General features: G+C 67.1%; 54 protein-coding genes and 1 pseudogene (1 of these 55 running past the window's edge). 20 read left to right on the plus strand and 35 right to left on the minus strand.

What is annotated here, in order from left to right:
• The 6 genes from Q3A80_RS13670 to Q3A80_RS13695 form a co-directional block, all read right to left on the minus strand.
• Window positions 1-1,046 (minus strand): ESPR-type extended signal peptide-containing protein (locus tag Q3A80_RS13670; RefSeq protein WP_446329511.1); only part of this gene is annotated, 1,046 nt, incomplete at its 3' end.
• Between the two features lie 1,149 nt (window positions 1,047-2,195).
• Entirely contained in the window at window positions 2,196-3,098 is a 903-nt protein-coding gene (locus tag Q3A80_RS13675) for a ferritin-like domain-containing protein (protein WP_446329512.1), read from the minus strand.
• A 94-nt stretch (window positions 3,099-3,192) separates the two neighbouring features.
• Window positions 3,193-3,411, minus strand: coding sequence for a hypothetical protein (locus Q3A80_RS13680; protein ID WP_006749916.1), 219 nt, complete (start codon window positions 3,409-3,411; stop codon window positions 3,193-3,195).
• Between the two features lie 227 nt (window positions 3,412-3,638).
• The gene (locus tag Q3A80_RS13685) at window positions 3,639-4,289 is read right to left on the minus strand and encodes an NADPH-dependent FMN reductase (protein WP_151063072.1); all 651 of its coding nucleotides are present in this window, start codon (window positions 4,287-4,289) and stop codon (window positions 3,639-3,641) included.
• A 406-nt stretch (window positions 4,290-4,695) separates the two neighbouring features.
• Complete coding sequence (locus Q3A80_RS13690) at window positions 4,696-6,051, minus strand: DUF3999 domain-containing protein (protein ID WP_446329513.1); 1,356 nt, start codon at window positions 6,049-6,051, stop codon at window positions 4,696-4,698.
• Window positions 6,048-9,035 carry a DUF2339 domain-containing protein gene (locus Q3A80_RS13695; protein ID WP_446329514.1) on the minus strand — a complete coding sequence of 996 codons (2,988 nt, stop codon included), beginning with the start codon at window positions 9,033-9,035 and terminating at the stop codon, window positions 6,048-6,050. The genes Q3A80_RS13690 and Q3A80_RS13695 overlap by 4 nt, the downstream gene beginning before the upstream one ends.
• A 437-nt stretch (window positions 9,036-9,472) precedes the next feature.
• Here Q3A80_RS13695 and Q3A80_RS13700 point away from each other — a divergent pair.
• From Q3A80_RS13700 to Q3A80_RS13730, 7 genes and pseudogenes are all read left to right on the plus strand, one after another.
• Window positions 9,473-10,805: pseudogene (locus Q3A80_RS13700) on the plus strand (quaternary amine ABC transporter ATP-binding protein); the annotation flags it as partial.
• Entirely contained in the window at window positions 10,798-11,694 is an 897-nt protein-coding gene (gene choW, locus Q3A80_RS13705) for a choline ABC transporter permease subunit (protein ID WP_446329515.1), read from the plus strand. The pseudogene Q3A80_RS13700 and the gene choW, both read left to right, overlap by 8 nt.
• Window positions 11,695-11,812: 118 nt before the next feature.
• Window positions 11,813-12,814 (plus strand): GlxA family transcriptional regulator, encoded by a 1,002-nt coding sequence (locus Q3A80_RS13710; protein ID WP_446329516.1) that lies wholly within the window; start codon window positions 11,813-11,815, stop codon window positions 12,812-12,814.
• A 110-nt stretch (window positions 12,815-12,924) separates the two neighbouring features.
• A complete protein-coding gene (locus tag Q3A80_RS13715; protein WP_446329517.1) occupies window positions 12,925-13,872 on the plus strand; it encodes a choline ABC transporter substrate-binding protein in 948 nt (315 codons plus the stop codon).
• Window positions 13,873-14,273: 401 nt separating this feature from the next.
• Complete coding sequence (locus tag Q3A80_RS13720; RefSeq protein WP_446329518.1) at window positions 14,274-14,834, plus strand: hypothetical protein; 561 nt, start codon at window positions 14,274-14,276, stop codon at window positions 14,832-14,834.
• Between the two features lie 28 nt (window positions 14,835-14,862).
• A complete protein-coding gene (locus Q3A80_RS13725) occupies window positions 14,863-15,483 on the plus strand; it encodes a M35 family metallo-endopeptidase (RefSeq protein WP_446329519.1) in 621 nt (206 codons plus the stop codon).
• Window positions 15,484-15,565: 82 nt separating this feature from the next.
• The gene (locus Q3A80_RS13730) at window positions 15,566-15,895 is read left to right on the plus strand and encodes an OmpA family protein (protein ID WP_446329718.1); all 330 of its coding nucleotides are present in this window, start codon (window positions 15,566-15,568) and stop codon (window positions 15,893-15,895) included.
• 125 nt (window positions 15,896-16,020) lie between these two features.
• Here Q3A80_RS13730 and Q3A80_RS13735 read toward each other — a convergent pair whose 3' ends face one another.
• The 3 genes from Q3A80_RS13735 to Q3A80_RS13745 form a co-directional block, all read right to left on the minus strand.
• Window positions 16,021-17,169 (minus strand): WD40/YVTN/BNR-like repeat-containing protein, encoded by a 1,149-nt coding sequence (locus Q3A80_RS13735; protein WP_446329520.1) that lies wholly within the window; start codon window positions 17,167-17,169, stop codon window positions 16,021-16,023.
• 54 nt (window positions 17,170-17,223) lie between these two features.
• Window positions 17,224-17,493: a MoaD/ThiS family protein gene (locus tag Q3A80_RS13740; RefSeq protein ID WP_446329521.1), complete on the minus strand. Its 270-nt coding sequence runs from the start codon at window positions 17,491-17,493 to the stop codon at window positions 17,224-17,226.
• Window positions 17,494-17,646: 153 nt separating this feature from the next.
• Window positions 17,647-18,045: a nuclear transport factor 2 family protein gene (locus Q3A80_RS13745; RefSeq protein WP_446329522.1), complete on the minus strand. Its 399-nt coding sequence runs from the start codon at window positions 18,043-18,045 to the stop codon at window positions 17,647-17,649.
• A gap of 77 nt (window positions 18,046-18,122) precedes the next feature.
• Between Q3A80_RS13745 and Q3A80_RS13750 the strand changes: the two genes are divergently transcribed.
• The gene (locus tag Q3A80_RS13750) at window positions 18,123-19,064 is read left to right on the plus strand and encodes a LysR substrate-binding domain-containing protein (protein WP_446329523.1); all 942 of its coding nucleotides are present in this window, start codon (window positions 18,123-18,125) and stop codon (window positions 19,062-19,064) included.
• 30 nt (window positions 19,065-19,094) lie between these two features.
• On the opposite strand, the gene Q3A80_RS13755 is transcribed toward Q3A80_RS13750, so the two are convergent.
• Window positions 19,095-19,784, minus strand: a complete 690-nt coding sequence (locus Q3A80_RS13755) for an aspartyl/asparaginyl beta-hydroxylase domain-containing protein (RefSeq protein ID WP_446329524.1) — start codon at window positions 19,782-19,784, stop codon at window positions 19,095-19,097.
• Between the two features lie 251 nt (window positions 19,785-20,035).
• Between Q3A80_RS13755 and Q3A80_RS13760 the strand changes: the two genes are divergently transcribed.
• Window positions 20,036-20,380 (plus strand): DUF4148 domain-containing protein, encoded by a 345-nt coding sequence (locus Q3A80_RS13760; RefSeq protein WP_446329525.1) that lies wholly within the window; start codon window positions 20,036-20,038, stop codon window positions 20,378-20,380.
• Window positions 20,381-20,452: 72 nt separating this feature from the next.
• Window positions 20,453-20,713, plus strand: a complete 261-nt coding sequence (locus Q3A80_RS13765) for a DUF4148 domain-containing protein (protein ID WP_446329526.1) — start codon at window positions 20,453-20,455, stop codon at window positions 20,711-20,713.
• Window positions 20,714-20,828: 115 nt separating this feature from the next.
• Here Q3A80_RS13765 and denD read toward each other — a convergent pair whose 3' ends face one another.
• The 8 genes from denD to Q3A80_RS13805 form a co-directional block, all read right to left on the minus strand.
• Window positions 20,829-21,800, minus strand: coding sequence for a D-erythronate dehydrogenase (gene denD, locus Q3A80_RS13770; protein WP_446329527.1), 972 nt, complete (start codon window positions 21,798-21,800; stop codon window positions 20,829-20,831).
• Between the two features lie 28 nt (window positions 21,801-21,828).
• The gene (gene otnI / locus Q3A80_RS13775; protein ID WP_446329528.1) at window positions 21,829-22,605 is read right to left on the minus strand and encodes a 2-oxo-tetronate isomerase; all 777 of its coding nucleotides are present in this window, start codon (window positions 22,603-22,605) and stop codon (window positions 21,829-21,831) included.
• A 77-nt stretch (window positions 22,606-22,682) separates the two neighbouring features.
• Window positions 22,683-24,008: an MFS transporter gene (locus Q3A80_RS13780; protein WP_446329529.1), complete on the minus strand. Its 1,326-nt coding sequence runs from the start codon at window positions 24,006-24,008 to the stop codon at window positions 22,683-22,685.
• A 158-nt stretch (window positions 24,009-24,166) separates the two neighbouring features.
• A complete protein-coding gene (otnC, locus tag Q3A80_RS13785; RefSeq protein ID WP_446329530.1) occupies window positions 24,167-24,805 on the minus strand; it encodes a 3-oxo-tetronate 4-phosphate decarboxylase in 639 nt (212 codons plus the stop codon).
• Window positions 24,802-26,103, minus strand: a complete 1,302-nt coding sequence (otnK, locus tag Q3A80_RS13790) for a 3-oxo-tetronate kinase (protein WP_446329531.1) — start codon at window positions 26,101-26,103, stop codon at window positions 24,802-24,804. Before otnK ends, otnC begins: the two co-directional genes overlap by 4 nt.
• Window positions 26,104-26,122: 19 nt before the next feature.
• Window positions 26,123-27,013: an L-threonate dehydrogenase gene (ltnD, locus tag Q3A80_RS13795; protein ID WP_446329532.1), complete on the minus strand. Its 891-nt coding sequence runs from the start codon at window positions 27,011-27,013 to the stop codon at window positions 26,123-26,125.
• Window positions 27,014-27,075: 62 nt separating this feature from the next.
• Window positions 27,076-27,780, minus strand: coding sequence for a FadR/GntR family transcriptional regulator (locus Q3A80_RS13800; protein WP_446329533.1), 705 nt, complete (start codon window positions 27,778-27,780; stop codon window positions 27,076-27,078).
• Window positions 27,781-27,984: 204 nt separating this feature from the next.
• A complete protein-coding gene (locus Q3A80_RS13805) occupies window positions 27,985-29,058 on the minus strand; it encodes a GlxA family transcriptional regulator (RefSeq protein ID WP_446329534.1) in 1,074 nt (357 codons plus the stop codon).
• Window positions 29,059-29,319: 261 nt separating this feature from the next.
• Here Q3A80_RS13805 and Q3A80_RS13810 point away from each other — a divergent pair, with 261 nt between their 5' ends.
• Genes Q3A80_RS13810 through Q3A80_RS13835 form a run of 6 tightly spaced genes read left to right on the plus strand, consistent with a single transcriptional unit; the run spans window position 29,320 to window position 36,354 of the window.
• A complete protein-coding gene (locus Q3A80_RS13810; RefSeq protein ID WP_446329535.1) occupies window positions 29,320-30,705 on the plus strand; it encodes an L-serine ammonia-lyase in 1,386 nt (461 codons plus the stop codon).
• 15 nt (window positions 30,706-30,720) lie between these two features.
• Window positions 30,721-31,965, plus strand: coding sequence for a sarcosine oxidase subunit beta family protein (locus tag Q3A80_RS13815; protein ID WP_446329536.1), 1,245 nt, complete (start codon window positions 30,721-30,723; stop codon window positions 31,963-31,965).
• A 25-nt stretch (window positions 31,966-31,990) separates the two neighbouring features.
• Window positions 31,991-32,290, plus strand: coding sequence for a sarcosine oxidase subunit delta (locus tag Q3A80_RS13820; RefSeq protein ID WP_011547035.1), 300 nt, complete (start codon window positions 31,991-31,993; stop codon window positions 32,288-32,290).
• Window positions 32,287-35,298 carry a sarcosine oxidase subunit alpha family protein gene (locus Q3A80_RS13825; protein ID WP_446329537.1) on the plus strand — a complete coding sequence of 1,004 codons (3,012 nt, stop codon included), beginning with the start codon at window positions 32,287-32,289 and terminating at the stop codon, window positions 35,296-35,298. Before Q3A80_RS13820 ends, Q3A80_RS13825 begins: the two co-directional genes overlap by 4 nt.
• Window positions 35,288-35,917 (plus strand): sarcosine oxidase subunit gamma, encoded by a 630-nt coding sequence (locus Q3A80_RS13830; protein ID WP_446329538.1) that lies wholly within the window; start codon window positions 35,288-35,290, stop codon window positions 35,915-35,917. Before Q3A80_RS13825 ends, Q3A80_RS13830 begins: the two co-directional genes overlap by 11 nt.
• The gene (locus Q3A80_RS13835) at window positions 35,914-36,354 is read left to right on the plus strand and encodes a dihydroneopterin aldolase (RefSeq protein WP_059452158.1); all 441 of its coding nucleotides are present in this window, start codon (window positions 35,914-35,916) and stop codon (window positions 36,352-36,354) included. Before Q3A80_RS13830 ends, Q3A80_RS13835 begins: the two co-directional genes overlap by 4 nt.
• Window positions 36,355-36,514: 160 nt before the next feature.
• Here Q3A80_RS13835 and Q3A80_RS13840 read toward each other — a convergent pair whose 3' ends face one another.
• The 6 genes from Q3A80_RS13840 to osmF all read right to left on the minus strand — a co-directional run bounded on the left by Q3A80_RS13840 (window position 36,515) and on the right by osmF (window position 41,680).
• The gene (locus tag Q3A80_RS13840) at window positions 36,515-37,183 is read right to left on the minus strand and encodes a lytic transglycosylase domain-containing protein (RefSeq protein ID WP_446329539.1); all 669 of its coding nucleotides are present in this window, start codon (window positions 37,181-37,183) and stop codon (window positions 36,515-36,517) included.
• Window positions 37,184-37,454: 271 nt separating this feature from the next.
• On the minus strand, window positions 37,455-37,850 hold the full coding sequence (arr, locus tag Q3A80_RS13845) for an NAD(+)--rifampin ADP-ribosyltransferase (protein ID WP_446329540.1): 396 nt from the start codon (window positions 37,848-37,850) through the stop codon (window positions 37,455-37,457).
• Between the two features lie 32 nt (window positions 37,851-37,882).
• Entirely contained in the window at window positions 37,883-38,650 is a 768-nt protein-coding gene (locus tag Q3A80_RS13850; RefSeq protein ID WP_446329541.1) for an ABC transporter permease, read from the minus strand.
• Entirely contained in the window at window positions 38,647-39,585 is a 939-nt protein-coding gene (locus Q3A80_RS13855) for an ABC transporter ATP-binding protein (protein WP_446329542.1), read from the minus strand. The genes Q3A80_RS13850 and Q3A80_RS13855 overlap by 4 nt, the downstream gene beginning before the upstream one ends.
• Window positions 39,582-40,760 (minus strand): ABC transporter permease, encoded by a 1,179-nt coding sequence (locus Q3A80_RS13860; RefSeq protein ID WP_446329543.1) that lies wholly within the window; start codon window positions 40,758-40,760, stop codon window positions 39,582-39,584. Before Q3A80_RS13860 ends, Q3A80_RS13855 begins: the two co-directional genes overlap by 4 nt.
• Window positions 40,757-41,680, minus strand: a complete 924-nt coding sequence (gene osmF, locus Q3A80_RS13865; protein ID WP_446329544.1) for a glycine betaine ABC transporter substrate-binding protein OsmF — start codon at window positions 41,678-41,680, stop codon at window positions 40,757-40,759. Before osmF ends, Q3A80_RS13860 begins: the two co-directional genes overlap by 4 nt.
• A gap of 166 nt (window positions 41,681-41,846) precedes the next feature.
• On the opposite strand from osmF, the gene Q3A80_RS13870 reads away from it, so the two are divergent.
• On the plus strand, window positions 41,847-42,776 hold the full coding sequence (locus tag Q3A80_RS13870) for a 2-hydroxyacid dehydrogenase (protein WP_446329545.1): 930 nt from the start codon (window positions 41,847-41,849) through the stop codon (window positions 42,774-42,776).
• 305 nt (window positions 42,777-43,081) lie between these two features.
• Here Q3A80_RS13870 and Q3A80_RS13875 read toward each other — a convergent pair whose 3' ends face one another.
• From Q3A80_RS13875 to Q3A80_RS13885, 3 genes are all read right to left on the minus strand, one after another.
• Window positions 43,082-45,028: a Xaa-Pro dipeptidyl-peptidase gene (locus tag Q3A80_RS13875; RefSeq protein ID WP_446329546.1), complete on the minus strand. Its 1,947-nt coding sequence runs from the start codon at window positions 45,026-45,028 to the stop codon at window positions 43,082-43,084.
• Between the two features lie 406 nt (window positions 45,029-45,434).
• Entirely contained in the window at window positions 45,435-45,650 is a 216-nt protein-coding gene (locus Q3A80_RS13880; RefSeq protein ID WP_446329547.1) for a hypothetical protein, read from the minus strand.
• A complete protein-coding gene (locus Q3A80_RS13885; RefSeq protein WP_446329548.1) occupies window positions 45,650-45,988 on the minus strand; it encodes a helix-turn-helix domain-containing protein in 339 nt (112 codons plus the stop codon). The genes Q3A80_RS13880 and Q3A80_RS13885 overlap by 1 nt, the downstream gene beginning before the upstream one ends.
• Before the next feature lie 78 nt (window positions 45,989-46,066).
• On the opposite strand from Q3A80_RS13885, the gene Q3A80_RS13890 reads away from it, so the two are divergent.
• Window positions 46,067-46,972, plus strand: a complete 906-nt coding sequence (locus Q3A80_RS13890) for a hypothetical protein (RefSeq protein WP_446329549.1) — start codon at window positions 46,067-46,069, stop codon at window positions 46,970-46,972.
• Between the two features lie 250 nt (window positions 46,973-47,222).
• Window positions 47,223-47,453: a hypothetical protein gene (locus Q3A80_RS13895; RefSeq protein WP_446329719.1), complete on the plus strand. Its 231-nt coding sequence runs from the start codon at window positions 47,223-47,225 to the stop codon at window positions 47,451-47,453.
• 198 nt (window positions 47,454-47,651) lie between these two features.
• On the opposite strand, the gene Q3A80_RS13900 is transcribed toward Q3A80_RS13895, so the two are convergent.
• The 7 genes from Q3A80_RS13900 to Q3A80_RS13930 form a co-directional block, all read right to left on the minus strand.
• A complete protein-coding gene (locus Q3A80_RS13900) occupies window positions 47,652-48,659 on the minus strand; it encodes an aldo/keto reductase (RefSeq protein WP_446329550.1) in 1,008 nt (335 codons plus the stop codon).
• Window positions 48,660-48,737: 78 nt separating this feature from the next.
• A complete protein-coding gene (locus Q3A80_RS13905) occupies window positions 48,738-49,064 on the minus strand; it encodes a carboxymuconolactone decarboxylase family protein (RefSeq protein WP_446329551.1) in 327 nt (108 codons plus the stop codon).
• A gap of 96 nt (window positions 49,065-49,160) precedes the next feature.
• Window positions 49,161-50,060 carry a LysR family transcriptional regulator gene (locus tag Q3A80_RS13910; RefSeq protein ID WP_446329552.1) on the minus strand — a complete coding sequence of 300 codons (900 nt, stop codon included), beginning with the start codon at window positions 50,058-50,060 and terminating at the stop codon, window positions 49,161-49,163.
• A gap of 132 nt (window positions 50,061-50,192) precedes the next feature.
• On the minus strand, window positions 50,193-51,041 hold the full coding sequence (locus Q3A80_RS13915; RefSeq protein ID WP_446329553.1) for an alpha/beta hydrolase: 849 nt from the start codon (window positions 51,039-51,041) through the stop codon (window positions 50,193-50,195).
• A 207-nt stretch (window positions 51,042-51,248) separates the two neighbouring features.
• Window positions 51,249-52,055 (minus strand): DinB family protein, encoded by an 807-nt coding sequence (locus Q3A80_RS13920; RefSeq protein ID WP_446329554.1) that lies wholly within the window; start codon window positions 52,053-52,055, stop codon window positions 51,249-51,251.
• Between the two features lie 188 nt (window positions 52,056-52,243).
• Window positions 52,244-52,675 (minus strand): YciI family protein, encoded by a 432-nt coding sequence (locus tag Q3A80_RS13925; protein ID WP_446329555.1) that lies wholly within the window; start codon window positions 52,673-52,675, stop codon window positions 52,244-52,246.
• A gap of 182 nt (window positions 52,676-52,857) precedes the next feature.
• The gene (locus tag Q3A80_RS13930; RefSeq protein WP_446329556.1) at window positions 52,858-54,627 is read right to left on the minus strand and encodes an ATP-binding protein; all 1,770 of its coding nucleotides are present in this window, start codon (window positions 54,625-54,627) and stop codon (window positions 52,858-52,860) included.
• Between the two features lie 153 nt (window positions 54,628-54,780).
• Here Q3A80_RS13930 and Q3A80_RS13935 point away from each other — a divergent pair, with 153 nt between their 5' ends.
• Entirely contained in the window at window positions 54,781-55,011 is a 231-nt protein-coding gene (locus tag Q3A80_RS13935) for a hypothetical protein (protein WP_446329557.1), read from the plus strand.
• Window positions 55,012-55,048: 37 nt separating this feature from the next.
• On the opposite strand, the gene Q3A80_RS13940 is transcribed toward Q3A80_RS13935, so the two are convergent.
• Window positions 55,049-55,463, minus strand: partial view of an MBL fold metallo-hydrolase gene (locus Q3A80_RS13940; RefSeq protein ID WP_446329558.1) — the 3' portion only. 287 nt of this gene lie beyond the right edge of the window; the window shows 415 of its 702 coding nt (coding positions 288-702); the start codon falls outside the window, past its right edge — the gene reads right to left on this strand; the stop codon is at window positions 55,049-55,051.

Genomic DNA, 55,463 nt, shown 5'->3' on the forward strand with positions numbered 1-55,463 from the left:
ACCGAGCTATTGGTCGAGCTGAGGCCGGTAGAAAGCGAGCTGATACCCGTCGAAGCCGACGTGGACAGCGACGAAATCGAGCTGTTCGCCGACGACAACCCCGTCGACGCCGACGTCGACAGGCTGCTGATCGCGCTCGTCGTCGTGCTCATCCCGGTGCTGAGCTGGGCCACGGTGACGGCGTCCTGCGGCGCCGAGCCGTCGGCGACGTTCGTGATGCGGCGCAGTGCCGTCGAGCTGCCGACCGACACTTCCGACAGCGGCGCGGCGCTTCCGGTCAGGTACCCCGTTCCCGTCGGTGCTGCGGTGCCTGTCACGCTACCCGCACCGATCGCGACGCTGGATGCGTAGTTGGCCGTGCCGCCGAGCGCGATCGCGTTGGTGCCCGTTGCCGTCGCACCGTTGCCGATCGCCGATGCGCCGGCGCCCGCTGCGGTGGCACCCGAACCGAGCGCCGTACCGTTGGTGCCGACCGACGTGACGGTCGCGTTCGAGCCGATCGCGATACCCGACGTCGCCGCCGAGTTCACGTTCGAGAACCGGCCCAACGCGATCGAGTTGGTGGCCGCCGCCACCGCGCCGCCCGTGCCCGAGCTGTTGCCGCCGCCGATCGCGATCGAGCTGGAACCCGATGCGGTCGAGTCGTTGCCGACCGCGGTCGCGCCGGTGTTGAGGGCCTTCGCGCCGGAGCCGATACCGATCGCGCTCGCGCCGGTGGCGGTCGTTGCCTGGCCGAATGCCTGCGAATAGCTGCCGGATGCCGTCGCATTCGCACCGATTGCAATCGACGTCGCGCCGCTGGCCGTCGTCTGGCTGCCGCTGTTACCGCCGATCGCGATCGCCTGAGCGCCCGTCGACGTGCCGCCGCCGGCGCTGTACTGCGCATGCGCGACGTTACCGACGGTTGCGCCCGCGACGAGTGCGACGGTTGCAACGGCCTTCACGACGGCTGACTTGTTCGGCTTGCCCCGAGCCGAATCGTGTTCGGATGCCGCGACCCAGGCGCCAAGGGCTTCGTTCCAGATCGAGCGGTATGTGCGGTTCATGTCCTGCTACCTCCAAATAAGCACGTCACACACCGGTCTTTCGTTAGATGAATCTGCCGTGCGCCCGCGCGAATCTCAAAATTGATGGGCGGAGTTTATTGGAGGCGCTTTTTCGAGATTGATAAACAGTGAAAAATGGAGCGGTTTGAAAGTTAAAAGATGGTCAATACATCGTGTTTTGATGTATTGGCATGTAACGAAGTCGAAAATGCGCTGAATGTTGGATGTATGCAGTGACGGAGCTCGATGTTTGCACAAATTGTCTATAAAAATCAGATACTTAAAATGGCGAATCGTAACCTGGCGCACACATGGAAGCAGCAAAAGTAAGACAAATGAAATAGCAAACGTTTGCGCGCGGCCGATATCTTTCTGGGCTGTAATGTTTCGGCGTTTCCAATCGGTATCGTCTAGGCTGCATCGTTAACTTATTAATATTTGATTTTTTAACGGAATAAATTGCGTATCTATAAAGTCAAATAAACATCAAAACGGCGTTGTCGGGATATGCCGATTTGCGCATCGCGCCGGCCCGGCTTGCCCGTGGGACGGGCCTGCCGCAGCTGCCGGTTTCATGAAGTTGTAAAAAAATGCAACGGGCGCATCGGCCGCGCTAGCGGGATTCGTCTTTCGAATGGCGCGGAATGGCGGCATTCATATGTTGGTTCAACTGGTCGATGAGACGAGGTGTCGGCGCGGCTTGTCGACGGCTGTTGCAACCGTGGTCGTTGCGGTGGCGACGCCTGCACGCAACCGCCGCGGTGGAACGCAGGAAATCGGCGCTCACGACGAGACGTGCGGCAAGTGTCGGATCGGCGCCACGACGAGTCGACCCTGTCCGGGGAGATGGTGAGGCACGCAGCAGGCCGACGTGCGGGAAGGCGGTGCAAAACGCGCGGCGTGCGCGCAGTCGTGCCCGCGGGCGGCACTCGCTGATGCGTCGCCGCAGCCGGCCGACCGGATTCGCGGCGGCAACATGAGTTGCCGTCGACTGTATCGATCGGATGAGCGCACGGGAATGGTTGCCGAGAACGTAGGAGCCTGGTCGCACCGACGCTCCGTCCGGCGCGGCACACCGTCCCGGAACTGCGGCGTCGAGGAATCGCCCGGCGGGCGATGCCGCCCAACCCGCTCCGCCGCGCGGCAGCGTTACTTCCGCATGAAGCGCAGTGCGAGGCGCGCCATGCGCGGGACGAACATCGGCCGCAGCAGCCGCTTGTCGTACCCGGCCATGCGCCGCTCGTTCTCGACGAGACACAGCTCGATCAGCTCGCGCGGGTTCAGCGATTCGCCGATGTCGGCGGTGCTCGTGGCCGGGAAGTTCGCGTCGCGGGCGACGCCGTCTGCGTCGATGCCGCGCGCGATGCTGACGCGCTCGCGAATCAGCATTGCCCACACCGCGGCCACGCGTGCGAAGAACCATGGCCGGCGCCACCACGGCAAGTTGCGCCAGTACCATGCATACCAGTTCACGAAAAACAGGATGTGGCGGCCTTCCTCCTGGATCACCGGCTCGAAGGTCTCGACGAGTTCGGCCGGGAAATAGCCGGAGCGCTGCGCGGAGCGGAACAGGCCGAACGCGAAGAAGCTGTCGATGCACTCGCTGAAGCCGGTCATCATCCACGCCCACTCGGGATCCTTCGGCGCCGGATAGGGCGGTTCGGGCGCGAGCCTGATTCCGTACGCCTCGACCAGCTTCGACAGCACGACCTTGTGCCGTGCTTCCTCGCCGCCGTCCATCTCGAGGGCGCGGCGCAGCAGCGGATCGCCGACGGTGGCCGCGAACGTGGCGACGCGGATCGACGCGCGGCCTTCCGTTTGCACGGCGATGTCCCAGATCGGCAGCGACGTGAGCCGCTTGAGTTCGTCGGGCTTGAGCGGCGGCCAGTCGATGACGGCCGGCTTGTACGGGTTGTGCGTGTCGAGCAGCATGCGGCAGAACATTTGCCGGTGCGCATCGGAACCGATCCTGACCGGACCTTGGTTCTCGAAGGTCCAGTTGCGCATCGCGTGATCTGCCGCTGCATGTTCGTGCTGCAGCGTGTCGGACATGGCTGTTGTTATGCGATTACGAGACGAAAGATTCTTGCATAGCTTTCGTAATCGCGCATTTTCGTGCGGCTGTCCGCGCGGCCGCGCATCATGCTCAGGCTTGCGTGTCGACCCACAGGCGTCCCCACCGGGACGCATAGGCGAGCGCGTGTTCCTCTTCGAAGAAGAAGTCGATCGCGTCGAACGATACGGCGCGCGGCGACGGGCCGCCGCTCGCCTTCTCGATGGTGAGGTTCGCGGCGAACAGCCCGTTCGGCAGCCGGGCGGCGGCGGGGGCGACTTCATAGCCCTTGTAGCGGATCGTGCGATTCATGGCGTGCGCATAACGGGTTCGGTCTTTCAGCGTACGAAACCCCGCGGCCTGCGTGAACCAATCTTTCGGCCAATGCAAATCACGCGGCGGGCCGAATCGTTATCGGCGCGAAAAACCGGTATGAGGCACGGGTGTCGGCGCGATGCGCGCAGCATGGACAGCCGGATACGCGCCGCCCGCGCGCGGCGAACGTCGTCGGCCGGGCGCGGGCGGCGGAAAGGCGGGCGCTACTGGTTCGCGATCTTCAGCACGGGCGCGAGCGCGTCGACCGATGCGGCATGCGTGGCCGCACGATGCGACGCGAACGCGAGCGCGAATTCGGCTGCCTGCGCGCCGACGGTCTCGAGCTGCGCGACGACCTTCGGATCCGAGCAGCTGTCGGCGCTGTCGAAGCGCGTTTCGAGCGTGTTCACGGTCGCGCCGAACGGCGTCGGCCAGCCGCGCAGCGCATGCACGATCGAACGCAGCGACGTGAGCACGGTACCGGCGGCCTGCCAGCCGTAAGCCGTGACGATGAGGCCGACCGCGCGGCCGTCGAGATACGGGCGCTCGTCGGCGCGCAGTTCCTCGAGCGTGTCGAGCGCGTTCTTCACGAGGCCGGACACGCCGCCGTGATAGCCGGGCGTCGCGATGATGATCGCGTCGGCTTCGCGCACGGTGTCGATCAGTTCGCGCTGCGCGTCGGTGAGCGTTTTGTGTTCGGGCGCGTAGTGCGGCAGCGTATGCAGGAACGGGCCGTCGAACAGGCGCGTGCGTGCGCCGGCGGCCTGCGCGCCGCGCAGCGCGAACGACAGCGCGCGCTCGGTCGACGATGCAGCCCGGGTGGTGCCGCCGATGCCGACCACGAACGGGCGGCGGTGTTGATCGAATGCAGTCAAGGGGCGCTCCTTGGGGATGGCTTGCCCGGCTAAGCACAGGCTTAAAACCAGATGGTAACGACCCCGCCGCCACTCTGAAAACGACTTTTCGTTCTATCGATATGCCGTGCGCGCGGGTCCGGCGTGCGCACGGCGATGCAGATGAATAGCAGAAATGCTTGGTTGGGACGGCACGCCGCGCTCGATAAGATGAGCCTGTCTCCTCCATGATGTCTCTACTGACATGGGTTGGCCCCGCCGCGCGGATGCAGGCGGGGCTTTTTTTCGTCCCGTTCCGGAAAGGGGGCGCGATGGGCATGCGGAACGGCGTTGATGCAAGCCGGGCGCGACATTCGAACACCGGCCGAAAGAAACATCTTGGTCGCGGCCGATGCAGCGTGTATCGCGCCGGCCCGGCGGCGCGGCCTCACTCGTCGCGCTTGCCGGCGCCGCCGTCGCCGCCGCGCGCGAGGCGCCATGCAATCGTGCCGAGCACACCGACCGCGACGACCAGCGCGCCCCACAGCACGTAGCGGCGGGTCGCGTCCGTATCGGTGGACAACTCCGGCGGCACCGCCGATGCCGGCAACGCCGCGCCGACGCGCGCAGGCCGCACTTCGGGCGCCATCCCGACCAGCAGCGCATCGCGGCTGACGGCGGACGACGCCAGCGACGCGTTGCCGACACCGAGCGTGAACGGCGGCGTGCCGCGCGCGACGAAGGTCAGCGCGGCCGGATGCCAGCCGATCGCGACGGCCGGTTGGCCGCCGCCGAGCCCGCCGTTGCGCATGTCGACGACGATCCGCCACGCGCGATCGGCGTTCGGCGCAAACGCCAGCGGGGCATTGCGCTGTTCGCCGCCGGTGCCCCGCAGCCGGAACAGCACGGCGCTGGCGGCATCGCGCCACGGTGCCTGCGCGTCGGCGCGACTCTGTAACGTTGCGCGTGCAACCGTATTCGGTTGCGGCAGGTCGACGCGCACGCGGTCGACCGGATATGCACCGTCGGTGTCGAAAAGGTACTCGCCGGGCGCGCTGCCTGCCCGCACGTGCACGGCGTCGCGCCATTGGCGCGGCACAGCCGAGGTGTCCGCCGTGCGCGCATCGCGCGGCTGCGTTTCGATCTCGATCGACTCGATCGCGGGCACGCCGTCGAGCCAGTCGAGCCGCACATAGCGCGGCCCCGTGCCTTCGAGCGCGATGCGTTCCTGTACCAGCATGTCGCCGCCGCGCCCGACCTTCAGCAGTTGCGTGCTGCCGAGCGAACGCCAGCTGCGCAGGTCGTCGCTCGCTTCGACGGCGACGCGCCCCTGATAACTGTCGTCGCTCACGTGCACGAGCAGCGCATCGACTTCGCCATCCGCATGCGACAGGTCGACGAGATCGGCGGCACGTTTTGCGGCAGGCGGCGCGGTCACGGCCGCGCGCAGCGAACCGTCCGGCGCGACGGACACGCCGAGCGGCGCATGGCCGCCATCGGTGCGGGCCGGCGGCAGCGCAAACCAGTGCACCGGCGTGCGGGCCGGCGGCGCGGCGGCCGCTGCCGGTGCATCGAGCGAATACGGGACGGGCTCGCCTGCGCCGTTGAAAATGCGCACGTCGCCGAGATCGTTGCGCCGGCTGGCCGCATACACGCGCTGCGGCACCGTGAGCTGGTAATACGCGGCGCTGCCGTCGAGATCGAGTGCAAAGCGCTGGGCGACGCGTGCCGCGCCTGGCGTGCCGTCGGCCGCGGCGAACGACGTCAGCAGGCTCAGGCCGAGCAGGGCTGCGAGTCGTTTCATGATGGGTTGCCGTCCCGCCGGGCCGCGGCCTTCGGCGGCAGCGGCGAGAAATAGCCGATCAACAGCAGCAGCACGCCGATGCCGATGAACGACACGATGCGCTCGATGCCGGTGACGTGCGACAGGTCGAACAGGAACAGCTTGATCACGGTGAGCGCGAGCAGCGCGGCGCCGACGAACCACAGCGCGCGCGACCCGCGGCGCGTCGCCCAGATCATCGTCGCGAGCGCGCAGAGCGTCCAGTACACGGACACCGACGCCTGCACGAGCGTGGATTCCGCCATCGCATCGAATGCGTACGGCACGCCGGTCCAGTGATGCAGCGTGCGCAGCAGCAGCGCGTTGAACCACAGGAAAACGATCGCGAGCACCGCAAGACCGGATGCGAGCGGATGCCTGTCGACGCCGAGCGTCGTCAGGCGACGCAGCCAGGTCGCGATCGCGACGAAGATCAGCAGTTGCGCGACGTCGAGCGGATTGAGCAGCGGCACCCAGTACAGCGGTGACGCATCGCCGTCGCTCGATACGCTGGCGACGCTCCACAGCCACAGCAGCGCGGCGATCGGCGCGGCGCCCCATACCTGATAGGCACGCGGGAACGCGGCGATCGGCCAGCGCGGGCGCGAGCCGGGGCCCGACACCAGCAGGAGCAGCGCGCCGAAGCCGTACGCCCACGCGCTCCAGCTCCACGCGCCTTCTGGCACGAACGCGCGCAGGCGCCAGAAGCCTTCGAGCGAGCACAACCCGCACAACGTCCAGAACATCAGCGTGTGCAGCGGTGCGAGCACCTGCGTGGGGATGGACGCTACGGTCGACGTGTCAGTCGCGCTCGCCGTGCCCACGGCGCCCGGCGACGGACCGATGGCCGCCGCGGCGCGCGACTGACGCAGCAGCAGCGCATAGCATGCGATGACGGCAATCGGCCACGCGAACGCGCCGATGCCGGACAACGGCGCTTCGTGCGAATCGAACGCGCGCAACGCGAGCAGTGCGAGCACCGGCGTCAACGCGAGCGCCGGCCATTCGGCGAGCGGCCACGCGAGCCTGCGGCGCGCGACGTGGGCGAGCCACGCGGTGCCCGCGGCGAACAGCGCGGTTGCATCGACGACGAAGCGGTCCGCATGCAGATCGACGTGGCGGCTTGCATGGACGAGAATCTCGTGCAGCCCGCCGCTCAGCCACCACAGCAGCCCCCATGCGGTGGCCGCTGCACCGACGTCCGGCATCCACGCGCGCCACGCGCGCGCTTCGTTGCGCCCGTGCAGCCACCAGCCGGTGAACAGCCCGGCGAGCGCGATCAGCAGCATCGCGAGGTATGCACCGTTGAGCACCGGCAGCGCGTTCGTATCGGCCGGCCCGAGCAGGCTCGTGAAGAACGCGCCGGCCGCGGCGAGCTGCATCAGCAGGCCGAAGCCGAACGGCGCGACGCGTTTCTCGCGTACGCCGACCCACACGATGGCCGCGCCTTCGATCGCCCACGCGGCACTCGTCGTCGGGCCGGAGAACGCGAGCGGCACCGCGAGCGTCGCGAAGATCGCCGCGAGTGCGAGCGTCGCTTCGAACAGCAGCTCAAGGCGCGCGCGGCGCCGCGCGAGCCACGCGGCGAGCGCGACGTAGAACGCCGACAGCACGACCGCGCTCCACGCGAGCGCGAACGGCATGTCCTTCACGAGCGCCGCCTGCAGCGCGGTCGCGACGATCGGCGTGCCGAACACGAGCGTGCCGTCCACATAGTGGCGCAGCGCGAGGTCGCGCTTCACCGCGTACAGCAGCGCGATGCCGACATACATCAGGAAGAACAGCACGAGGAACGGCTCGGTGGTCGCGAACAGCGCCGGGCGGTATGCGGTCACGCCCCACGCGGAGCCGATCGTGAACGTGAACACGAAGCCGAGCAGGTTCAGCGGACGCCATGCCTTGAACCACGCGATCGCGAAGATGCCGGCGTTCAGCAATGCGTAGTAGCTGAACAGCGCGACATGGCTGCCATGGCCGGTCGACAGCAGCACCGGCGCGAGAAAGCCGCCCGCGCTGCCCATGAACGCGAGGGGCAGCGCATTCTGCCGCACCGCGAGGAATGCGCTCAGCGCGCACACCGCGACCATCAGCGGGAACGCCGCGCCAACCGGCAGCAGCGCGTAGAGCTTGGTCGCGGCGAAGATCGTCAGGTACAGGATGCCGATGCCGCCACCCTGCAGCACGAGGCCGTACGCGGCGCGGCGTGCCCGCACGCGCCAGCCGATCGCGAGCAGCGCGGCCGCGGCGAGCGCGGTGCTGGCCAGGCGGAATTCGATCGGCAGCATGTCGTTGTCGGCCGCGTACTTGAGCAGGAACGCGACGCCGAAGAACAGCACGACGATGCCGACGCGCACGACCGTGTTGCCGCCGAGCAGCCAGTCGCGCGCGGCACGGAACGCACGTTCGGCGATGCCGGGTGCGCGCGGCTTCGGCGGGGTGGGCGCGACGCGGTGTGCGGCCGTTGCGCGCGCATCCGTCGAGACCCGGGCGGCGGCCGGCGCTTCGTTCGCGGGCGCGACAACCGACGGCGCCGGAGCAGGCGTCGACATCGAAGATGGTGTGCCGGCACTCGCGGCTGCGGGCTGCGCGGACGGGCGCGGTGCGGCGGTGGGGGGCGTCGTTGACGGCACGAGCACGGCGCTGCCGGTTGCCGCGGCTGCGGCCTGCGTACCGGCCAGTTGCGCGCGCAACCCTTCGAGCTCGCGCGTGAGCGCATCGACGGTCGTTTCGAGGCGTGCGACGCGCTCGGCGAGCGGCACGGGCAGCGGTGGTGGCGTGGAAGTGGGCGACATCGCGTCGCTGCCGGGTGCCGCGCTGCCGTTCCGGTGCTTGCGCTGTTGCAGCGTGAGGCCGATGCTGAACCCGAGCGCCGCGCCGAGCAGCATGCCGGTGGCGGCCGGGAAATCCCCGAACAATGCGGCGATACCGCCCACGATGAAACCGATTGCGGCAAAGGCCCAAGTCATCGCCTAGCTCCCTCTCTCATTTCGTTATCGTCCTTCGATCGTCGCGCGGCCGATCGAGGTTGTTTCGGCATGGCCGGCAGGCGAACCGGCATGCATGCACCGCCGGCGCATCGCGGCGCGCAAGGGCGCGCGGCGACGTCGCGATCGGTATGGCTGCCGGCAATGTATCACAGCGCCCATGCGGGATTTTCTGGGTTGCGCGCGCGGTCCAAAACATGAAGATGGCGCGTTCGTGGCGCGCGGTTTTCGTACGACCATTCGCTTTGTCCGCACGATGCAACCGGCACAGTCCGATCGGACGTGAAATTGTCGCAAAGCGACGCGCGGCCGATGCGAATTGGCGCAAAACGACGCCGCGTTACTGTCGCGCTGCTGCGCACAACGGCGGCGTGCAACGCCCGTCGTTGCTGGGCGTGCGCGTATTGCGTTGCCGCAATCGGGCGTCGCCGCGCGCCGCGGCCCGCGTGGCGCGGCCGACGGGCGTGTCGTATTTGCGCAAGCGTTTGTCGTAATTCGTCGGCAGGTCGGGGTTTTTTCTGGCAACTATGTAGGCACGCTAGGAACACGCGTGAGTCCCCGCTACACGAGGAGAAGGTTTCGATGGATGCCCCCAAGGTCGTGGTCGAAGGTCTGTGCAAGGTGTTTGGAAGCAACCCGCAACAGGCGCTCGACATGCTCGCCGCCGGTGCGACGAAAGACGATGTGCTCAAGCGTACCGGCCAGGTCGTCGGTGTGCACAACGTATCGTTCGACGTGCAGGAAGGCGAAATATTCGTGCTGATGGGCCTGTCCGGCTCCGGCAAATCCACGCTGATCCGCCTCGTGAACCGGCTGGTCGATCCAAGCGCCGGCAAGGTGCTGATCGACGGGCTCGACGTCGCGTCGGCGCGCCGCTCCGCGCTGACCGCGCTGCGACGCAAGGACATGAGCATGGTGTTCCAGTCGTTCGCGCTGATGCCGCATCGCAGCGTGGTGTCCAACGCCGCGTTCGGTCTCGAGGTCGCGGGCGTCGGCAAGAAGGAACGCGAGCGCCGTGCGATGGAAGTGCTCGAACAGGTCGGCCTCGCGCCGTTCTCGCACAAGCTGCCGTCCGAGCTGTCGGGCGGGATGCAGCAGCGCGTCGGCCTCGCTCGCGCGCTGGCCGTGAACCCGTCGCTGATGATCATGGACGAGGCGTTTTCCGCACTCGACCCGCTCAAGCGCCGCGAAATGCAGGACGTGCTGCTGCAGCTTCAGAAGGAGCAGCGCCGCACGATCATGTTCGTGTCGCACGATCTGGAAGAGGCGCTGCGCATCGGCAACCGCATCGCGATCATGGAAGGCGGCCGCCTCGTGCAGGTCGGCACGCCGCAGGACATCATCGCGAACCCGGCCGACGATTACGTGCGCGCATTCTTCGACGGCATCGACACGAGCCGCTACCTGACGGCCGGCGACCTGATGCAGACGGGCGCCGTGCCCATCATGTCGAAGTTCGATGCCGCGAACGTCGCGGCGACGCTGAACGGCAGCGCCGAATACGCATTCGTGCTCGATGCCCAGCGCAAGATCCGCGGCTTCGTCACGCGCGACGCGATCGGCCAGGACTCGCCGTCGGTGCGGCCGATCGAGAGCATCCGCCGCGATGCGTCGCTCGAACATGTCGTCGCACGCGTCGTCGCGAGCCCGAATGCACTGCCCGTCGTCGACGACGACGGCTGCTACTGCGGCTCGGTCGACCGCGCACTTATCCTGAAGGCCATCACGCGTTCGCGAGGCTCCCATGTCTGAAATGATTCCGCTCGGTAGCTGGGTCGACCAGTCCGTTCATTACCTGCTCGACCATGATGCGGCGACGTTCGATACGATCGGCCGTGCGATCGAAGGGCTCGCCGCATTCGTCGAGCACAGCCTGCAGGCCGTGCCGATGTGGCTGATGATGGCGATCTTCATCGGCGTGGGGCTGTGGCGCGTGGGCTGGCGCTTCGCGCTGTTCACCACGCTGTCGCTGCTGCTGATCTTCGCGACGGGCTTCTGGGACCAGACCGTCATCACGCTCGGCCTCACGCTGTCGTCGACGATCATCAGCCTCGTGCTCGGCATTCCGCTCGGCATCTGGGCCGCGAAGAGCAAGTGGGTCGCGGCGATCGTGCGTCCGATTCTCGACCTGATGCAGACGATGCCCGCATTCGTCTACCTGATTCCGGCCGCGATGCTGTTCGGTCTCGGCCGCGTGCCGGGGATCCTGTCGACGGTGATCTTCGCGATGCCGCCGGCCGTGCGCCTGACGAGCCTCGGCATCCGTCACGTGAACCGCGAGATCGTCGAAGCCGGCCAGGCATTCGGTTGCACGCCGTGGCAGCTGCTGTACAAGGTGCAGTTCCCGAACGCGCTGCCGTCGATCATGCAGGGCGTGAACCAGACGATCATGATGGCGCTGTCGATGGTCATCATCGCGTCGATGGTCGGCGCGGGCGGTCTCGGCAACGACGTGCTCGCGAGTATCCAGCGCCTCGACATCGGTCTCGGTTTCGAAAGCGGTCTGTCGGTCGTGCTGCTCGCGATCATCCTGGACCGCATCACCGAGAGCTTCGGCCGCGCACCGGGCACCGCCAAGGCACCGCTGTTCTCGGGCCTGAAGCAGCTGTTCCGTGCGAAGGCTGCGCCCGTTCAAGCCTGATGCACCGGCGGCCGTCTCGTCTGCCGGCCGCCTTCTCCGATTCGACACCGGCCTTCCGCGGCGCATGCCGCGGGGCTGGCGTCCTGCACCCTGCTCAACCGTTCGTCAGGAGCCCGATGTGACGTCCGCCGCTGCTGCCGCCGTGCCCGCCGCTTGCGTTTCACCGGTTTCGTCGCTTGCCCATTTCGGCTTTCTCACGCTGCCGAACTTTTCGATGATCGCGTTCTCGAGCGCGGTCGAAGTGCTTCGGATGGCGAACTACGTCGGACGTGCCGACCACTATCAGTGGTCGATCTACTCGCTCGACGGCGCGCCCGTGCATGCCAGCAACGGGATCGCGGTGCGCCCGACCCAGGCGCTCGACTACACGAACCTGCCCGACGTGATGATCGTATGCGGCGGGATCCGCATCCGCGACGTGGTCGACGACGGTGCGCGCGACACGCTCGCGGTGCTCGCCGAACGCGGACTGCCGCTCGGCGGCATCTGCACCGGCGCGTATGCGCTGATGTCGGGCGGCCTGCTCGACGGGTATCGCTGCACCGTGCATTGGGAGAACCTGTCCGCGCTGCATGCGGAGTTTCCGCAGGTCGGGTTCGCCGACGAGCTGTTCGTCGTCGACCGCGACCGCCTCACCTGCACCGGCGGCACCGCGCCGCTCGATCTGATGCTGAACCTGGTCGGCATGCGTTTCGGCCAGCAGCTCGCCGCGCAGGTGTCCGAGCAGTTCATCCTCGAACGCATCCGCAGCTCGACCGACACGCAGCCGATTCCGGTCGATGCACGCGTCGGCTTCTCGCGCGCGGAGCTGATCGAGGTCGTGCGGCTGATGGAGGCGAACATCGAGGAGCCGCTGTCGCTCGAGGAACTCGCGCGGCTCGTGCGGCTGTCGCAGCGGCACCTGCAGCGGATGTTCAAGGTGTACCTGAACGTATCGCCGACCCACTATTACCTGACGCTGCGGCTGAAACGCGCGCGCGATCTGCTGCGCACGACCGACGCGTCGATCGCGCGCGTGACGACGACGTGCGGTTTCCATTCGCCGTGTCACTTCAGCAAGGCGTATCGCGCGCAGTTCGGTCACGCGCCGAGCTACGAGCGGCGGCTGCCGGGGCGCTGACACGGCCGGCGCGAACCATTCGTTCCGCGACGCCGCCGGGATCGCGGCGCGCGGCTTCAACAATCGATCCCGCACCCATGAAAAACGACGTCACTTTGAGGAGAAGACAGATGAAGCGCCTATTGATCGCAGCGGTATGCGGGATCGGGATTGCCGCGCCGATGTCGGCGGTTTATGCGGCCGACCCGCCCGTGTGCAAGAACGTGCGCTTCGCGGACGTCGGCTGGACCGACATCGCGGCCACCACCGGCCTCGCGGCCACGATGCTGCAGGGCCTCGGCTACGCGCCGACCAAGACTATCGCGTCGGTGCCGATCACGTTCGCCGGCATCAAGAGCAAGCAGATCGACGTGTTCCTCGGCTACTGGTCGCCGACGATGGACCCGATCATCCAGCCGTTCACGAAGGCCGGCACGATCAAGGTGCTCGCGACGCCGAACCTGACCGGCGCGAAATACACGCTCGCGGTGCCCGACTACGTGTACCAGGGTGGCCTGAAGTCGTTCGCCGACATCCAGAAGTACGCGGACAAGCTCAACGGCAAGATCTACGGGATCGAGCCGGGTAACGACGGCAATGCGCTGATCAAGAAGATGATCGACGGCAACCAGTTCGGCCTCGGCAAGTTCAAGCTGGTCGAGTCGAGCGAGGCCGGGATGCTGGTCGAGGTGAATCGCGCGATCCGCGACAAGCAGTGGATCGTGTTCCTCGGCTGGGAACCGCATCCGATGAACGTGCAGATGAAGATCGACTACCTGACCGGCGGCGACGACGTGTTCGGCCCGAACTACGGCGAAGCGAAGGTGCTGACGGCCACGCCGCCCGACTACGCGCAGCGCTGCCCGAACGTCGCGAAGTTCGTGTCGAACCTGCAGTTCACGACGTCGATCGAGAACCACGTGATGGTGCCGATCATGAACAAGGAAGACCCGAACAAGGCCGCCGCCGCGTGGCTGAAGGCGAATCCGCAATCGCTCGACAAGTGGCTGGCCGGCGTGACGACGCTCGACGGCAAGCCGGGCCTGCCGGCGGTGAAGGCGTATCTCGGCGTGCATTGAGCGAGGTGGTTGGGTGTTTCCCGCTTGGGCCTAAGGTTTGACGGTGGTCATGAGCCCCTGAACGACAGAGTTGTTATCTGGCTTCGGGGGCTTTTTGTATGCGCGTGCAGCGTCCTGGTCGAGCGATTCTGAATTTCAATGATAGAAATATAGGAAAAATTAGTTATACGAATTTCGAACTTGTATGATTGAAAACCCTTTCGAGAAAATGCATCTTTGTGTTGGTCAATCACGCCAATTTCACGAAGGGGAATCAGGATGCCGCACAAACGGGAATTACCCACGCATTTGATTTCCGTTGTCGACTCGCGTGCCGATCGCGGCAGGTACGGGGACGCTATCAATAGAGATCTGATGGTCGTGAGGCTCACAGTCGCAGGCGGCGAGCGGGGTGAAGGCGCATGATCCGCTATTTTCTTGCCCAAGGTGACCGGGGCGGCAGCGCGACGATTAATGAAGGGCTGGCAACCGTTACCTGTTCTAATCCGCCGCCGCGCGTGCATATCGCGACACTCGATATGCAAACCTACTGCACGGCTTGCGGGCAGAAGGGATTTATTGCCCCAAAAGGGCCGCGGTGGCCCGGAACCGGGCCGAACGGCAAACCTTGGGCGTTGAGCGGCGACATTAACATCTGTGGCTGCAATCCGCCGCCGGTTTTCTATGCGGAACGCGGCATGAAGATGCTATTTACGGCTGAGCAAGCAGCGGTGTTGACTGGGCAGATCCGAAATCACACGGACTCTGCATCGACAGACTGCGATGAGCACGACGAGCAGTATGTCTTGTGCGATGAGCGGAGCGGTCGACCGCTTGCACGTGTTCGATACCGGATATGCACGGCATTAGGTCAGGTCTTCAGTGGTGTCACTGATTTCGAGGGAAATACCCAGCGTGTAACAACGCGTCACGCGGAGAAACTCAGGCTCGAGGTCGTGGAGGAGAACAGCGATGCCGTGTAACGAATACGTTTGCGTCCACGATTCTGCCGTGACGAATACCGTGCCGGGTTCCAAGCTTAAAGTTTTCCTTACGCTCAACGGGCCGCCAATCTGTCCGACCATGACCGATGCAGAATTCAGAAAACTGATGATGCAGCTTCGCGATGAAGGGGCCGATCCGGTGAGGGAGCGGCTCAAAAGACTGGCCGAGTGGGCTCCTGAGGAACGTAAACGTGTCTGGACGTGGTTTGGCGCGAATGACCACGAGATTCGTCATCGCCTCGCCACTGGACTGACGTCGACCCTTTCTGTCATGCGGTCACTCGGCCCCGGGAATTTCCTGAGGGCTCGTCCCGATCTGGATAGAGCACTTGGGTGCTTGCCTACCAACAAGAATGTCGGAACAGTTGCGCATGTATGTGGTCCCGACACTGAAACGCATACAATAAGCATTCACGAAGAATTTTGTACGATTCGCGATCGAAGTCGGGCGGCAACCTCGAAGTTGTCAACAATTATCCACGAATGTACTCACTTCAAGGATACGTTCGGGGCGGGCGATCCAAAGTATGGAATCACGCGATTTCTTCCCGAGTGGGGGCAAAATAATCCTGAGATGGCAATTAAAAATGCGGACAGTATTTCGGCATACGTTATCTGGCTTGATTAGCGGTGCATTCTTGTTGTTCGGAGCCGGAAATTCGTATGCCTGCGATGGGTCCCAGAATTTGCCGGGGCAAAATTTTGATCTTATGTTTGAGCGGAATTCTGCAACGGTGAGCGAGGCGCAAGCGAAGAAGCTGGGAGTCTGGGTATCGAAAATGTTGTCGCAGTTTCCGATTCGCGAAGGTGTAGCCGTGAGCGGCGTGGCCGAGTCTGCGGAAATCGATCCAGAAGAACTGTCTGCCCGGCGTGCCGAGTCCGCCCGACGGTTGTTGGTGCGTTTCGGGCTGAAACAGGAGCGATACGCTGTTCAGGGTTATGTTTATAAACGCATGAGCATTCAGGACGATGAAAATGCAAAACGCGCCGAGATAACATTGCTCCCTGGCTGCCCCGACAACTGTTGCGTCGATAAGTAGTACACGTCGTGACGTGAGGCGGGGCGTATCCCGGCGTCGTCATTTCAATGACGACCGCGTCACTCAGGACCCGTTCGTCGTCGCCGGCACGTCGAACACGCGAGCGAACGCCCACTGAAACTTCGTTACCCGAAGCGTACGCAATACACCGGCGGCAAATGCGCGGAAACCTGTCGCCAGTGTTCGCCGCCGTCGCCGGACGTCCATAGCCCGCCCGTCGTCGACGCCATCGCGAGACGCGTGCCCGAGTCGTCGACCGCGAGCCCGTGCCGATACACGAGGTCATAGGCGGGCGCGGGCGGCAAGCCGTTCGACAGGCTGTCGAAACTGCGGCCGCCGTCGCGCGTGCGCGTGACGACGAATCGCGCGTTCACCGGGATCCGGCATGCATCCTTCACGGCCGGCACGAACCACGCAGTGTCCGGATCCTTCGGATGCACGGCGACCGCGAAGCCGAAGCTCGACGGCTGGGCTTCGATCCGTTGCCAGTGCGCGGCGCCGTCGGTCGAGCGGAAGATCGCGCAGTGATGCTGGGTCCACAGCACGTCGGGATCGGCCGCGCACTGGACGACGCGATGCGGATCCTGCACGTTCGGCTCGCCGCGCCGCTCGGGCGGCATGTAGTCGGCTTCCATCCCGTCTGCGCTGACGCGCCAGGTCGCACCGCCGTCAAAGGTCTGCCACACGCCGCCGCACGAGATGCCGATCGTCACGTGCCGGCTGTCGCGCGGATCGACCATCACCGAATGGATGCCCGGCGCATCGTACCCGCCGCCGAACCATTCCGGCCGCTCCGGGCGATCCCACAGCGCGCGGTTGAGCACCCACGAGTCGCCGCCGTCGTCGGAGCGGAACAATCCGCCCGGTATCGTGCCGGCCCACAGTACGCCCGGCTCGTCGGCGCCGCCGGCTTCGAGCGACCAGATCTGCTGGAGCGTCCACGGCGGGCGCGGCGGGGCCGGCGCTTCGTCGTCGGCGTCGCCGGCGCCAGTGTGCGCGTCGACATCGGCGCGCGGCGGATCGGCAGGCTGCGGCGGATAGACGGGCACCGCGCATTCTTCCCATTGGGCGGCACCGGCGCGCCGGCGATGCAGCTTGACGCCGAAATGGCCGAGATTGAGCGCCGCATACAGCGTGCCGTCGCGCGGGTCGGCGAGCGCCATGCTGACCGGCTCGCCGATGAAATGCGGCTCGCCGAGCGACCAGTCGCCGTTACCGTCGGCGTGCAGCACGAACAGGCCCTTGCGGGTCGCGACGAGCAGTCGATCGTTCATGTCGGGTGTCTCCTTGGGCTCGATCGGGCGTTGGCTTCGAGGCGGATGCGTCCGTTATCCGCCGGACAATGCCTGCACGACATACACGCGGCTGTCCGCGCCGAGCGCATCGGACAGATGTTGCCGGTCGCGTACGCGCTGGCCGTCGATGAACACCGACAGGTGTTTGCGCAGCGCGCCCTGGTCGTCGACGATGTAGCCGCGCAGCCGCGGCTGCTCGCCGAACACGGTTTCGAGCGCTTCGCCGAGCGTGCGGGCGTCGATGTCGCGCTCGGGCGTGTCGATGTGCCGCTGGATCGACGCCGCGAAGAAGAGGTGAGCCATGTCAGTGGCTGGCAGCAGCCGCGAGGGGGGGAACGGTGTGTAGTGTAGGCGATCGAAACGGGCCGGGAGCGGTATTGACGCCCGACCGGCGGCGCGACGACGTTGCTGCGCCGCGCCATCGCGACGGTGCCTGATCGCCGGCGGGCGCGCTCGCTATGCGTACTTGTCGCCTACCGTACTGCGGACGGGGTAGGTGTCGTACACGATGATCATGCGTTCGATGCGCGCGGCGTCGTCGAATTCGAATACGTCGACGCACTCGAACTGCACGGCGGAGCCATCCTTCAGTCCCCAGTCGTACACGAAATAGCCGGTCGCGCGCCGGGCGCCGGTCGCGCTCACGCAGATGTCGATCGGCGTGATCCGGCTTTGTCCCGATGCGGCCACGACCTTGTCGAAGAAGGGCTGCGGCGACATCCAGCCGAGCAACGGCGAAAATATTTGCGCATCCGGCGCGAACAATGCACAGATTGCGGCGACGTCGCCGCGTTCGAGCGTTTTCAGGTAGGTATCGACCTGCCGCGTGTATAGTGCGTCGGACGACGAGACCATGGTATTTCTCCGCTGATTGTTGAGAGCCATCCGCGATCGCGATCACGATCGGGCTCAATCACGATAGCGATGCAGCGATGACCGAACAAACGAAAAATCCGCAACCCGGGTATGCCGCCCGCGCATATCCGTTGGCGGATCTCACCCGCGCGCTGCCGCCGCTGACGGCATTCCAGGCGTTCGTCGCCGCCGCCGAGCTCGGCAGTTTCAACCGCGCGGCCGAGCACCTGTGCCGCACGCAGGGCGCGGTGAGCCGGCAGGTGCAGCAACTCGAAGCGCATTACCGGTGTGCATTGTTCGTGCGTCATCCGTCCGGGCTCACGTTGACAACCGAAGGCCGCGCGTTGCTCGCGGTAGCCGTCGACGTGCTCGCGCAACTGGCGCGACACGCGCATGCCCATGCGCACGCCGCGTCGACCCTTACGTTGCGCTTGCCGTCGACGTTCGCGATTCGCTGGCTGTTGCCGCGGCTGGCGGCGCTCAATCATGCGTTGCCGCGCACCGAACTGCGCATTCACACGTCGGCGGACGACACGCCGGATTTCAGCGACATCGGTTTCGACGCGATCGTCGTGCGCGGCAGCGGAAGCTGGACGGGCATGGCGGCCGTGCCGCTGTTCGACGAGTGCCTTGCGCCGATGTGTACGCGCGAGGCCGCTGCGTCGTTGAAGTCCGTCGCCGATCTCGCCCGCGCGACGCTGCTGCATCCCGCGAGCAACCGCGACGAATGGCGATGCTGGCTGGATGCCGTCGGCGCGCCGCAGGTCGACCCGGGCAGCGGGCTCGTGTTCGATACGCTCGAGCTCACGCTGACTGCCGCGGCGCAGGGGCACGGCGTCGCGATCGGCGATCCGCGCATGGCGGCCGACCGGCTGGCTGCGGGAACGCTGGTCGCGCCGTTTCCGGAGGTGGTGCGCAACGGTCTCGGCTACTACCTCGTCTATCCGGTGCAGCGTGCCTCACAGCCCGCGATTCAGGCGCTCGCGGAGGTTTTGACGCGGCTGGCGCGCGAGGATTGAATACGCAACGGGCGTGGGCCGGGCGTTGTGCTAAACCGGTATCGACCGACCGCGCACCCTGATCCCGAGCCGCACGATCCCGATCACCGCATTCGATATCCACATGAGCACGCGCGGCATCCCGCGCCGCCGGATATCGAGCAGCAGCACGATCCGCACTTCGTCGCTGTCGTTCCACACCTCGTGCACGAACGTGTCGTCCCACAGCAGGAAGCGGCCTTCGTCGAGCCGGTATTCGCGGCCGTCGACCTTCAGCACCGCAGCCGGCGTGCCGTCCGCGCGCTTCGGCATCGACAGCACCAGATAGCCGCGCAGGATGCCGCGGAACGGCCCGCGATGCGGCGGGATGTGCTTGCCCGGCGCGAGAAACGACAGCGATGCGGACAGCACGTCCGGCGACGTCGCGACGAGCGCTTCGACGGTCGGGCAGCGCGACAGGTTGCGCGGAAACGGCTGGCCGTAAGCCTGCATGATGAACATCCGCCAGTCGCGCGCATCGTTGGCCGAAATGTCGTGCTGCTCGCGCATGATCTCGTGAAAGCGCGGGATGCGCGGCAGGTCGCGCGCGACGGCGAGCGCTTCCGCGCGGATGGCCGGCCACGCGCGAACGAAGCGTTCGGCGTCGGGAAATGCGGCCGTGTCGAGCACCGCGCCGCTGTCGATATGGCGGTCGTACAGCGTGCGAAGCAGGCCGGCTGCATAGTCGTAAACGACGGACATGGTCGATGGGCGATCCACAAGGTGGCGTCAGTCTGCCCCACGCCTGGTGGGGCCTGCGTTACGTCAGGTTACGCCGGCTGACGAACGAATGACAGCGTGACGGCGCGCGCGCCGGCCGGGCTCGAAAAAACGGGGAAGTACCGTGGGCCGCCGAGCGTGGCGAACGGAAATGCAGCCGGGAATAAATCCATGCCGGGCACCGTCATACGGGATGTGGCACGTCGTCTCGTTGACTTCCGAAGGAGTGCAGCATGAACACGCATTGGCTGGTGGCCGCCACGGTGGCGGCGATTTCCGTCGCGAGTGTCGCGACGCCCGCGTCGGCACAGGCACTGACGCGCGCGCAGGTCAGGCAGCAATTGATCGACGCCGAAAACGACGGGTTGCGCTTCGTGACCGATACGTCGTATCCGGCGGTGAGCCCGCTGTTCCAGCGGCAGGCGCAGCAGATGCCGCAGCAGCAGGCGGAGACCGCGGTGGGCAGCGCGCCGGCCGCGACTTCCGAGGCGGGCAGGCCGACGGTGTTGCCGCCGCATCCGCGCGCAGGAGCATGCGTAGGCCCCGAGAGCTTCTGCACGCTGTACTTCGGAAGCTGAACTGGCGGCGTGCTTCGCTTCGTTTGAATCTTCACCCCGTTTGATCGGTACGAAAAACTGCAGGAGCTGATGATGAAAACTTATATCGCACTACTGATGATGATCGGCGCATGCGTCGCCGGCCAAACTTCATTCGCGCAATCGAATGCGCCGCTGACGCGCGCGCAGGTTCGTGAAGAGCTGATGCGTCTGGAAGCGGCCGGGTACGACCCGTCGAAGGGCGACGACGGCGAATATCCGGCGGACATTCAGGCCGCTCAGACGCGGGTGGCCGAGCAGGACCACGCGCGAATGGCGGCGTCCGCGGCTGGCGCGCCGACCATCGGAAACTAGACGCCAATGTGCCCGTGCTGGCGTTCCGGCCGCGCAGGCGGCGCTGCGCCCCGGACGCCATGCTGCCGCACACGCCCTTCGAGCCGCCCGCCGCGGCATCCGAAGGGCACGGCCGTCAACGCCGTTCGTCCGCGATATAGCTGCGGATCACGTCCGCGAACGACGTGTCGCCCTTCAACCCGAGCGCTTCCGCGCGCGTCGTATCCCAGCGGCCCGGCCAGCTGCCGACGATCTTCTCGACGCGCTCGTCCGGCACATGGCGGATCAGCTTCACCGCGTCGTTGCCGGCGACTTCGCGCAGCGCGTCGATCATTTCATCGACCGACACCGACAGGCCCGGCAGGTTGATCACGCGCTTGTTGCCAAGTTGCTCGCCGTCGAGCTCGCAACCGGCGACGAGCGCTTCGATCGCGCCGCGCGGCGACAGCAGCCACAGCCGCGTCGAGCCCGGCACCGGGCACACGCTTTCCTCGCCGTTCAGCGGCTCGCGGATGATGCCGCTCGCGAACGACGACGCCGCCGCGTTCGGTCGGCCCGGCCGCACGCTGATGGTCGGCAGCCGCAGCACGCGGCCGTCGACGAAGCCGCGCCGCGCGTAATCGCACAGCAGCAGCTCGGCGATCGCCTTCTCGGCGCCGTACGACGATTGCGGATTCAGCGCGGTGTCGTCCTGCACGACGTCGGGCAGCACGCCGCCGTAGACGGCCACCGAGCTCGTGAACACGACGCGCGGACGATGGCCGCGCGCCCGGCACACTTCGAGCAGCGTGCGCGACGCATCGAGATTGATCCGCATGCCGAGGTCGAAATCCGCTTCGGCCTGTCCGCTGACGATCGCCGCAAGATGGAAGATCGCGCCCGTGTGCGTGTCGATCGCGCTTTCGAGCACCGCGCGATCGGCGATGTCGCCGACGATCGACGTCACGCGCGCATCGCCGAAGTCGCTGCCGTTGACGACGTCGAGCAGCACCAGCTCGTCGATCCTGGCGGTGCGTCCGTCGGGGCCGGTCAGTTCGCCGCGCTCGAGCAGCTTGCGCGCGAGACGCTGGCCGAGAAAGCCGGCGCCGCCGGTGATCAGTACTTTCATGTTCGTTGCCCTCGTGGAAATGCTTGAATTACAGGTACGGCTTCAGCCAGCCGAGGCCCTCTGACGTGCCGGCCTTCGGGCGATATTCGCAGCCGATCCAGCCTTCGTAGCCGAGCGCGTCGATCAGCGCGAACAGGTACGGGTAGTTGAGCTCGCCGACGTCCGGCTCGTGACGCTCGGGCACCCCGGCGATCTGGATGTGGCCGATGCCCGCGAAATCGCGCTTGAGCTTCATCGCGAGATCGCCTTCGACGATCTGGCAGTGATAGCAGTCGAACTGCACCTTCAGGTTCGGCGTGCCGACTTCCGCGCAGATGTCGTGCGCATCGTCCTGGCGGCTCAGGAAGTAGCCGGGCATGTCGCGCTGGTTGATCGGCTCGATCAGCACGGTGATGCCGTGTGCGGCGGCGGCCTGCGTCGCATGGCGCAGGTTCGCGATGTAGGTGTCGCGATGGTGCGCGCGATCGGCGCCCGGCGCGACCATTCCGGCCATCACGTGCAGCTTCTTGTTGCCGAGCACGCGCGCATAGTCGAGCGCCCGGTCGATGCCGCGCCGGAACTCGTCCTCGCGGCCCGGCAGCGACGCGATGCCGCGTTCGCCGGCGGCCCAGTCGCCGGGCGGCGCGTTGAACAGCGCCTGCTCGAGGTTGTGCGCGTCGAGGCGCGCGCGGATGTCCTCGGCGGCGAAGTCGTACGGGAACAGGTATTCGACGGCCTTGAAGCCGTCATGTGAGGCGGCGGCGAAGCGTTCGAGGAACGCGTGCTCGGTGTACATCATCGAGAGGTTGGCGGCGAAGCGAGGCATGGCGCAGGTCCTGTGAATGAATGGGGCGGGGCGCACGGGGCGCCCCGCGTCGAACGATGGCTCGGCGGTTCAGCGCGTCAGCGGTTCACGAGTTTCGCGGGCGTGAGCCACACGGCGATCGCGCCGATCACGAGCATGCCGGCCAGCACGTACATGCCGGACGACGTGCTGTGCGTGACGTCCTTCAGGTAACCGATCACGTACGGGCTCGCGAATCCGGCGAGGTTGCCGACCGAGTTGATGATCGCGATGCCGGCGGCCGCAGCGGAGCCGGCGAGGAACGCGGTCGGCAGCGACCAGAACAGCGGTGCGCAGGTCAGCACGCCGCCCGCCGCGAGCGACAGGAACACGATCGACACCGCCGTATTGTGCGAGTACGACGCGGCGACCGCAAACCCGGCCGCGCCCATCAGCGCCGGCACGATCAGGTGCCAGCGGCGTTCGCGTCGCTTGTCCGCGCTGTGGCCGAATACGTTCATCACGACGATCGCGACGACGAACGGGATCGCCGACAGCAGGCCGATCTGGAACGTATCGGTGATGCCGGTCGACTTGACGAGCGTGGGCATCCAGAACGTGAGCCCGTACTGGCCGGTGACGAACGCGAAGTAGATCAGCGACATCCACCACATGCGCGGATCGGCGAACACGGCCTTCAGCGAATGGCCGTGTTTCTGCTGCTCCTGCGGCTGTGCGGCGATTTCGTCCTCCAGAAGCTGCTTCTCGCGCTCGTCGAGCCACTTCGCGCTGCGGATGCTGTTGTCGAGATACAGGATCGTCGCGATGCCGACGAGCACGGCCGGCACGGCCTCGATCATGAACATCCATTGCCAGCCGTGAAAGCCCGAGCCGCCGTGAAAGTGCTCCATGATCCAGCCCGACAGCGGGTTGCCGAAGATGCCCGACACCGGAATCGCCGACATGAACACCGCGATGATCTTTGCGCGGCGATGCGACGGGAACCAGTACGTGAGGTACAGGATCACGCCCGGATAGAAGCCGGCTTCCGCGAGACCGAGCAGGAAGCGCAGCACGTAGAACTGCGTCGGCGTCTTCACGAACGCGAACAGCGCGGACAGCAGCCCCCACGTGATCATGATCCGCGCGATCCAGATGCGCGCGCCGATGCGGTGCATCAGCATGTTGCTCGGCAGCTCGAACAGGAAGTAGCCGAGGAAGAAGATGCCCGCGCCGAGGCCGAACACCGTTTCGCTGAACGCGAGGTCCTGCGACATCTGCAGCTTCGCGAAGCCGACGTTCACGCGGTCGAGATACGCGACCACGTAGCAGAGCATCAGGAACGGCACGATGCGCCAGAACACTTTCTTGTAGGTGCGGTCGAGTTCGCCCGATTGGGCAGCCGCGGCGGGCGAGCGGCTTGCGGCCGCGTCGAGAGCAGTCATCGTCGTCTCCAGGATGTCGTGTGCCGGCGGCGCGTACGCCACCGGATCGTGTGTGTGCTTGATGGAAGGGCCCGCGCACACGGCGGGCATCGGAATCGGTTTGCAGTCCTGCGTGATGCTTGCGAGCTTCGTTCGGAATCCGTGTGCAGCGCGCCGTGTTACCAGCGTGCGCCGAAAGTCTGGCGCAGTTCGTCGAGTGCGGCGTCGGACAGCGGTTCGGGCTTCGGGTTCGTCATCAGCCACAGCCGTGCCGTTTCTTCGAGCTCCTCGAGCGCGTACGACGCATGCGACACGGACGGCCCCCACATCACCGGGCCGAGGCGATCGAGCAGCACGCCGCGCACCTGGTCGGCGAGCGCCGCGACTTCGGCCGCGACGTCCGGATCGCCGGGGCGGCGATAGCGGATCAGCGGAACATGGCCGACCTTCATCACGTAGTACGGCGTGATCGGGGGCAGCACGTCGGTGTCGCGCCACACGCCCGCAAGCGTCAGCGCGACGAGGTGCGTGGAGTGCGTGTGGACGATCCCGTGGGCTTGCGCGTTGTGGGCATAGATCCCGCGATGCAGCGTGAGCGTCTTCGACGGCTTGCCGCCCGACACCGGCTGGCCGTCGAGCGCGACCTTCGCGATGTCGTTCGGGTCGAGGCGGCCGAGACATGCGTCGGTCGGCGTGATCAGCCAGCCGTCTGCAACGCGCGCGCTGATGTTGCCGGCGCTGCCGACCGCATGGCCGCGTGCATACAGGCTCGCACCGACGACGCAGATTTCTTCGCGCAGTTTCGCTTCGTGGCTCATCGTGCGGCTCCGTCGAGCGCGCGCAGCGCCTTGTCGAAAAAGTCCACCTTGCCGAAGTTGCCGGACTTCAGCGCGAGGCCGAGCGGCTGCGCGTCGATGGTCGCGGTGGCCGGCACGCCCGGATCGATTTGCGCGCCGATCTGCAGCGACTTCACGTCGAGCGCCTGCACGACCGCGCCGGACGTCTCGCCGCCGGCGACGACGAACTTGCGCACGCCGAGCTCGCGCAGGCCGCGCGCGATTGCCGCGAGCGTGGTTTCGACGAGATGCCCGGCCGCTTCGACGCCGAGCGCCTGCTGGACGGCCTTCACTTCATCGGGCGTCGCGGTCGCATAGATCAGCACGGGGTGCGGCAGGTGCGAACGCGCGAAGGCGAGCGCTTCATCGACGACAGGCTCGCCGCGCGCGGCCGCGAGCGGATCGATCCGGAAGCTCGGCCGGCTTTCGCGCCACGCGGCGACCTGTGCGTTGGTCGCCTTCGATGCGCTGCCTGCGAGCACCGCCGACAGCCCGTCGATACGCGGCAGCGACGCCGCGTTGTCGCGCTGCGGCAGCAGCCCCGCGCGGCGGAAATTTTCCGGCAGGCCGAGCGCGATGCCCGAGCCGCCGGTAACGAGCGGCAGGGTCGCGCACGCTTCGCCGAGCACGTAAAGATCGCGATCCGACAGCGCGTCGGCGATCGCGAAGCGCACGCCCTCCGCGCGCAGCGCGTCGATGCGCGCGCGCACGGCCGCCGCGCCCTGCGCGATCGTGTCGTAGCGGATCAGGCCGACCTGCGACTGCGTCTGTTGCTGCAGCACGCGCACGAGGTTCGCGTCCTTCATCGGCGTGAGCGGATGGTTCTCCATCCCCGATTCGTTCAGCAGCACGTCGCCGACGAACAGGTGACCGCGGCAGATCGTGCGGCCGTTCTCCGGGAACGCCGGGCACGCGATCGTGAAGCCGCCGCCGGCCGCGTCGAGCAGCGCATCGCCGACCGGCCCGATGTTGCCTGCGGCGGTCGAGTCGAACGTCGAGCAGTACTTGAAGAAAAACTGCCGACAGCCCTGCGCGCGCAGCCATGCGTATGCGGCCAGCGATTGCGCGACGGCGTCGGCCGCGGGAATCGTGCGCGACTTCAGCGCGACGACGATCGCGTCGGCATCGAGCGCCGTGTCGGTCGCGGCGCCGTCGGCGGGCACGCCGATCGTCTGCACGGTGCGCATGCCGCTCTTGACGAGCATGTTCGCGAGATCGGTCGCGCCGGTGAAATCGTCGGCGATGCAGCCGAGCAGGGGACGGGAAGCGGAAGCGGTCATGGCGAAAACGTCGTTCGAATCAGCGGGCGGACGGCAGCGTGATGCCGGGGAAGGTCTTGATCACGGCGGAATCGTCCTCGCCGCCGTGGCCGGCGCTCGACGCGCTCATGAACATCTGGTGCGCGGTGGCCGACAGCGGCAGCGGAAACTTGCTGCGGCGCGCGGTATCGAGCACGAGGCCGAGATCCTTCACGAAGATGTCGACGGCCGACAGCGGCGTGTAGTCGCCGTTCAGGATGTGCGGCACGCGGTTCTCGAACATCCACGAGTTGCCGGCGCTGTGCGTGATCACGTCGTACAGCGCGTCCGCATCGACGCCTTCGCGCAGGCCGAGCGCCATCGCTTCGGCGGCTGCCGCGATATGCACGCCGGCGAGCAGCTGGTTGATGATCTTCACCTTCGAGCCGATGCCGTGCGCATCGCCGAGGCGATAGACCTTGCCGGCGATCGCGGCGAGCACGTCGTCGCAGGCTTCGTATGCGGCGGCGGGGCCCGACGTCATCATCGTCATCTCGCCCGACGCCGCGCGCGCGGCGCCGCCGGATACCGGCGCGTCGAGCATCTGCAGGCCGGCGGCCTCGATGCGCGCGCCGAGCGCGACCGCGAAATCGGGCGCGACCGTCGCGCTCGCGATCACGACACCGCCCGGCTTCATCGCCGCGACCGCGCCGTGCTCGCCGAACAGCACCGTTTCGGTCTGCGCGGCATTGACGACGAGCGTGACGACGACGTCGCACTGCGCGCCGAGTTCGGCCGGGCTCGCGCAGGCGATGCCGCCTTCGGCCGCGAACGCCTGCAATACGGTGTCGCGCACGTCGCACGCGTGCACGCGGAACCCTGCGCGCAACAGCGAGCGGGCGACGCCGAGGCCCATCGCGCCGAGGCCGATGACTCCAACATTTCGTGACATGGTCAACCTTGATCGATTCGGGAGAGGTTCGGGACAACGGCGGCGCTCGCGCGCCGCCGGCTTCAGCAGATGCCGGCTTCCGCGAGACGGCGGGCGGCGTTGTACATGTGCGTGCGCGCCGCGTTGCGCGCGGCCATCGGGTCGCGCGCGCGGATCGCATCGGCGATCGCCGCGTGTTCGTCGCGCACCTGCCGCGAGAAATCCTCGCGCGTCGCTTCATTGCGCCGCGTGACTTTCACGCCGGCCTCCAGGTACTGGTTCAGGAACTGCAGCGTCTTCAGGAAATACGGATTGCCGGTGACGGCCGCGATCGTGCGGTGGAACGCGACGTCTTCCGCGACGCCGTCGCGTCCTTCGGCCACCGCGTCGTCGATCTTGCGCAGCGCGTCGTCGATGTCGGCCATGTCGTCGGCGGTGCGGTGCAGCGCGGCTTCGGCCGCGACTTCAGCCTCGATCGCGCGGCGCACCGCGAGCAGGTGCGGCAGCGAGCTCGCCTCGACGGCTTCCGCGTAATCGATCCGCAGCGGCCGGATCGCGCCGTGCTGGTTCACGAACACGCCGCTGCCCTGGCGCGGCTCGACCACGCCTTCGTTCTTGAGCCGCGAGATCGCCTCGCGGATCACGGTGCGGCTCACGCCGAATTCCTGCGCGAGCACGGCTTCCGTCGGCAGCTTGCCGGTGGCCGAAAAGCTGCCGACTTCGATCTGCTTGAGCAGCTGCTGCGCGACGTGATCGCTCATCGCACGGGCGGGAATTTTCTCGAACATGACGCTGTGGTTTGTAAGGTGATATGGTCATCATACAAATTTGAGTGGGCGTCAGCATCCGGGATAACCCTCGGTCAGCGGACTGCAACGTCGGTCAATTTGATTGGAACCGGTTCCAACCGATATCGATCTGCGGCGATCGTGAACGGTTGGGTGTAGCGAGGAAGTGAGCGGAGGCGCGCCGGCAGCGGCGGCGCGCGATCGTCAGTCGGCGATGTCTTCGACGGGATCGGCGTCGGTCGCGGCCGGCACGCCGGCTTCCGCGACTTCTCCGCCGCGCTCGCGATACGTCGCCGGCGGCACGCCGAACTGCTTGCGGAATTCGCGGCCGAGGTGCGATGCGTCGGCGAACCCGCAGCTCGACGCGATATCGGCGACAGTGCGGTCGGAGCTCGTCAGCAGCCATGCGGCCGTGCGCAGCCGCACCTGCTTCGCGAACGCCTGCGGGCTCTTGCCCGTTTCGGCCTTGAACAGCCGCTCGAGCTGGCGCGTCGACATGTCGAGCTTGCACGCGAGCTCCTCGAGCGGCAGCGCGCGCCCGACGTGCTGTTCCATCAGGAGAATCGCGCGCTTGACCTTCGGGTGCGTGGCCGGCTCGAGGCCCGGCGGATGCGGCTGCGGCGCATTGCCTTTCTGCATCTCGCCGACGAGCAGGATCCGCAGCGCCTTCTGCACGGTCGCATGGTCGAAATGGCGCAGCAGGACCGCGGCCGCGACGTCGATCGATGCGCGCCCGCCCGAGCAGGTGATACGGCGCCGGTCGATCACGAACAGGCGATCGGCGATCAGCATGTCGGGGTCGGCGTTCGGGAAGCGTTCGATGAAATCCCAGTAGTGGAACCAGCTCACGCAGGTGCGGTAGCCGTCGAGCACGTTCGCGCGCATCAGCGTAAACACGCCCGTGCAGATTCCGACGACGGTCGCGCCGCCCGCCGCCGAGCGGCGGATGAACTCGAGCGTTTCGGGGCCGGCTTGCGGCCCGGAATGCAGCAGCCCGCCGACCACGACCACGTAGTCGAACGGTTCGGCGCTCTCGAAGGTTTCCCACGGCGTGATCTGGATCCCGCAGCTCGCACGCACCGGCGCGAGCGTTTCGCCGATCACGCTCCATGCGCAGCGCACCGGCTTGCTGTAGTCGCCGTCGTCGGCGGACAGCCGCAGCATGTCGACGAAACCCGAGAAGGCCGTGAGCGTGAAGTTCGGCAGCAGCACGATGCCGAAGCGGATGCGCTGCGGCGCCGGTTCGGCGAGGGGGGAAGCGGGTACGTCGGGTGTCATCGCGGTCAATCTCGTCACGCCGGGAAGGCGGGTCTCACTCGTTTCAGTCTGTCTGCGGGCACGGTTGCCGGCGGGCGCGGGCGCCGGCCGACTTGTGGTTTTTCGTCGTCAATCATCGCCAAAACGCACTTTCCGGCCGTCCTTCGCAGGGCTTGGCGGCGGTATCCCACGCCGATGCCGTTTTTGTTCTATCGGCCAATTTTACGCTTTGATGTACTGATGCCAACGACATTTCACGTACGCCTACCCAGAGGAAGCCAGATGAACGTCAGCGCGTTCGACCTGTTCAAGATCGGTATCGGCCCGTCCAGTTCGCACACGGTCGGCCCGATGATCGCCGCCTGCCGTTTCGCGTCGCACATCGAGGACGCGAACCTGCTCGGCTTCGTGTGCCGCGTGCGGGTCGAACTATACGGCTCGCTCGGTGCAACGGGCAAGGGCCACGGCACCGACAAGGCGGTACTGCTCGGTCTCGAAGGCCATTTGCCCGACACGATCGATCCGGACCTGATCGAGCCGCGGCTCGCCGCGATCCGTACGGAGAAGTCGCTGTCGCTGCTCGGCAAGCAGACGATCCGCTTCGACGAGAAGGAGAACATCGGCTTCTACCGCAAGCTGATGAGCGGCACGAGCATCGTGCACCCGAACGGGATGCGCTTCCAGGCGTTCGACGAGCACGGTCAGCTGCTCGTCGAGAAAGAGTATTACTCGATCGGCGGCGGCTTCGTCGTGAACCGCGACGGCGATCGCGTGAACGGCGTGCGCGCGGCGGCCGACGTGCCGTATCCGTTCCGCACCGGCGACGACCTGATGCGCCAGTGCCGCGAACACGGGCTGTCGATCGCCGAAGTGATGCTGCGCAACGAATGCGCGCTGCGTCCCGAAGAAGAGGTGCGCGCCGGGCTGCTCGCGATCTGGCGCACGATGGCCGCATGCGTCGAGCGCGGCTGCAAGGTCGAGGGCGACCTGCCGGGCCCGATGCGCGTGAAGCGCCGCGCGGCCGAACTGAACGGGCGCCTGCGCGCGCGTTCGGAGGAGTCGCTGCGCGACCCGCTGTCGATGCTCGACTGGGTCAACCTGTATGCGATGGCCGTCAACGAAGAGAACGCGGCGGGCGGCCGCGTCGTCACCGCGCCCACCAACGGCGCGGCCGGTGTGATTCCCGCGGTGCTGCACTACTACGTGAAATTCGTGCCGGGCTCGAACGAAGCCGGCATCGTCGAATTCCTGCTGACGGCAGCGGCGATCGGGATCATCTACAAGGAAACCGCGTCGATCTCCGGCGCGGAAGTCGGTTGCCAGGGCGAAGTGGGCGTCGCGTGCTCGATGGCCGCGGCCGCGCTCGCCGCGGTGATGGGCGGCACGCCGGACCAGGTCGAGAACGCGGCCGAGATCGGCATGGAGCACAACCTCGGCATGACCTGCGACCCGGTCGGCGGGCTCGTGCAGATCCCGTGCATCGAACGCAACGCGATGGGTGCGATCAAGGCGCTGAACGCATCGCGGATGGCGCTCAAGGGTAACGGCCAGCATTACGTATCGCTCGATTCGGTCATCAAGACGATGCGCGAGACGGGTGCCGACATGAAGACGAAATACAAGGAAACGTCGCGCGGCGGTCTTGCCGTGAACGTCATCGAATGCTAACGAAGGATCACTAACATGAGCCGCTACTCGATATTCAGCCTGTTCCGCAACGGCCTCTCGTATCACGAGAACTGGGAAAAGCAGTGGAAGAGCCCGGAACCGAAGAAGGAATACGACGTCGTGATCGTCGGCGGCGGCGGCCACGGCCTCGCGACTGCCTACTATCTCGCGAAGGAGCACGGGATCACGAACGTCGCGATCCTCGAGAAGGGCTGGATCGGCGGCGGCAACACCGCGCGCAACACGACGATCGTCCGCTCGAACTACCTGTGGGACGAATCGGCCGCGCTGTACGAGAAGGCGATGAAGCTGTGGGAAGGGCTGTCGCAGGATCTCAACTACAACGTGATGTTCAGCCAGCGCGGCGTGATGAACCTCGCGCACACGCTGCAGGACGTGCGCGACACCGAGCGCCGCGTGAACGCGAACCGGTTGAACGGCGTCGACGCCGAATTCCTGACGCCCGCGCAGATCAAGGAAATCGAGCCGACGATCAACCTGAACAGCCGCTACCCGGTGCTCGGCGCATCGATCCAGCGCCGGGCGGGTGTCGCGCGTCACGACGCGGTGGCCTGGGGCTTCGCGCGCGGCGCCGACCGCGCCGGCGTCGACATCATCCAGAACTGCCAGGTGACGGGCATTCGCCGCGAAGGCGGCGCGGTGGTCGGCGTCGATACGGTGAAGGGCTTCATCAAGGCGAAGAAGGTCGCGGTGGTGGCCGCCGGCAACACGACGACGCTCGCCGACATGGCCGGCGTGCGCCTGCCGATCGAAAGCCACCCGCTGCAGGCGCTGGTGTCCGAGCCGATCAAGCCGGTGGTGAACTCGGTGATCATGTCCAACGCGGTGCACGCGTACATCAGCCAGTCCGACAAGGGCGACCTCGTGATCGGCGCCGGTATCGACCAGTACACGGGCTTCGGCCAGCGCGGCAGCTTCCACATCATCGAAAGCACGCTGGAGGCGATCGTCGAGATGTTCCCGGTGTTCTCGCGCGTGCGGATGAACCGCCAGTGGGGCGGCATCGTCGACGTGTCGCCGGACGCGTGCCCGATCATTACCAAGACCGACGTGAAGGGCCTGTATTTCAACTGCGGCTGGGGTACCGGCGGCTTCAAGGCGACGCCCGGCTCGGGCTGGGTGTTCGCGCACACGATCGCCCGCGACGAACCGCATCCGCTGAACGCGCCGTTTGCACTCGACCGCTTCTACACCGGCCACCTGATCGACGAACACGGCGCTGCCGCCGTCGCGCACTAACCCCCGCACTGAAGGAGAAACAAACATGTTGCTGATCGAATGTCCGTGGTGCGGGCCGCGCGCCGAATCCGAGTTCACGTGCGGCGGTGAAGCCGACATCGTGCGCCCGGTGGCGAACGAGACCATGACCGACCGCGAATGGGGCGAGTACGTGTTCATGCGCGAGAACAAGCGCGGGCTGCACAAGGAGCAATGGCTGCACACGCAGGGTTGCCGCCGCTGGTTCAAGGTGACGCGCGACACGGTCACCTACGATATCAAGGGCTACGAAAAGTTCGGTGGAGCATCTGCCGGCAACGCACACGAAGAGGGCACGAGCAAATGAGCCAGAAAGACCGCCTCGGCACCGGTGGCCGCATCAATCGCGCGATTCCGCTGACGTTCACGTTCAACGGCCGCACGTATCAGGGCTTCCAGGGCGACACGCTCGCATCCGCGCTGCTCGCGAACGGCGTGCACTTCGTCGCGCGCAGCTTCAAGTACCACCGTCCGCGCGGGATCGTGACGGCCGACGTCGCGGAACCGAATGCCGTCGTGCAGCTCGAGACCGGCCCGTACACGGTGCCGAACGCGCGCGCGACCGAAATCGAGCTGTACCAGGGCCTCGTCGCGACCAGCGTGAACGCGGAGCCGTCGCTCGAGAACGACAAGTACGCGATCAACCAGAAGCTGTCGCGCTTCATGCCGGCCGGCTTCTACTACAAGACCTTCATGTGGCCGCGCAACATGTGGCCGAAGTATGAGGAGAAGATCCGCGAGGCCGCCGGCCTCGGCAAGGCGCCCGAAGTGCTCGACGCCGATCGTTACGACAAATGCTACGCGCACTGCGACGTGCTCGTGGTCGGCGGTGGCCCGTCGGGCCTCGCCGCCGCGCATGCGGCCGCAACGGCTGGCGCACGCGTGATCCTCGTCGACGACCAGCGCGAGCTCGGCGGCAGCCTGCTGTCGTGCCGTGCCGAAATCGACGCGAAGCCGGCGCTGCAGTGGGTCGAGAAGATCGAGGCCGAACTGCGCAAGCTGCCCGACGTGACGATCCTGTCGCGCAGCACCGCATTCGGCTACCAGGACCACAACCTCGTGACGATCACGCAGCGCCTGACCGATCACCAGCCGGTGTCGATGCGCAAGGGCACGCGCGAGCTGCTGTGGAAGGTCCGTGCGAAGCGCGTGATTCTCGCGACCGGCGCGCACGAGCGTCCGATCGTGTTCGGCAACAACGACCTGCCGGGCGTGATGCTCGCGGGTGCGGTGTCCACCTACATACATCGCTACGGCGTGCTGCCGGGCCGCAACGTGGTCGTGTTCACGAACAACGACCGTGCGTACCAGACGGCGCTCGATCTGAAGGCGTGCGGCGCGAAGGTGACGGTCGTCGATTCGCGCGCGTCGTCGAACGGCGCGCTGCCCGCCGCCGCGAAGCGGCAGGGCGTGACGGTGATGAGCGGTGCGGTCGTGACGGCCGCTTCGGGCAAGTGGCGCGTATCGTCGGTCGACGTCGCGTCCTACTCGAACGGCCAGACGGGCGGCAAGCTGCAGTCGCTGCCGTGCGACCTCGTCGCGATGTCGGGCGGCTTCAGCCCGGTGCTGCACCTGTTCGCGCAGTCGGGCGGCAAGGCGTGCTGGAACGACGAGAAGGCGTGCTTCCTGCCGGGCAAGCCCGTGCAGGCCGAGGCGAGCGTCGGCGCGGCCGCGGGCGAGTTCGGTCTCGCACGTGCGCTGCGGCTCGCGGTCGACGCGGGCGCCGAAGCGGCGAAGGCCGCTGGCTTCGCGGCCGCGCAGCGCCCGGTCGCGCCGCAAGTGGCTGAAACGGTCGAAGGCGCGCTGCAGCCGTTGTGGCTGGTCGGCAGCCGCGAAGCTGCGCCGCGCGGTCCGAAGCAGTTCGTCGACTTCCAGAACGACGTGGCTGCCGCGGACATCCTGCTGGCCGCACGCGAAGGCTTCGAGTCGGTCGAGCACGTGAAGCGCTATACCGCGATGGGCTTCGGTACCGACCAGGGCAAGCTCGGCAACATCAACGGGATGGCGATCCTCGCGCAGGCGCTTGGCAAGACGATTCCGGAAACGGGCACGACGACGTTCCGCCCGAACTACACCCCGGTGTCGTTCGGCACGTTCGCCGGCCGCGAGACGGGCGACTTCCTCGACCCGATCCGCAAGACGGCCGTGCACGAGTGGCACGTCGAGCACGGCGCGATGTTCGAGGACGTCGGCAACTGGAAGCGGCCGTGGTATTTCCCGAAGAACGGCGAGGATCTCCATGCGGCCGTGAAGCGCGAATGCCTCGCGGTGCGCAACAGCGTCGGCATCCTCGACGCGTCGACGCTCGGCAAGATCGACATCCAGGGCCCGGACGCCGTGAAGCTGCTGAACTGGATGTACACGAACCCGTGGAACAAGCTCGAAGTCGGCAAGTGCCGCTACGGGCTGATGCTCGACGAAAACGGGATGGTGTTCGACGACGGCGTGACGGTGCGCCTTGCCGACCAGCATTTCATGATGACGACGACGACCGGCGGCGCGGCGCGCGTGCTCACGTGGCTCGAGCGCTGGCTGCAGACCGAGTGGCCGGACATGAAGGTGCGGCTCGCGTCCGTCACCGATCACTGGGCGACGTTCGCGGTGGTCGGCCCGAAGAGCCGCAAGGTCGTGCAGAAGGTGTGCCAGGACATCGACTTCGGCAACGACGCGTTCCCGTTCATGAGCTACCGGAACGGCACCGTCGCGGGCGTGAAGGCGCGCGTGATGCGGATCAGCTTCTCGGGCGAGCTCGCATATGAAGTGAACGTGCCGGCGAACGCGGGGCGCGCGGTGTGGGAAGCGCTGATGGCGGCCGGTGCCGAGTTCGACATCACGCCGTACGGCACGGAAACGATGCACGTGCTGCGTGCGGAGAAGGGCTACATCATCGTCGGCCAGGATACGGACGGCTCGATCACGCCGTACGACCTCGGGATGGGCGGGCTCGTCGCAAAGTCGAAGGACTTCCTCGGCAAGCGGTCGCTGTCGCGTTCGGATACCGCGAAGGAGGGCCGCAAGCAGTTCGTCGGCCTGCTGACCGAAGACGAACAGTTCGTGCTGCCGGAAGGCGCGCAGATCATCGCGAAGGACACGCAGGTGTCGACGGTCGATCCGACGCCGATGCTCGGCCACGTGACGTCGAGTTATTACAGCCCGATCCTGAAGCGCTCGATCGCGCTCGCGGTGGTCAAGGGCGGCCTGAACAAGATGGGCGAGAGCGTCGTGATTCCGCTGGCCAACGGCAAGCGCATCACCGCGAAGATCTCGAGCCCGGTTTTCTACGATACCGAAGGGGTGCGCCAGCATGTGGAATGAAACGAGAAACCAGACGCCGGTGGCGGGCGCAGGCGTGACGCTTGAATCGCCGTTCGTCGGCGCGGCCGATGTGCTGAAGCAGCACCAGGCGCGCGCCTCGAAGAAGTTCATGCTGCGCGAGCGGCCGTTCCTCGATCTCGTGAACGTGCGCGGCGAGCTGAGCGACCCGGCATTCGTCAGCGCGTTCGAGCGCGTGGTCGGCTGCCGGCCGCCGGCGGTGCCGAACACGGTTGCGCGCGGCGCCGAGTACGACGTGCTGTGGCTCGGTCCCGACGAGTGGCTCGTGCGCTCGAACGGCCCCGTGCAGGCGGGCGTGCTGGAGGAGCAGCTTGCCGCGGCCGTGCAGGGTTCGTATGCGGCGGCAGTCGACGTCGGCAGCGGCTACACGGTGGTCGAGGTCAGCGGCGAACGCGTGCGCGACGTGATCGCGCGCGGCTGTCCGCTCGATCTGCATCCGCGCGTGTTCAAGCCGGGCCAGTGCGCGCAGTCGCACTACTTCAAGTCGCCGATCACGCTGATCCCGACCGGCGACGATTCGTTCGAGATCGTCCTGCGCCGCAGCTTCGCCGACTATTTCGTGCGCATCATGCTCGACGCCGCGGCACCGCTCGCATCATGAAGCCGTTCGACGAACCGTTCGTGGCGATCGACGCGCCGCGCCTGCGCGGGCGTGGCTGGAGCGTGTTCGTCGACGAACTGAAGGTGCCCGCGCGGATCGGCATCCACGCGCACGAGCACGAGGCGCCGCAGCCGATCGTGATCGATGCGCGGCTCGGCTATCGGTGCGAGCCGAGCGAGCAGGGCGAGTGGATCGATTACGACGGGTACTGCGCGCGCGTCGCGTCATTCCTGTCGCACAAGCCGCATACGCGGCTGCTCGAAACGCTCGTCGCCGATCTCGCGGTGATGTCGTTCCGCGAATGGCCGGCGCTGGAGTCGCTGACGCTGTCGATGTACAAGCCGAAGATCCGGCCGGGGACGAAGCGCGTCGGCGTGTCGCTCGACTGGACGCGCGGGGATTACCTGCGGTGGACGGGGGCGGCGGGGCAGTTGTGATTCGGTGGAGCCCGGTCGGGTGATCCGAGGGAAGACCGGACGGCGGCGCGCAAGCGTCGCCGTTTTGCTTTCGATTGCCGGAGCATCGGAACGATGACGCGTGCAGTCTGTCGATCGATGCCGCCGGCGCCTGCCGTTGATCGCCCGCCGCGTCGTGTGCTTACTTAACGTTTCGGTTCGCGGCGGGCGCCGCGGCCGACGGATCGCTGACGGGCACCATGCGCGCCTTTGCATCATTCGTGGTGTTCGCGCCGTCTTCCGGTTCGAGCACGAACCGGAACGCGTCGACCCGCTGCATCACCTTCGCCGCATACGCGTTCGACCCGCCGTAGCTCTTCAGCCCCGCCTGCACGTTGCCGCCGGCCGCCTTCACGTAGCCCGACAGGATCTTCGAGCCGGCTTCGACGTTCGCATTCGGTTCGGTCAGGTCCTTCACGTTGCGCAGCATGCCGCGGTGCGCGGACGGCACGACCTGCATCAGCCCGGTCGCGCCATGCTGGCCGCGCGCCTTTTCCTGGAAGCGCGATTCGATCGAGATAATCGCGTAAACGAGTGCCGGAGGCAGCGAATATTTCGTCGCAGTAACGTTCACGATATCGGCGAGCTTTGCGGCCTTTTCCTTCGCGACACCGAATTTTTTCGTCAGGTAGGACGTGATGCGGCGGTTTTCTTCGTTGGGCTGATCGTTCGCGAGCGGCGCGGAGGCCGCGGCCGGCGCGGAGGCGGCCGCTTCGGGCGCGGACGCAGGCAGTGCGGGCGCCTGCTGCGCCGAGGCCTGTTGCGCAATGCCGAGCGAAAGCACGATCAGCCAGAAAAACCGTCGTCGCATGGTCGAGTGCGGGGAAATGGAAGGCGCATAGTATATCGGCCAATCGGCGCTGGCGGTCGAGCGCCGGCTCGAATGAAAGCCGCGTGTAGGCTTGTTGCGTTCGCAATGGTGCGCGAGCCGATCGTTGCACGCACACGCATCGCAGTCCGGACAAAAATGGCGTTTTCGTCACTTTCTGCGAGGCTTCGGCCGTATCGCTGGAATGGCGTCGGGCTGCCTGCTCCACTTCTCATGCGGGTCAGGCTCCGTTCGAGAATCGGCGGACGCAATGCTAGTTGATGATTTCGCCCATGCCGGTTTCGACGCGGATTCTGAGCTGCGCGATGAACTCCGGGTCGTAGGGTTCCCAGCTATCGAGTTCGCCGACGATCTTCAAGGGCAGGGTGCTTCGATACGATCGCGTGGGATTGCCCGGGAATTTCTTGTCCGTCACGTTCGGGTCGTGTTCGAACTCCCCGGTCGGCTCGACGATGTACACGCGTGGCTTGCCGTCGCCTTTCGCCATTTCCGCGGCAAGGCCCGCGCCTTTGGGCAGCGCGGTGAAATACACATGATTCATCACGACGTCGTCCCGATAATTCGACCGGAAGCCGGCGGTCAGCAAGTCGCCGATCCGCAAATCCGCTTTCGTGCCATGAAAAAACGGGCCGGTGTCCAGAACAGCCATGGTCGCTCCTTCGCCAGATTCCGCGGCGGCTTCTAAGCGCGCCGTGCGCTCACTGCCCGCCCGAGCGCGCCGATCGTATCGCTGACCAGCACCGCGAGCAGCCCGACGATCACGCCGCCTTGCAGCACGAACGCGGTGTTCGACGTCTGCAGCCCCGCGATGATCACGTCGCCGAGCCCGCGTGCGGCGACGGTCGAGCCGATCGTCGCGGTGCCGAGATTGATCACGACCGCGAGCCGGATCCCGTTCACGATCACCGGCAGCGCGAGCGGCAGCTCGACCGACAGCAGTTGCTGCCAGCCGCTCATCCCCATCCCGCGCGCGGCTTCGACGACGTCGCGCGGCACGTCTTCGAGCCCCGCGATCGTGCTTTCGAAGATCGGCAGGAGTCCATACAGGACGAGCGCGATCAGCACGGGCTTCAACCCGAAGCCGACGGCCGACACCGCGAGCGCGAGCACCGCGACCGGCGGAAAGGTCTGACCGATATCGACGACGCTGCGCGCGACCGGCAGGAAATCCGCGCCGGCCGGCCGCGTGACCGCGATGCCGGCGGCGACCGCGACCAGCGTGCCGATCAGGCTCGACAGCGCGACGGTGCCGAGATGCGCGAGCGTGAGATCGAGCAGGCTCGTGCGATCGTAGATGACGGGCGCGCCGTTGTCCGCGAACGGCGCGAACAGCCCCTGCAGCCACGCGGGGCGCAACAGCAGCACGAGCAGCAGCGCGAGCGCGGCGGCGCGCGCGACATACGCCGGCAGCCGCTGCGGCAGCGTCGAACGCGCGGGCCGCGCCGTCATGCGGGCTGCCTCGCGTGCGCGCGGATCGCATCGAGCGTGATGCGGCGTGCAGCGTGTCCGTTGCCGTCGGCGACCGGCAATGCGTCGACCCCGCGCCACAGCAGCTCGGACACCGCGTCGCGCAGCGTGCGCGTCGCGGCGATCGGCTCGCCATCGGCGCGACCGGGTTCGGCCACCGTGTCGATCGGCGTCAGCGCGAGCAGGCGCAGCGGCCGGTCGACGCCGGCGACGAGTTGTTCGACGACGCCGGGCGCCGGCTTGCCGAGAATCTCGGCCGGCGACGCGACCTGCAGCAGGCGGCCGCCGTCCATCACCGCGATCGTGTCGCCGAGCTTCAGCGCTTCCTCGATGTCGTGCGTGACGATCACGACCGTGATGCCGAGGCGGCGCTGCAACGCGTACAGATCGTCCTGCGCCTTGTTGCGGATGATCGGATCGAGCGCACCGAACGGCTCGTCCATCAGCAGCATCGCGGGCTCGGCCGCGAGCGCGCGCGCGACGCCGACGCGCTGCTGCTGTCCGCCGGACAGTTCGTGCGGCAGCTTGTCCGCGAATTCGGCGGGACTGAGGTGAAACAGGTCGAGCAGTTCGCGCACGCGTGCGTCGATGCGCTGCGCCGGCCAGCCGAGCAGGCGCGGCACGGTCGCGATATTGCGTGCGACGCTCCAGTGCGGAAACAGGCCGTGCCCCTGGATCACGTAGCCGATGCGCCGCCGCAGTTGCTCCGGCGGCACGCTCGCGGTATCGACGCCGTCGATGCGGATCGTGCCGCCGGTCGGTGCGATCAGCCGGTTGATCATCCGCAGCAGCGTCGACTTGCCGCTGCCCGACGCGCCGACGAGCGCGGTGATCGTGCCTTGCTTCATCGTCATCGACACGTCGTCGACCGCGACGATATCGCCGAAGCGTTTGCCGATGCGTTCGATCTCGATCATGCGGTGCGTCCTTTCGCGAGCGTGGTCGCGGCTTCGAACACGACGGCGGCCGCCAGCGCCAGCGCGATGGTGGGAATCGCGCCGAGCAGCACGAGATCGGCGGCCGATTGCCCGATCCCCTGGAAGATGAAGGTGCCGAAGCCGCCGCCGCCGATCAGTGCGGCGACCGCGGTCAGGCCGATGTTCTGCACGAGCACGATGCGCACGCCGCTCAGGATCACCGGCAGCGCGAGCACGAGGTCGACGCACAGCAGCCGTTGCACGCGCGTCATCCCCATCGCGCGTGCTGCTTCGGTCACGTGCGACGGCACCTGCTCGAGCCCGACCACGACGCTCGACGCGATCGGCAGCAGCGAGTAGAGAAACAGCGCGAGCACCGCGGGTGCGACGCCGATCCCGCGAATGCCGAGCGCGGCCGCGAGCGGCACGTGTGCGGCAAGCAGGCCGAGCGGCGCCATCATCAGCCCGTACATCGCGATGCTCGGGATCGTCTGCACGATATTGAGCACCGGCATCACGACGGTGCGCAACGGAGCGATCCGTGCGCATGCGATGCCGAGCGGCAGGCCGGCGACCAGCGCGGCCGCGACCGAGCCGCCCGCGAGCGACACGTGCCGGATTGCCTCGCGCCAGAAGTCGTCGCTGCGCACCGCGTATTCGCGCATCACGGACAGCCCGTCCCACCAGCCGCTCGCGAGCGGCAGCGAAATCGCCGCCATCGCGACGACGAGCGCGACGAGGCGTCGCCATGGGCCGAATGCGAGCCGCGCGAGCGCGTCCGCGACGAGCACCGCCCAGGCGAACAGCAGCAGCCACACGCCGGCCGCGGGCGACACGCGCGCGAGCATGTCGTCGGGTGCCACGACGTGCGCCGCTGCCGCGCCGACCGCATACGCAAGCGTCGCGAGCCACGTGCAGCCGGCCGCGAGCCGCCAGCCGGGGCGGCTCGCCGTCATCGCCCACAGCGCGCCGGCGATCCACAGCGCGGCGAGCGGCGCACCCTGCATCGCCGGTAGCGCCGCGAACATCGACAGCCCGGTGCCGGCCGCGATCCGGTTCGGGCGCAGCACCATGAACGGCATCGCGAACACCGCAGCGATCGTCAGCACACCGATCAGGATGCCGACCTTGTCGAGCGTGATGCGCCGCGCGGACGCCACCGCGCGACTCGTCACTTCACGAAACCCTTCGACTTCAGGTAGCTCTTCGCGACGCCGGCCGCCGGCTCGCCGTTGATCTGGATGCGCGCGTTCAGCATCTGCAGCGTCTTCAGGTCGAGGCTCGCGAACACGGGCTTCAGGTAGTCGGCGATTTGCGGATGCGCTTTCAGCACGGTTTCGCGAATCACCGGCGTCGGCGCATAGACGGGTTGCACGTGCTTGTCGTCGTCGAGCACGACGAGGCCGCTCGAGGAAATCCCGCCGTCGGTGCCGTACACCATCGCCGCGTTCACGCCGTCGGTCTGGTTCGCGGCAGCCTTGATCGTCGCGGCCGTGTCGCCGCCCGACAGCACGACAAGCTGGTCGGGTTTCAGCTTGAAGCCGTATGCCTTCTCGAACGACGGCAGCGCCGATGCGCTGTTCACGAATTCGGCCGATGCGGCGAGCTTCAGCTTGCCGCCGCCTGCGACCCACTTGCCGAAATCGGAGAAGGTCTTCAGATGCTGGGATTGCGCGACCTGGGCGAGCACGGCGACGCCCCACGTATTGTTCGCGGGCGCCGGCGCAAGCCATACCAGATGGTTGGCCGCGTAGTCGAGCTTCTTCGCGGTCTCGTAGCCCTCGCTCGCGTTCTTCCACACGGGATCGTCGGCCTTGTTGAAGAAGAATGCGGCGTTGCCCGTGTATTCGGGGTAGATGTCGATCTCGCCGCTCGTCAGCGCCTTGCGCACGATCGGCGTCGCGCCGAGCGCGATCTTTTCGGTGACGGGGATGCCGTGGGCCTTCAGCACCTGCGCGATGACGTTGCCGAGCAGGTTGCCTTCGGTGTCGATCTTCGACGACACGACGACGGGGGTATCGGCGTGCGCGCCGGAGGCGACGACGGCGGCGGCGAACGCGAAGCCCAGGATTCGGGCGGGCAGGGCGAGCTTCATCTGGGCCAATCTCCAGAACGGGGACGTACGGCGAAAGTTACTTGAGTGAACCGGCTTTGGCAAACCGCGTGCGGCGGCCCGTCCACAGCGCGCGTGAGGATAACCTGCGCGCGTCACACGCCGTTGTTACACTGGAACGCATTCCCGCCTGCGGACGCTTGCTGACATGAAGCCCGAACTGCTGCTCCTGATCGCGCTGCGCGGCGACGCGCACCGCCAGATTGCCGCGTCGTACGACGTGCACCATGCGCCCACCGCCGACGAACGCGAGCACGCGATCGCCGCGCACGGCCGAACGATTCGCGCGGTGCTCACCAACGGCAGCACGGGGTTGACCGCCGCCGATATCGATCGTCTGCCGCAGCTGACATTTGTCAGCGCGCTCGGCGCCGGCTACGAGCACATCGATGTCGCGCATGCGAAGGCGCGCGGCATCACCGTGGTCACGGGCGCGGGCACCAACGACGATTGCGTCGCCGATCACGCGTTTGCGCTGCTGCTCGCCGCGGTGCGCAACGTCGTGCAGCTCGATGCAAAGACCCGTGCGGGCGTATGGCGCGAAGGACTGCCGATGCCGCCGAACGTGTCGGGCAAGAAGCTCGGCATCGTCGGGCTCGGCAAGATCGGCGAGAAATGCGCGCGTCGCGCGGCCGGCTTCGATATCGAAATCGGGTATCACAATCGCGCGGCGAAACCCGTGCCGTATCGCTATTTCGAACGCGTCGACGCGCTCGCGCAATGGGCCGATTTCCTGCTCGTCGCGACGCCGGGCGGCGCGGGCACGCGCCATCTGATCGACCGCGCGGTGCTCGATGCGCTGGGCCCCGGCGGTTTTCTCGTGAACGTGTCGCGCGGCAGCGTTGTCGATACCGCTGCTCTGGCGGATGCGCTGCGTGAGCGCCGCATCGCGGGTGCGGCGCTCGACGTGTACGAAGGCGAGCCCGAACCGCCGCGCACGCTGACGGACCTCGACAATGTCGTGCTGACGCCGCACATGGGCGGCTGGTCGCCGGAGGCGCTCGATCGTTCGGTACAGCAGTTTCTCGACAATGCCGCGCGGCATTTCGCGGGGGAGCCGGTGCTGACGCCGCTGTAAACGAAAGGCGAACCGGCTTTATTCGCGGTCGCCGGGCGAAAGCGAGAAAAAATTGCGTCGCGCCCGCCATTCAGAGCTGAAATTTCGGTCGGGCTGAAATAACCTTTCACTCCATGCGCTCCGGCCGTTGCCGCGCCCGTGCCGTTCGTGGAGACGATCGGTTGCCGGGTCACGTAATCGTGTTGTCCAAGAAGCACGGCGCCACGCGACGGCGAAGCAGCGTCGCGCGGCGCCTGCCGCTCGTACCGCGCGGCACCGGACGCGTGCGATCGTTCGCGATCGCACGCGCATCGCGCCGAGCGCGCTCAGGACGAAACGAGCGGCACCGTCACCGACGTTCCTGCCGGATCGAGCGCGAGCCCCGTGCCCGGCGTCGGCCGCAGTGTCGCCTCGTTGTCGCTCGACAGCACGACGAGACCGAGCTTGTGGCCCGCTTCGAGCTTGTAGTCGCGCGGCATGAAGGTCAGCTTCAGGTCATACGGCATCCCCGGCAGCACGGATTCCGAGAACCAGTCCGACACGCGATTGCGCGGATCGGTCCATGCGCGCGTGACGATCGTCGCGGTGCCGTCCGGTGCGCGGTCGACCAGCAGCGCCGTCACGTTCGCGACGCCGGTGAACGTCAGCCGCACGCGTGCGGTCGCGGTGCCGGACAGACGCGTCGCGGTCGCGAACGGCGCAGTCTCGAAGCGGCTGCGATGCTCGCCGGTCGTCGCGTTCGCCAGCGTGAGCGCCGGAATCGTCGCATCGTCGGTGAAGCGCGCAAGCGGGCCGCCGCTCGGCGTCCGCAACAGCGTGCCCGTGCTGGCGCCGTCGCCGCCGGCGAAATACGCGACCGGCGTCGCGCGCCGCGCGGCCCAGTCCGTTTCCTTCAGCAGCGTGCCGTCCGCCTGCTCGACCACCGCGCGCGGATCGCTTTCGACGCCATTGTCGATGCCGATCAGGTAGCGCGTGAACCAGCGGTTCACCTCGGCGGTCCACGCATCGGCCATCGCGGGCACGCGGGTCGGGTCGGTGTGCTTCAGCCGATGCAGCCACAGCTGCGTCGGCACGCGCTGGCGCCGCATCGCGAGATACCACGACGTCGACTGGTCGACGCGCACGTTGTCGTCGGTCAGCCCCTGCGCGACGAGCGCCGGCGCGACCGCACGGGCGGTCGGAATGTCGCGCGCGGCCCAGAACGGCGAATAGTCGCCCGTCTTGCGGTCTTCCTGCTGCAGCGCTTCGTCGACCAGGTGCGTGCAGCGCTCCGGATGCGCATTCGTCAGCAGCGCCTTGATATAGACGTCGACGTCCTCGCCCTGATAGCCCTCCGGCGCACGCACGAGGCCGCCCGAGCGGTAGTAGCCATACATGTTCGACAGCCCGGCGACCGGCACGATCGCATCGAGCCCGCGCGTGCGCAGGCTCGCGACCATCTTCGGCAGCGTGCCGTCGTACGACACGCCGTACATGCCGACGTGGCCCGTCGACCAGCTCGCGACGACCGCCTTGCCGCTCGCATCCTTCGCGGTCGCGTCGCGGCCGAGCCAGCGAATCACCGACGCCATCGCGACGGATTCGTCGCGCGTGAGGATCGTCGGGCAACCGTCGGAGCCGGCGGTGCCGAGCGAATCCGCGTAGACGATCGTGAAGCCGCGCGGGATGAAATAGCTTTCGATCCATGAGCGGCCGGCCGCCGCGGCTTCGAGCTGCTGCAGCATCCGGACTTGCGGCGCGGCGGCCATCGCGCGCGCGGATGCGCCGCCGGCGGCGGCTGCGGTTGCGACGGGATGCGGCGTGCCGTCGAGTTCGACGTCGACGTCGTGGTTCGGGCTGTCGGCGAGCCCCGCGTAGTACGGGCTCGCGAGCACGATGACCGGCGTACGTGCGCCGCTGGCGGTTTCGGACGGGCGCACGATGCGCACGTGAATCCGGTCTTTCGTGCCGTCGCCGTCGGAATCGACCGGCGTGTCGACCCACGCGTTTTCCTCGATCGTGCCGCCCGACAGCGAGGGCTGCACCTGGCCGTTGCTGATCACCGGCTTGTAGCGGCCGCCGCTGGCGGGGTTCGCGTACGGGACGCCGGACGGCGACACGCGTCGTTGCGCGGCGCTATCGGCCTGTTGATCCTGAGCTTCGCCTTGAGCTTGCGCGAGCGCTGACACACCGGCCACGCTGCCGCCGTCATCGCCGCCGCACGCGGCGAGCGTCGCGGCTGCGACGAGCGCGGGTAGCCATGCGCGACGCGATCCTCTGACATGAATTTGCATTGCCGACCTCGTTCTTTTGATTGTGTGAATGCGACCGTTCCGCGATACGCCCCCTGCGGGCCGGGCCGATTGCTGCATGCGACGAAGACCAAACTGCACCATCGGAACAACGCCGGGCGACATGCCCGGCCAAAGCGGCAGCGCGGCATCGCAGTTCATGCAGGACTGCGAATCAAATGGGTGCATGCCGCACATCCTTCCAGATGAAACGGAACGACATCGTTCGATGAGGCGGGGATGTTGCGAGCTGCTGTGCTGCGCTGCGGAAACACACGACGCGACGCGCGTGCGGCGACGGAATGAAACGGATCGGCGGTTTCGGCCGCGCCGCGCATCGTGATGGCTTGCCGGTCGGCGTTTGCTTTCCGGAAGCTTGCGCAAAAGTTATCTCAGGGAAAACGGCGTGTCAAACTTTTTTAACTGACAGCAAACAAGTTTCGACGCGTGGGCGACGCAGGCCACGCGGCAGGTTCGTGCCGTGCCTGTTCGGCGGCGCGCTCGCCGCCGTTTTGTGACCGATCGTCGGCCGCCAATGCAAAACGGGCGATCGCGAATCGTATTCGCCACCGCCCGCTTGTCCGATGCCTTCAGCTTCGTTCGATTCGTCGACGCTGCTTGCCATCACCCGTCATCCGCCTTTGCCTGCAGATCCTTCAGCCCCTGGATCACGACCAGCAGCGCGCGCCCGTGCTCGTCCGAGCCGTCCCACGCGTCGACGATCGCATCGCGCAGCAGGTCGTTGTAGCGGCGGCGTGCCGGGCCGGTATCGACGCCATAGAAACTGCATAGCTTGTTGAATGGTGCGCTGCGCCGCAGGCGGCGCCCGTTCGACAGTCGCAGGCGCGACACCGTCGGCTGGCTGACGCCGGAAAGGCGCGCGATTTCGCTGGACGAGCGCGTGTCCGCCAGCAGACGGCGTAACAGGTCTTGTACAGGAAAATCGTGGTCCGGGGCTTCCATGCGATGCATTATACCTATACAGTTACGGTTGTTGAATGGGCTTGCTGTCAGCAGCGAGGCTGTATTCCGAGAAAGTTGATGACACTGAAACACCTCCCTCCCACGTTCTGCTGGACGAAGATCGGTACCGAGTCCGGCGAGGAACTGCCGACCGTCGTGCTCCGCAAGGAATGGGAGCGCCGGCTCGGGGGCGGGCGTTTTCTGTGGGGCATCAGCCAGCCGCTCGGCAGCAGCGCGCAAGTCGCCGCGCATCGCACGGGCTCGCTGCTCGCGCTGTTCTCGCCGGTTGCGTCGCGCACGCGGCCCGGCGAGCGCAAGCGCGAGGACGCGCTGCTGTGGAACGCATGGGTGGACGCGAGCGGCCAGGTGCGGCCGCTGCCGCCGCACACGTTCATCGCGAGCCGCGCGACGCTGCCGTCGGGCCGGCGCCGCGAGCAGCACTACGCGCTGGTTTGCGCTTCGTCCACCGCGCTGACGGTCGGCACCCAACTGCGCGTGTTCCCCGATCACCTGCGCAGTGTGAGCACCGGCAGGCCGCTCGGCGTTGCGCAGGGCGCGGCCGTGGTCGACTGCATCGGGCGTGCGAAGGAACAAACGGGCAGGAGCTATCCGCTCGCGCTGTCGGTCGAGCTCGAAGCGCCGTATTTCGTGCGGCTCGCGCAGCCGTGCGTGCTGAAGGCGCGCGATCTCGCCGACGTGAACAAGGCGACGCGCGCCGGCGATTTCGATCGCTTCGTCGAACTGGTCGCGCGCTTGCGCGGCCAGTCGCCGACGGATGCGGTGCGCGGTGTCACGCGCGATCTGTTCGACGTGCCGCCGATCGAAACGGCGGCCGCCTATGTCGCGCCCGCGCATGTCGCGCGGCTGCGCAGCCGTCCCGCCGCAGAGCATCCGGCCGAACTTACCGGCGATCTGTTCGATCTGTCGCCCGGCGAAGCGGCCGCGTTCGGCGGTCTCGCGCATCCGCGCGTCGGCCGCGCATGACGTTCGCGCCGCCGACGTGCGGCGCGTGATGTGAAGCCGCGCAGCCGAACGCGCATGCAGCGGCGCGCAAGAATTTGTTGCAATCTCGCCGTAGCGGATCGGCGGGTGTGGAGCGACAATCGCGACGAAGCGCGCTGCACGGCGATCGTGCGTCGGCAGGCTGCCTGTCGTCGTTCACGCCGCCGACATGCGCACCACGCACACTGAGCGTCGGCTTGCTTCACACAGCAACCCTGAGGGAGAAGTGTCGATGTCGACCCACATCTGTTCGCGGGAAGCCCGGGCCGCACAACGCTTCGTCGAAGCGACGCGCAACGTCGATCAGGCGTTTCGCGCCGTTCGCGGCGAGGGCGATGACGACATCTCGTCGGCCGAATATGCACGCGCGATGTCGCGTCTGGATCACGCGCTCGACGAACTGGCGCGTGCGCAGGAATTCTTCGATCGCGTGGTGAGCGCCGACGCGGCGCGCGGCAACTGAACTGACGTCGCGGTTGCTGCGTTTGCTTGCGCGGCCGCCGTTGTCTTTTTTTCGTATCGTTTTTACGCCGCATCGCGCGACGTTCGACGCACGGAGAATAGTGTCGGGCACGTCGTTCATGCATCGTCCGCCGACGAGCGATCGCGCGCATCGGGTCATGCCGACGCGCATCGCACATCCGGTTTCATCCGACGAACGTCACACCTTCCGTCCTTCGACCGGATAACCGGGATCCGTATATCCATGCGTCGACGCATGCCCCGGCGGCACGAGCGAATCGACGAAGCGTTCGTCGTCGGGGCCGAGCTCGAGCGTCAGCGCATCGATGTAGCTGTCCCAGTGCGCTTCGGTACGCGGCCCGGCGATCGTCGAGCTGACGATCCGGTTCTTCATCACCCACGCAAGCGCGAACGCGACCGATGTCGTGCCGCGCGCGGCCGCATGCGCGGCCACCTGCTGCGCGATATGCAGCGACTCGGGCCGCCATTCGGTCTGCTGGATGCGCCGGTCGCCGCGGCCGGCGCGCGAATCCGCGGGCGGCTGCGCGTCCGGCGCGTATTTGCCGGTCAGCACACCGCGCGCGAGCGGGCTGTACGGCACGACGCCGATGCCGTAATGCGCGGCCGCCGGCAACTGTTCGACTTCCGCCGTGCGATCGACGAGGTTGTACAGCGGTTCGCTGGCGACCGGACGATCGATGCCGAGCTGATCCGCGATACGCACGATCTCGGCGATGCGCCAGCCCTTGAAGTTCGACAAGCCGACGTAGCGCACCTTGCCTTGCCGGATCAGGTCGGCTACCGCGCGCATCCCTTCGTCGAGCGGCGCGTCGGTCAACGCGCGATGGAAATACAGGATGTCGATGTAATCGGTGCCGAGCCGCTTCAGGCTCGCGTCGACCGATTCATGAATCCATTTGCGCGACTGGCCCTGACGGTTCGGCCCCGCGTCCGGTCCGGCCGGATAGCCGAACTTCGTCGCGACGACCCAGCTGTCGCGGTGCCGCGCGATCGCACGGCCGACGATTTCTTCCGAGCGTCCGGCGTGATAGACGTCCGCCGTATCGATGAAGTTGATGCCCTGGTCGAACGCCTTGTCGATGATGCGTGCCGACGTCGCTTCGTCGGTTTCGCCGCCGAACATCATCGCGCCGAGACACAGCGGCGACACTTTCAGCGCGCTGCGGCCGAGATAGCGGTAATCCATGGATTGGCTCCAGGCGGACGAGCGCCCGCGTCGTTTGAGGTCGTTGGATGAAGAGGCAGAACGTGCCGCGCGCGGCGCTCACACGCCCGCTTCGTCGAACACGCGTTTCACGATCGGCAGCGCCGAGCTTGCCGTCGGCCAGCCCGAGTAGAACGCGAGGTGGGTGATCGCCTCGATCAGCTCGTCGCGCGTGATGCCGTTGTCGAGCGCCTTCTTCAGATGAAACGGCAGTTCGTTTGCGCGATACAGCGCGACGAGGCTCGCGACGGTGATCAGGCTGCGGTCGCGCGGCGACAGGCCGGGGCGCTGCCACACGTCGCCGAACAGCACGTTGTCGGTGTAGTCGGCGAGCGCGGGCGCGATTGCGCCGAAGGCCTGGCGCGCGGCGGAAGTCGGTTCGGACATCGATGGCTCCGGGTGACGTTGAAGACATCGTCGATGGTAGTCACCGCCGCGCTTATCGATAATCCCCAGGAATGCGCATGAACTTATTGCGCCGGTTCATGAATGGCCGCGCTCGCGCAGCGCGTCGACGATCACCGCGAATGCGCGCGACGACTGCCGGCGGCTCGCGTAGTACAGGTGATGGCCCGGAAAGGTCGGGCACCAGTCGTCGAGCACGCTGACGAGGCGGCCGGCCGCGACGTGCGGCGCGGCGAGCTCGGCCGGCACGTACGCGAGTCCGTAGCCGGCGAGCGCCGCATCGAGCATTTCGTAGGTACCGTTGAACGTGACCTGGCCGTCGACGCGCACCTGCAGTGCGTCGCCGCCGCGTGCGAGCTCCCACGCGTACAGCGCGCCGTGCGTCGGCAGGCGCAGGTTGATGCAATCGTGCGCGACGAGATCCTGCGGCGTCGAGGGCCGCTCGCGGTCGGCGAAATACGCGGGCGCGCCGACGATCGCCATCTTCAGGTCGGGCGAGATGCGCACCGCGATCATGTCCTTCGCGACCTGGTCGCCGAGCCGCACGCCGATGTCGAAGCGTTGCGCGACGATGTCGGACAGCCCGTAGTCGGTGACGAACTCGACCTTCAGGTCGCGATAGTCGCGCAGGACCGGCGACAGTTTCGGCCACAGCAGCGTGCGGATCACGTAGTCGGTCGCGTTGATGCGCACGGTGCCGGCCGGCTTGTCGCGCAGCTCGGCGAGCGCGGACAGCTCGGCCTCGATTTCGTCGAAGCGCGGCGCGAGATTCTGCAGCAGGCGCTCGCCGGCCTCGGTCGGTGCGACGCTGCGCGTCGTGCGCGTGAGCAGCCGCACGCCGAGACGTGTCTCGAGCGAGCGGATCGTGTGGCTGAGTGCGGATTGCGACACGCCGAGCCGGGCGGCGGCGCGCGTGAAGCTACGCTCGCGCGCGACGGCGATGAAGGCGAGCAGGTCGGCAAAGTTGTCGCGCGGCATGGGGGGAAGTCGGATGGTCGATGCCAGCGCATCCTACCATCGGCCCCGCGCGCGATGCGGTGCCGCGACGCTGCGCCAGCACGGCGCACGCGGCGCACGCGTCGGCGCGGATCGCGTCAGCAGGACCGGATCTTACGCGTAGCCGCCATGCTGGAACGACGTCGCGAAGAACCGCATCTGATAGCGGATCGCATGCGCCCAGTAGTCCCACGTGTGGCCGCCCGGACGTTCCGCATAGTCGTGCGGCACGCCGAGCGCGACGAGCCGTTCGTGCAGCATGCGGTTCGAGCCGACGAACGAGTCGTCGCGGCCGCAGTCGATCGTCAGGTCCAGATGCGCGCGGACGAACGCGCGGGCGTTTTCGACGATCGCGTTGCGGTTCCAGAACGACGGATGGCGGCCGGGATCGCCGAACACGTGGTCGATGCCGGGCTCGTCCTCGCAGCAGCGCGGATCGACCGCGCCGCTGATGCTGCCGACCGCGCCGAACGTGTCGGACCGGTCGAGCGCGATGCGCAGCGCGCCGAAGCCGCCCATGCTGAGCCCGGTGATCGCGCGTGCGCCCTTGGTCGCGATCGTCCGGAAGTGCATGTCCATGTACGACACGACTTCGTCGCCGACGAAGGTTTCGTAGCGGCTGCCGGAGTCGAACGGACTGTCGATGTACCAGCTTTCGTGTCCGCCGTCGGGCATCACCAGAATCACGCGATAGCGGTCGGCCAGCGCGGCGATCCGCGTGTTCGCGATCCAGTCGGTGTGGTCGCCGCCGGAGCCGTGCAGCAGGTAGACGACCGGAAAGCGTTCGACGCTGCGCTCGGGCCCGTGATGCAGGCGCGCATACGCGTCCGGCAGCACGACGGTCGCCTGCAGCGTCTGATGCATCGCCGCGCTCGGGATCGCGACGACCCGCGCCTGGAACGCGGCAGCGGGACCCGCGGCGGCGAGCAGCAGCAACAGCCAGAGCGTGCGTACCAGGTTCATGGAGCCTCGCATGTGTCGTGTTCGTTCGGCAGTCGGGCATCGGGAAAACCCTGCAGGGCGACTCTAGCAACGGCGCCTTTCAACCAAATTTCGACGAATCCTACGAGTTGTCAGGCGGCGGCGCGCAGCCGTGCCGGCGCCGCGTTCAGCCGACACAGCGCGCGAGCGTCTCGCGCAACGCGGCCGGCCGCTCGGCAGGGAGCGGGTTCATTCGGCGGACGCCGAAGGCAGCGGAGGCAATTCGAGCTCGGCGAGCAGTTCGTCGAGTTCGAGCAGGTGCGTGCGATCGTGGTCGAGCAGTTCGCGCACGAGTTCGTCGAGCGACATCCGGCGGATGCCGTCGCGCAGCCCGCAGCGCGCGAGTTGCGGCGGTTGCAGTGCGGCGGCCGTCGCGCACAGTGCGGCGCGTCCGGTGCGGAACGCGGCGAGCGCCTCGTCGAGCGGCTGGGCCAGGTAGTCGCGCTGTGCGGCGAGCGCGGTGCCGTCGACGGACGCGAGCACCGGCAGTTCGTGCGTGCGCACGTTGTCGATGCGTTCGGCGAACACCGTGTCGAGGTCGCGCAGGTGGCACGCATGTTCGACGAACGAGAATCCGGTGCCGGCCGGGCGGCGCGTGCGCAGCACGGCCGGAACGTGCTCGGCATACGCGGCGAGCCGGTCCGGCATTGCGCCAAGCGCGGCGACGACGTCGGCGAACGGCAGCACGTGCGGATACGCGCTGAATACCGCGCCGTAGCTGAACAGCGCGCCGCCGATCCGGCCGCGCGCCTGCACGACGTCGTGTCCGTGGCGGCGCATCACGTCGGCGACCATCGCGCCGCAGAACTGCCGGGCGGTCGTATCGGCTTCGATTTCGGGGAATTTGTGCGCGATCTCGTGCTGGATCGCGCCGATCGCGGCGACGCCGACACGCGACAGCGCCGCGAATTCGACATAGCGGTGCGGCTGCGCGATCAGCGCTTCGAGCTGCGCGCCGAGCGGCGTCGCGCGGAAACGGTCGAAACGGGAATGCATGGCGGCTCGGGTGTAAGTAACGTATCAAAACGATACGTTATAGGGCGAGCATCCGTCAATCCGTTTGTTCGGAAGAATCGGCGCGGTCGGGCGGGTCGGGCCGGGCCAATGCCGATGCGGATGCCGGGGCGGCACCCGGCACCGGCACCTGGCACCGACACCCGGCACCGACACCCGGCAGAACCGTCTTACGTTCCCGACTTGCCCTCCATTTCCGCCCGCAGCCGTGCTTCCTGTTCCTGCAGTTCCGGCGTGAATGCGTCGCCGAAGTCCTCGGGCGAGAAGATCGGGCGGATCTCGATGTCCGAATCGGTGGGCATCGGGTTCGGGCAACGCTTGACCCATTCGACCGCTTCTTCCATCGAGTTCACCTGCCACAGCCAGAAGCCGGCGATGAGCTCCTTGGTCTCGGCGAACGGGCCGTCGACGACGGTCCGCGCGTTGCCCGAGAAGTGCACGCGCTTGCCGCGCGAGCTCGGGTGCAGCCCTTCGCCGGCGAGCATCACGCCGGCCTTCACGAGTTCCTCGTTGTACCGGCCCATTGCCGCCAGCAGTTCGGTATCGGGCATCGCACCCGATTCGGACGAGGCCGTTGCCTTGACGATCACCATGACGCGCATTGTCGCTACTCCTTGAACGAGAAAGGGGAAATCCGTTGTCGGCCGGCCGTGCGGACGGCAAAACGAGCGGTTACGACACTACGACGCGCGACGATCGCGCGAATCGACATCGCGCGAAAAAATTCCCGGGACCGGAGGCGGGAGAGACGGGCGGCCCGCGCGCCCGGCGGCCCGCCAGCCGCTCACGCCGCCTTCGCGTGCGCGTCCAGCACGCTGCGCACGCGGGTCGCGAGTTCGTCGCGGCGGTACGGCTTGCCGAGCAGCATGACGCCGGGGTCGAGGCGCCCGGAGTGAAAGATCTCGTCGCGCGTGTAGCCGGACGTGAACAGCACGGGCAGCGGCGGCGTGCGCAGCGCGGCGCGGCGCGCGAGCTCGCCGCCCTTGATCCGGCCCGGCATGATCACGTCGGTGAACAGCAGGTCGATCGGCGTGCCGCTGTCGAGCATCCGCAGCGCGGCTTCGCCGTCGGACGCGGTGAGGACCTTGTAGCCGAGCTGCGCGAGCATGTCGACCACGGTGAGCCGGACGTCGGCATCGTCCTCGACGACGAGGATGGTTTCGCGGCCGCGCACGGGATCGGGCTGCGTCGCAAGGGACGGCGCCTCGGCGTACGTATCGTGACAGCGCGGAAACGTGAGCCGCACGGTGGTGCCCTGGCCCGGCGTGCTGTCGATCGACGTATGGCCGCCGCTTTGCTTGACGAAGCCGAACACCATGCTGAGCCCGAGCCCCGTGCCTTCGCCGTCGGCCTTGGTCGTGAAGAACGGTTCGAACACGCGCTCGAGCACGTCGGCCGTCATGCCCGCGCCGGTATCGGCAATCTCGAACGTCACGTATTCGCCGGGCGGCAACGGCGCGCGACGTTCGCCCGGCGCCGGCGCGGGGGCGGCGTCGTTGTACGCGGCGATCGTCAGCGTGCCGTCGCCGCGCATCGCGTCGCGCGCATTGATCGCAAGATTGAGCAGCGCGTTCTCGAGCTGGTGGCGGTCGGCGAGCACGTTGCCGACGTCGGGCGCCAGCGCCGCGACGATCCGCACGGTCTCGCCGAGTGCACGGTGCAGCATCTCGTTCATGCCGTCGATCAGCTGGCGCGGATTGAGCACCGTCGGCGACAGCGGCTGGCGCCGCGCGAACGCCAGCAGGTGCGACGCGAGCTGCGCGCCGCGCCGTACCGCGTTGTTCGCGCTTTCGATCCGCGGCTGCGCGCTCGCGCGCTCGCCCAGTTCGACCGCGAGGATCTGCAGGTTGCCGCTGATCACCTGCAGCACGTTGTTGAAGTCGTGCGCGATGCCGCCGGTCAGGCTGCCGATCGCTTCCATCTTCTGCGCATGGCGCAACTGTTCCTCGATCGCCGCGCGCTCCGCGACCGCGTCGGCCACGCGCTGTTCGAGCGTTTCGGTCAGGCGGCGCAGCGCATCGTTGGACGCCTGCAGCGCCGCTTCCGCCTGTTCGCGATGACGCATCGCGAGCACGCGTTCGGTCGTCTCGATCACGACGGCGAGCACGCCGCCCGGCGCGCCGTCGTCGTCGGGGATCGGGCTGTAGTGCAGGTCCATCCACACGTCTTCGGGGCAGCCGTTGCGCAGCAGCACGAGTTCCTTGTTGCGATACGACAGCGTGCCGCCCGCGAGGCAGGTCGTCATCACGCTGCGGTTGAAGTCGGCGACCTCCGGCCAGCCGAGTTCGATCGTCTGGCCGAGCAGATAGGGGTGGCGTCCGCCGGCGAATCCGGCATACGCGTCGTTGTAGATCATGTAGCCGGACTCGCCCCACAGCATCACCAGCGGCAGCGGCGACGCGAGCACGGTGCGCACGGCCGCGACGAGGCTCGCCGACCAGCTGTCGAGCGGCCCGAGCCCGGTCGCCGACCAGTCGAACGCGGCGACGCGCTGCGCCATTTCGCCTTTCCAGCCAGGACAGTCGTGATGCTGCGCGAACAACTCGACATGCATGGAAACACTCCGATAAGGACATGGCAGCCGCGGCCGGGCGCCGGGAGTCGCGTGAGCCGATCCATTCTAGTGCAGATCGATCGCACGGCGGCGCGCCGGAGCCGCTGTCAAAACTGATATGCTGACCGGCATCACGTTGATGCGGAGGGCGCCATGGCAACGAAGGAAGTGTCGAAGAAAAAGTACCTGAAGATCCTGAACAAACGCCTGCGTGCCGAGCCGGATGCGCCGGCCGGCGCGTCGTTCGTGTTCTTTCCGCTCGGCGCGAAGGCCAAGCATGCGACGGGCGTCGTGTCGGGCGAGCCGCGCAGCGAGCAAGAGCTCGCGGTGATGGCCGCGATCCAGAGCAAGGCGGCCGCCGAATTCGTCGTGACCGGCGCCTGACCGGCCACCGGCGGCCACGCGCGGCAGCGCATGCGCGCTATGCCGCGGCTGCGTCGCAGTGCTCGATCACACCGGCGATCACGCGCGGAATGTCGCGTGTGATCGCCGGGCCGTGCATCGGCAGGATGATGTCGACCTCGAGCGCCTGGATGCGGCGCAGCGCGCTCGCCAGATGCGCGAGCGACGGCAGGTAGTCCGAGCGCGTGATCGCGTCGAGGATCTCGGGCAGCGGATCCTCGGCATCCTCGCGGCCGAAGCGCATCAGGATGTCCGACGACAGCAGTGCCTTGTACGCCGGCAGATACACGACCAGCGCATCCCACTGATGCACGTGCTTCGTGAAGACCGGCACCACGTCGATGCCGGACAGCGTGATCCGTTCGCCGTCCTTCAGCGGAATCGCGCGCACGCCGAACACGTCGGCGAGCCCCCATGTACACATCGGATGTCCG

The sequence above is a fragment of the Burkholderia sp. SR8 genome (genome assembly GCF_052851275.1).

Excerpts from the sequence above, each read along its gene's own strand:
- otnC (WP_446329530.1), bottom strand. The coding sequence starts at position 24,805 with ATGAGCCACGAAGCGAAACTGCGCGAAGAAATCTGCGTCGTCGGTGCG.
- Q3A80_RS13875 (WP_446329546.1), bottom strand. The coding sequence starts at position 45,028 with ATGCAAATTCATGTCAGAGGATCGCGTCGCGCATGGCTACCCGCGCTC.
- Q3A80_RS13825 (WP_446329537.1), top strand. The coding sequence starts at position 32,287 with ATGAGCCAGAAAGACCGCCTCGGCACCGGTGGCCGCATCAATCGCGCG.
- Q3A80_RS13805 (WP_446329534.1), bottom strand. The coding sequence starts at position 29,058 with ATGACACCCGACGTACCCGCTTCCCCCCTCGCCGAACCGGCGCCGCAG.
- Q3A80_RS13885 (WP_446329548.1), bottom strand. The coding sequence starts at position 45,988 with ATGGAAGCCCCGGACCACGATTTTCCTGTACAAGACCTGTTACGCCGT.
- Q3A80_RS13680 (WP_006749916.1), bottom strand. The coding sequence starts at position 3,411 with ATGAATCGCACGATCCGCTACAAGGGCTATGAAGTCGCCCCCGCCGCC.
- Q3A80_RS13715 (WP_446329517.1), top strand. The coding sequence starts at position 12,925 with ATGAAGCGCCTATTGATCGCAGCGGTATGCGGGATCGGGATTGCCGCG.
- Q3A80_RS13840 (WP_446329539.1), bottom strand. The coding sequence starts at position 37,183 with ATGCGACGACGGTTTTTCTGGCTGATCGTGCTTTCGCTCGGCATTGCG.
- Q3A80_RS13870 (WP_446329545.1), top strand. The coding sequence starts at position 41,847 with ATGAAGCCCGAACTGCTGCTCCTGATCGCGCTGCGCGGCGACGCGCAC.
- osmF (WP_446329544.1), bottom strand. The coding sequence starts at position 41,680 with ATGAAGCTCGCCCTGCCCGCCCGAATCCTGGGCTTCGCGTTCGCCGCC.
- Q3A80_RS13895 (WP_446329719.1), top strand. The coding sequence starts at position 47,223 with ATGTCGACCCACATCTGTTCGCGGGAAGCCCGGGCCGCACAACGCTTC.
- Q3A80_RS13695 (WP_446329514.1), bottom strand. The coding sequence starts at position 9,035 with ATGACTTGGGCCTTTGCCGCAATCGGTTTCATCGTGGGCGGTATCGCC.
- Q3A80_RS13690 (WP_446329513.1), bottom strand. The coding sequence starts at position 6,051 with ATGAAACGACTCGCAGCCCTGCTCGGCCTGAGCCTGCTGACGTCGTTC.
- Q3A80_RS13835 (WP_059452158.1), top strand. The coding sequence starts at position 35,914 with ATGAAGCCGTTCGACGAACCGTTCGTGGCGATCGACGCGCCGCGCCTG.
- Q3A80_RS13930 (WP_446329556.1), bottom strand. The coding sequence starts at position 54,627 with ATGCATGTCGAGTTGTTCGCGCAGCATCACGACTGTCCTGGCTGGAAA.
- Q3A80_RS13935 (WP_446329557.1), top strand. The coding sequence starts at position 54,781 with ATGGCAACGAAGGAAGTGTCGAAGAAAAAGTACCTGAAGATCCTGAAC.
- choW (WP_446329515.1), top strand. The coding sequence starts at position 10,798 with ATGTCTGAAATGATTCCGCTCGGTAGCTGGGTCGACCAGTCCGTTCAT.
- Q3A80_RS13915 (WP_446329553.1), bottom strand. The coding sequence starts at position 51,041 with ATGAACCTGGTACGCACGCTCTGGCTGTTGCTGCTGCTCGCCGCCGCG.
- otnK (WP_446329531.1), bottom strand. The coding sequence starts at position 26,103 with ATGACCGCTTCCGCTTCCCGTCCCCTGCTCGGCTGCATCGCCGACGAT.
- Q3A80_RS13750 (WP_446329523.1), top strand. The coding sequence starts at position 18,123 with ATGACCGAACAAACGAAAAATCCGCAACCCGGGTATGCCGCCCGCGCA.
- Q3A80_RS13830 (WP_446329538.1), top strand. The coding sequence starts at position 35,288 with ATGTGGAATGAAACGAGAAACCAGACGCCGGTGGCGGGCGCAGGCGTG.
- Q3A80_RS13760 (WP_446329525.1), top strand. The coding sequence starts at position 20,036 with ATGAACACGCATTGGCTGGTGGCCGCCACGGTGGCGGCGATTTCCGTC.
- Q3A80_RS13755 (WP_446329524.1), bottom strand. The coding sequence starts at position 19,784 with ATGTCCGTCGTTTACGACTATGCAGCCGGCCTGCTTCGCACGCTGTAC.
- Q3A80_RS13890 (WP_446329549.1), top strand. The coding sequence starts at position 46,067 with ATGACACTGAAACACCTCCCTCCCACGTTCTGCTGGACGAAGATCGGT.
- Q3A80_RS13880 (WP_446329547.1), bottom strand. The coding sequence starts at position 45,650 with ATGGCAAGCAGCGTCGACGAATCGAACGAAGCTGAAGGCATCGGACAA.
- denD (WP_446329527.1), bottom strand. The coding sequence starts at position 21,800 with ATGAAAGTACTGATCACCGGCGGCGCCGGCTTTCTCGGCCAGCGTCTC.
- Q3A80_RS13730 (WP_446329718.1), top strand. The coding sequence starts at position 15,566 with ATGTTTGAGCGGAATTCTGCAACGGTGAGCGAGGCGCAAGCGAAGAAG.
- Q3A80_RS13900 (WP_446329550.1), bottom strand. The coding sequence starts at position 48,659 with ATGGATTACCGCTATCTCGGCCGCAGCGCGCTGAAAGTGTCGCCGCTG.
- ltnD (WP_446329532.1), bottom strand. The coding sequence starts at position 27,013 with ATGTCACGAAATGTTGGAGTCATCGGCCTCGGCGCGATGGGCCTCGGC.
- Q3A80_RS13780 (WP_446329529.1), bottom strand. The coding sequence starts at position 24,008 with ATGACTGCTCTCGACGCGGCCGCAAGCCGCTCGCCCGCCGCGGCTGCC.
- Q3A80_RS13745 (WP_446329522.1), bottom strand. The coding sequence starts at position 18,045 with ATGGTCTCGTCGTCCGACGCACTATACACGCGGCAGGTCGATACCTAC.
- Q3A80_RS13910 (WP_446329552.1), bottom strand. The coding sequence starts at position 50,060 with ATGCCGCGCGACAACTTTGCCGACCTGCTCGCCTTCATCGCCGTCGCG.
- Q3A80_RS13920 (WP_446329554.1), bottom strand. The coding sequence starts at position 52,055 with ATGCATTCCCGTTTCGACCGTTTCCGCGCGACGCCGCTCGGCGCGCAG.
- Q3A80_RS13850 (WP_446329541.1), bottom strand. The coding sequence starts at position 38,650 with ATGACGGCGCGGCCCGCGCGTTCGACGCTGCCGCAGCGGCTGCCGGCG.
- Q3A80_RS13720 (WP_446329518.1), top strand. The coding sequence starts at position 14,274 with ATGATCCGCTATTTTCTTGCCCAAGGTGACCGGGGCGGCAGCGCGACG.
- Q3A80_RS13800 (WP_446329533.1), bottom strand. The coding sequence starts at position 27,780 with ATGTTCGAGAAAATTCCCGCCCGTGCGATGAGCGATCACGTCGCGCAG.
- Q3A80_RS13740 (WP_446329521.1), bottom strand. The coding sequence starts at position 17,493 with ATGGCTCACCTCTTCTTCGCGGCGTCGATCCAGCGGCACATCGACACG.
- Q3A80_RS13735 (WP_446329520.1), bottom strand. The coding sequence starts at position 17,169 with ATGAACGATCGACTGCTCGTCGCGACCCGCAAGGGCCTGTTCGTGCTG.
- Q3A80_RS13925 (WP_446329555.1), bottom strand. The coding sequence starts at position 52,675 with ATGCGCGTCATGGTGATCGTCAAGGCAACGGCCTCGTCCGAATCGGGT.
- otnI (WP_446329528.1), bottom strand. The coding sequence starts at position 22,605 with ATGCCTCGCTTCGCCGCCAACCTCTCGATGATGTACACCGAGCACGCG.
- Q3A80_RS13815 (WP_446329536.1), top strand. The coding sequence starts at position 30,721 with ATGAGCCGCTACTCGATATTCAGCCTGTTCCGCAACGGCCTCTCGTAT.
- Q3A80_RS13675 (WP_446329512.1), bottom strand. The coding sequence starts at position 3,098 with ATGTCCGACACGCTGCAGCACGAACATGCAGCGGCAGATCACGCGATG.
- Q3A80_RS13765 (WP_446329526.1), top strand. The coding sequence starts at position 20,453 with ATGAAAACTTATATCGCACTACTGATGATGATCGGCGCATGCGTCGCC.
- Q3A80_RS13810 (WP_446329535.1), top strand. The coding sequence starts at position 29,320 with ATGAACGTCAGCGCGTTCGACCTGTTCAAGATCGGTATCGGCCCGTCC.
- Q3A80_RS13820 (WP_011547035.1), top strand. The coding sequence starts at position 31,991 with ATGTTGCTGATCGAATGTCCGTGGTGCGGGCCGCGCGCCGAATCCGAG.
- Q3A80_RS13855 (WP_446329542.1), bottom strand. The coding sequence starts at position 39,585 with ATGATCGAGATCGAACGCATCGGCAAACGCTTCGGCGATATCGTCGCG.
- Q3A80_RS13905 (WP_446329551.1), bottom strand. The coding sequence starts at position 49,064 with ATGTCCGAACCGACTTCCGCCGCGCGCCAGGCCTTCGGCGCAATCGCG.
- arr (WP_446329540.1), bottom strand. The coding sequence starts at position 37,850 with ATGGCTGTTCTGGACACCGGCCCGTTTTTTCATGGCACGAAAGCGGAT.